At 46.3% G+C, this 43,350-nt stretch carries 57 protein-coding genes and 3 pseudogenes; 48 read left to right on the forward strand and 12 right to left on the reverse strand.

Annotated features, from left to right (window positions below):
• Nucleotides 1-257 precede the first annotated feature (257 nt).
• The 3 genes from rbfA (at nucleotide 258) to QT984_RS24805 (ending at nucleotide 3,061) form a co-directional block, all read left to right on the forward strand.
• Nucleotides 258-668: a 30S ribosome-binding factor RbfA gene (gene rbfA / locus QT984_RS24795; RefSeq protein ID WP_333057776.1), complete on the forward strand. Its 411-nt coding sequence runs from the start codon at nucleotides 258-260 to the stop codon at nucleotides 666-668.
• A gap of 137 nt (nucleotides 669-805) precedes the next feature.
• Nucleotides 806-2,458: a glycoside hydrolase family 3 N-terminal domain-containing protein gene (locus QT984_RS24800; protein ID WP_333057777.1), complete on the forward strand. Its 1,653-nt coding sequence runs from the start codon at nucleotides 806-808 to the stop codon at nucleotides 2,456-2,458.
• 369 nt (nucleotides 2,459-2,827) lie between these two features.
• Complete coding sequence (locus tag QT984_RS24805) at nucleotides 2,828-3,061, forward strand: DUF4327 family protein (protein WP_333057778.1); 234 nt, start codon at nucleotides 2,828-2,830, stop codon at nucleotides 3,059-3,061.
• A 63-nt stretch (nucleotides 3,062-3,124) separates the two neighbouring features.
• On the opposite strand, the gene QT984_RS24810 is transcribed toward QT984_RS24805, so the two are convergent.
• The 4 genes and pseudogenes from QT984_RS24810 to QT984_RS24825 all read right to left on the reverse strand — a co-directional run.
• Entirely contained in the window at nucleotides 3,125-3,529 is a 405-nt protein-coding gene (locus tag QT984_RS24810) for a hypothetical protein (protein ID WP_333057779.1), read from the reverse strand.
• 362 nt (nucleotides 3,530-3,891) lie between these two features.
• A complete protein-coding gene (locus QT984_RS24815; protein ID WP_333057780.1) occupies nucleotides 3,892-5,025 on the reverse strand; it encodes an ABC transporter ATP-binding protein in 1,134 nt (377 codons plus the stop codon).
• Nucleotides 5,026-5,075: 50 nt separating this feature from the next.
• Nucleotides 5,076-5,417, reverse strand: coding sequence for a hypothetical protein (locus tag QT984_RS24820; protein ID WP_445243067.1), 342 nt, complete (start codon nucleotides 5,415-5,417; stop codon nucleotides 5,076-5,078).
• A gap of 136 nt (nucleotides 5,418-5,553) precedes the next feature.
• Nucleotides 5,554-5,791: pseudogene (locus QT984_RS24825) on the reverse strand (HD domain-containing protein); the annotation flags it as partial.
• 144 nt (nucleotides 5,792-5,935) lie between these two features.
• Between QT984_RS24825 and QT984_RS24830 the strand changes: the two are divergent.
• The 3 genes from QT984_RS24830 to QT984_RS24840 all read left to right on the forward strand — a co-directional run bounded on the left by QT984_RS24830 (nucleotide 5,936) and on the right by QT984_RS24840 (nucleotide 8,722).
• The gene (locus tag QT984_RS24830) at nucleotides 5,936-6,559 is read left to right on the forward strand and encodes a Uma2 family endonuclease (protein WP_333057781.1); all 624 of its coding nucleotides are present in this window, start codon (nucleotides 5,936-5,938) and stop codon (nucleotides 6,557-6,559) included.
• A gap of 76 nt (nucleotides 6,560-6,635) precedes the next feature.
• Nucleotides 6,636-8,186 carry a thymidylate synthase gene (locus QT984_RS24835; RefSeq protein WP_333057782.1) on the forward strand — a complete coding sequence of 517 codons (1,551 nt, stop codon included), beginning with the start codon at nucleotides 6,636-6,638 and terminating at the stop codon, nucleotides 8,184-8,186.
• The gene (locus QT984_RS24840) at nucleotides 8,183-8,722 is read left to right on the forward strand and encodes a dCMP deaminase family protein (protein ID WP_333057783.1); all 540 of its coding nucleotides are present in this window, start codon (nucleotides 8,183-8,185) and stop codon (nucleotides 8,720-8,722) included. Before QT984_RS24835 ends, QT984_RS24840 begins: the two co-directional genes overlap by 4 nt.
• Nucleotides 8,723-9,073: 351 nt before the next feature.
• On the opposite strand, the gene QT984_RS24845 is transcribed toward QT984_RS24840, so the two are convergent.
• The 3 genes from QT984_RS24845 to QT984_RS24855 form a co-directional block, all read right to left on the reverse strand.
• Nucleotides 9,074-9,559 carry a salt stress protein, Slr1339 family gene (locus tag QT984_RS24845; protein WP_333209328.1) on the reverse strand — a complete coding sequence of 162 codons (486 nt, stop codon included), beginning with the start codon at nucleotides 9,557-9,559 and terminating at the stop codon, nucleotides 9,074-9,076.
• A gap of 72 nt (nucleotides 9,560-9,631) precedes the next feature.
• Nucleotides 9,632-10,237, reverse strand: coding sequence for a VWA domain-containing protein (locus QT984_RS24850; RefSeq protein ID WP_333057785.1), 606 nt, complete (start codon nucleotides 10,235-10,237; stop codon nucleotides 9,632-9,634).
• A gap of 114 nt (nucleotides 10,238-10,351) precedes the next feature.
• Nucleotides 10,352-10,828: an NAD(P)H-quinone oxidoreductase subunit N gene (locus QT984_RS24855; protein ID WP_333239162.1), complete on the reverse strand. Its 477-nt coding sequence runs from the start codon at nucleotides 10,826-10,828 to the stop codon at nucleotides 10,352-10,354.
• A gap of 430 nt (nucleotides 10,829-11,258) precedes the next feature.
• Between QT984_RS24855 and rplC the strand changes: the two genes are divergently transcribed.
• The 33 genes from rplC to QT984_RS25020 all read left to right on the forward strand — a co-directional run bounded on the left by rplC (nucleotide 11,259) and on the right by QT984_RS25020 (nucleotide 33,550).
• Entirely contained in the window at nucleotides 11,259-11,894 is a 636-nt protein-coding gene (gene rplC, locus QT984_RS24860) for a 50S ribosomal protein L3 (protein ID WP_190657996.1), read from the forward strand.
• 189 nt (nucleotides 11,895-12,083) lie between these two features.
• Nucleotides 12,084-12,716, forward strand: a complete 633-nt coding sequence (gene rplD / locus QT984_RS24865) for a 50S ribosomal protein L4 (RefSeq protein WP_190657994.1) — start codon at nucleotides 12,084-12,086, stop codon at nucleotides 12,714-12,716.
• Nucleotides 12,709-13,017, forward strand: coding sequence for a 50S ribosomal protein L23 (locus tag QT984_RS24870; protein ID WP_006634999.1), 309 nt, complete (start codon nucleotides 12,709-12,711; stop codon nucleotides 13,015-13,017). The genes rplD and QT984_RS24870 overlap by 8 nt, the downstream gene beginning before the upstream one ends.
• Nucleotides 13,018-13,192: 175 nt before the next feature.
• Nucleotides 13,193-14,056 (forward strand): 50S ribosomal protein L2, encoded by an 864-nt coding sequence (gene rplB, locus QT984_RS24875; protein ID WP_333057787.1) that lies wholly within the window; start codon nucleotides 13,193-13,195, stop codon nucleotides 14,054-14,056.
• 113 nt (nucleotides 14,057-14,169) lie between these two features.
• Complete coding sequence (gene rpsS / locus QT984_RS24880; RefSeq protein ID WP_041623488.1) at nucleotides 14,170-14,451, forward strand: 30S ribosomal protein S19; 282 nt, start codon at nucleotides 14,170-14,172, stop codon at nucleotides 14,449-14,451.
• Nucleotides 14,452-14,548: 97 nt separating this feature from the next.
• Nucleotides 14,549-14,908: a 50S ribosomal protein L22 gene (rplV, locus tag QT984_RS24885; protein ID WP_006634996.1), complete on the forward strand. Its 360-nt coding sequence runs from the start codon at nucleotides 14,549-14,551 to the stop codon at nucleotides 14,906-14,908.
• Nucleotides 14,909-15,022: 114 nt separating this feature from the next.
• Nucleotides 15,023-15,751, forward strand: a complete 729-nt coding sequence (gene rpsC / locus QT984_RS24890) for a 30S ribosomal protein S3 (RefSeq protein WP_006634995.1) — start codon at nucleotides 15,023-15,025, stop codon at nucleotides 15,749-15,751.
• A 115-nt stretch (nucleotides 15,752-15,866) separates the two neighbouring features.
• Complete coding sequence (gene rplP / locus QT984_RS24895; RefSeq protein ID WP_333057788.1) at nucleotides 15,867-16,286, forward strand: 50S ribosomal protein L16; 420 nt, start codon at nucleotides 15,867-15,869, stop codon at nucleotides 16,284-16,286.
• Between the two features lie 160 nt (nucleotides 16,287-16,446).
• Entirely contained in the window at nucleotides 16,447-16,728 is a 282-nt protein-coding gene (rpmC, locus tag QT984_RS24900) for a 50S ribosomal protein L29 (RefSeq protein WP_333057789.1), read from the forward strand.
• 68 nt (nucleotides 16,729-16,796) lie between these two features.
• Complete coding sequence (gene rpsQ, locus QT984_RS24905) at nucleotides 16,797-17,045, forward strand: 30S ribosomal protein S17 (protein WP_006634992.1); 249 nt, start codon at nucleotides 16,797-16,799, stop codon at nucleotides 17,043-17,045.
• Nucleotides 17,046-17,161: 116 nt separating this feature from the next.
• Complete coding sequence (rplN, locus tag QT984_RS24910; RefSeq protein ID WP_006634991.1) at nucleotides 17,162-17,530, forward strand: 50S ribosomal protein L14; 369 nt, start codon at nucleotides 17,162-17,164, stop codon at nucleotides 17,528-17,530.
• Nucleotide 17,531: 1 nt separating this feature from the next.
• Complete coding sequence (gene rplX / locus QT984_RS24915; RefSeq protein ID WP_333057790.1) at nucleotides 17,532-17,894, forward strand: 50S ribosomal protein L24; 363 nt, start codon at nucleotides 17,532-17,534, stop codon at nucleotides 17,892-17,894.
• Nucleotides 17,895-18,040: 146 nt separating this feature from the next.
• A complete protein-coding gene (gene rplE / locus QT984_RS24920; protein WP_006634989.1) occupies nucleotides 18,041-18,586 on the forward strand; it encodes a 50S ribosomal protein L5 in 546 nt (181 codons plus the stop codon).
• Nucleotides 18,587-18,608: 22 nt separating this feature from the next.
• The gene (rpsH, locus tag QT984_RS24925; RefSeq protein WP_190657976.1) at nucleotides 18,609-19,013 is read left to right on the forward strand and encodes a 30S ribosomal protein S8; all 405 of its coding nucleotides are present in this window, start codon (nucleotides 18,609-18,611) and stop codon (nucleotides 19,011-19,013) included.
• 123 nt (nucleotides 19,014-19,136) lie between these two features.
• The gene (gene rplF / locus QT984_RS24930; RefSeq protein WP_333057791.1) at nucleotides 19,137-19,685 is read left to right on the forward strand and encodes a 50S ribosomal protein L6; all 549 of its coding nucleotides are present in this window, start codon (nucleotides 19,137-19,139) and stop codon (nucleotides 19,683-19,685) included.
• A gap of 2 nt (nucleotides 19,686-19,687) precedes the next feature.
• Complete coding sequence (gene rplR, locus QT984_RS24935) at nucleotides 19,688-20,050, forward strand: 50S ribosomal protein L18 (RefSeq protein ID WP_333057792.1); 363 nt, start codon at nucleotides 19,688-19,690, stop codon at nucleotides 20,048-20,050.
• Nucleotides 20,051-20,181: 131 nt separating this feature from the next.
• Nucleotides 20,182-20,730: a 30S ribosomal protein S5 gene (gene rpsE, locus QT984_RS24940; RefSeq protein ID WP_190745441.1), complete on the forward strand. Its 549-nt coding sequence runs from the start codon at nucleotides 20,182-20,184 to the stop codon at nucleotides 20,728-20,730.
• Between the two features lie 146 nt (nucleotides 20,731-20,876).
• Nucleotides 20,877-21,323 carry a 50S ribosomal protein L15 gene (gene rplO / locus QT984_RS24945; protein ID WP_006634984.1) on the forward strand — a complete coding sequence of 149 codons (447 nt, stop codon included), beginning with the start codon at nucleotides 20,877-20,879 and terminating at the stop codon, nucleotides 21,321-21,323.
• 102 nt (nucleotides 21,324-21,425) lie between these two features.
• Nucleotides 21,426-22,730: a preprotein translocase subunit SecY gene (gene secY / locus QT984_RS24950; protein ID WP_333057793.1), complete on the forward strand. Its 1,305-nt coding sequence runs from the start codon at nucleotides 21,426-21,428 to the stop codon at nucleotides 22,728-22,730.
• A 5-nt stretch (nucleotides 22,731-22,735) separates the two neighbouring features.
• The gene (locus QT984_RS24955) at nucleotides 22,736-23,320 is read left to right on the forward strand and encodes an adenylate kinase (RefSeq protein ID WP_333057794.1); all 585 of its coding nucleotides are present in this window, start codon (nucleotides 22,736-22,738) and stop codon (nucleotides 23,318-23,320) included.
• Between the two features lie 293 nt (nucleotides 23,321-23,613).
• On the forward strand, nucleotides 23,614-23,838 hold the full coding sequence (infA, locus tag QT984_RS24960; RefSeq protein WP_006276978.1) for a translation initiation factor IF-1: 225 nt from the start codon (nucleotides 23,614-23,616) through the stop codon (nucleotides 23,836-23,838).
• A gap of 368 nt (nucleotides 23,839-24,206) precedes the next feature.
• The gene (gene rpmJ, locus QT984_RS24965) at nucleotides 24,207-24,320 is read left to right on the forward strand and encodes a 50S ribosomal protein L36 (protein WP_015178722.1); all 114 of its coding nucleotides are present in this window, start codon (nucleotides 24,207-24,209) and stop codon (nucleotides 24,318-24,320) included.
• An 83-nt stretch (nucleotides 24,321-24,403) separates the two neighbouring features.
• Nucleotides 24,404-24,787 (forward strand): 30S ribosomal protein S13, encoded by a 384-nt coding sequence (gene rpsM / locus QT984_RS24970; RefSeq protein WP_006634981.1) that lies wholly within the window; start codon nucleotides 24,404-24,406, stop codon nucleotides 24,785-24,787.
• A gap of 84 nt (nucleotides 24,788-24,871) precedes the next feature.
• Nucleotides 24,872-25,270 carry a 30S ribosomal protein S11 gene (gene rpsK, locus QT984_RS24975; protein WP_332978136.1) on the forward strand — a complete coding sequence of 133 codons (399 nt, stop codon included), beginning with the start codon at nucleotides 24,872-24,874 and terminating at the stop codon, nucleotides 25,268-25,270.
• Nucleotides 25,271-25,444: 174 nt separating this feature from the next.
• Nucleotides 25,445-26,389 (forward strand): DNA-directed RNA polymerase subunit alpha, encoded by a 945-nt coding sequence (locus QT984_RS24980; RefSeq protein WP_333057810.1) that lies wholly within the window; start codon nucleotides 25,445-25,447, stop codon nucleotides 26,387-26,389.
• 124 nt (nucleotides 26,390-26,513) lie between these two features.
• Nucleotides 26,514-26,864 carry a 50S ribosomal protein L17 gene (gene rplQ, locus QT984_RS24985; protein ID WP_006634978.1) on the forward strand — a complete coding sequence of 117 codons (351 nt, stop codon included), beginning with the start codon at nucleotides 26,514-26,516 and terminating at the stop codon, nucleotides 26,862-26,864.
• A 29-nt stretch (nucleotides 26,865-26,893) separates the two neighbouring features.
• Nucleotides 26,894-27,736, forward strand: a complete 843-nt coding sequence (gene truA, locus QT984_RS24990) for a tRNA pseudouridine(38-40) synthase TruA (RefSeq protein ID WP_333057795.1) — start codon at nucleotides 26,894-26,896, stop codon at nucleotides 27,734-27,736.
• A 146-nt stretch (nucleotides 27,737-27,882) separates the two neighbouring features.
• Nucleotides 27,883-28,338 (forward strand): 50S ribosomal protein L13, encoded by a 456-nt coding sequence (rplM, locus tag QT984_RS24995; protein WP_015178725.1) that lies wholly within the window; start codon nucleotides 27,883-27,885, stop codon nucleotides 28,336-28,338.
• On the forward strand, nucleotides 28,338-28,751 hold the full coding sequence (gene rpsI, locus QT984_RS25000) for a 30S ribosomal protein S9 (protein ID WP_194067224.1): 414 nt from the start codon (nucleotides 28,338-28,340) through the stop codon (nucleotides 28,749-28,751). The genes rplM and rpsI overlap by 1 nt, the downstream gene beginning before the upstream one ends.
• A 305-nt stretch (nucleotides 28,752-29,056) precedes the next feature.
• Nucleotides 29,057-29,365: a 50S ribosomal protein L31 gene (rpmE, locus tag QT984_RS25005; protein ID WP_333057796.1), complete on the forward strand. Its 309-nt coding sequence runs from the start codon at nucleotides 29,057-29,059 to the stop codon at nucleotides 29,363-29,365.
• Between the two features lie 346 nt (nucleotides 29,366-29,711).
• The gene (gene prfA, locus QT984_RS25010; RefSeq protein ID WP_333057797.1) at nucleotides 29,712-30,806 is read left to right on the forward strand and encodes a peptide chain release factor 1; all 1,095 of its coding nucleotides are present in this window, start codon (nucleotides 29,712-29,714) and stop codon (nucleotides 30,804-30,806) included.
• A gap of 476 nt (nucleotides 30,807-31,282) precedes the next feature.
• Entirely contained in the window at nucleotides 31,283-33,019 is a 1,737-nt protein-coding gene (locus QT984_RS25015; RefSeq protein WP_333375178.1) for a type II toxin-antitoxin system HicA family toxin, read from the forward strand.
• 174 nt (nucleotides 33,020-33,193) lie between these two features.
• Complete coding sequence (locus QT984_RS25020; RefSeq protein ID WP_333375180.1) at nucleotides 33,194-33,550, forward strand: hypothetical protein; 357 nt, start codon at nucleotides 33,194-33,196, stop codon at nucleotides 33,548-33,550.
• Between the two features lie 33 nt (nucleotides 33,551-33,583).
• Here QT984_RS25020 and QT984_RS25025 read toward each other — a convergent pair whose 3' ends face one another.
• Nucleotides 33,584-34,000: a hypothetical protein gene (locus QT984_RS25025; RefSeq protein ID WP_333340475.1), complete on the reverse strand. Its 417-nt coding sequence runs from the start codon at nucleotides 33,998-34,000 to the stop codon at nucleotides 33,584-33,586.
• Nucleotides 34,001-34,136: 136 nt separating this feature from the next.
• Between QT984_RS25025 and QT984_RS25030 the strand changes: the two genes are divergently transcribed.
• From QT984_RS25030 to QT984_RS25050, 5 genes are all read left to right on the forward strand, one after another.
• Nucleotides 34,137-34,502, forward strand: coding sequence for a helix-turn-helix transcriptional regulator (locus QT984_RS25030; protein ID WP_333057801.1), 366 nt, complete (start codon nucleotides 34,137-34,139; stop codon nucleotides 34,500-34,502).
• 31 nt (nucleotides 34,503-34,533) lie between these two features.
• Nucleotides 34,534-34,899: a helix-turn-helix domain-containing protein gene (locus QT984_RS25035; RefSeq protein ID WP_333057802.1), complete on the forward strand. Its 366-nt coding sequence runs from the start codon at nucleotides 34,534-34,536 to the stop codon at nucleotides 34,897-34,899.
• A 108-nt stretch (nucleotides 34,900-35,007) separates the two neighbouring features.
• Nucleotides 35,008-35,298, forward strand: coding sequence for a helix-turn-helix transcriptional regulator (locus QT984_RS25040; protein ID WP_333057803.1), 291 nt, complete (start codon nucleotides 35,008-35,010; stop codon nucleotides 35,296-35,298).
• A gap of 414 nt (nucleotides 35,299-35,712) precedes the next feature.
• The gene (locus QT984_RS25045; RefSeq protein WP_333057804.1) at nucleotides 35,713-35,964 is read left to right on the forward strand and encodes a hypothetical protein; all 252 of its coding nucleotides are present in this window, start codon (nucleotides 35,713-35,715) and stop codon (nucleotides 35,962-35,964) included.
• The gene (locus QT984_RS25050) at nucleotides 35,961-36,293 is read left to right on the forward strand and encodes a type II toxin-antitoxin system RelE/ParE family toxin (protein WP_333057805.1); all 333 of its coding nucleotides are present in this window, start codon (nucleotides 35,961-35,963) and stop codon (nucleotides 36,291-36,293) included. Before QT984_RS25045 ends, QT984_RS25050 begins: the two co-directional genes overlap by 4 nt.
• Nucleotides 36,294-36,359: 66 nt before the next feature.
• Here the strand turns inward: QT984_RS25050 and QT984_RS25055 are convergent, their stop codons facing one another.
• Together QT984_RS25055 and QT984_RS25060 are read right to left on the reverse strand one after the other, a co-directional pair.
• Nucleotides 36,360-37,169 carry a pentapeptide repeat-containing protein gene (locus tag QT984_RS25055; protein WP_333262996.1) on the reverse strand — a complete coding sequence of 270 codons (810 nt, stop codon included), beginning with the start codon at nucleotides 37,167-37,169 and terminating at the stop codon, nucleotides 36,360-36,362.
• Between the two features lie 235 nt (nucleotides 37,170-37,404).
• Nucleotides 37,405-38,265 carry an Rpn family recombination-promoting nuclease/putative transposase gene (locus QT984_RS25060; RefSeq protein ID WP_333233599.1) on the reverse strand — a complete coding sequence of 287 codons (861 nt, stop codon included), beginning with the start codon at nucleotides 38,263-38,265 and terminating at the stop codon, nucleotides 37,405-37,407.
• A 161-nt stretch (nucleotides 38,266-38,426) separates the two neighbouring features.
• On the opposite strand from QT984_RS25060, the gene QT984_RS25065 reads away from it, so the two are divergent.
• On the forward strand, nucleotides 38,427-38,750 hold the full coding sequence (locus QT984_RS25065) for a hypothetical protein (RefSeq protein WP_333263002.1): 324 nt from the start codon (nucleotides 38,427-38,429) through the stop codon (nucleotides 38,748-38,750).
• Nucleotides 38,751-39,201: 451 nt separating this feature from the next.
• A pseudogene (locus tag QT984_RS29880) lies at nucleotides 39,202-39,618 on the forward strand (GUN4 domain-containing protein); the annotation flags it as partial.
• Nucleotides 39,619-39,829: 211 nt separating this feature from the next.
• On the opposite strand, the pseudogene QT984_RS25075 reads toward QT984_RS29880, so the two are convergent.
• Nucleotides 39,830-40,198, reverse strand: a pseudogene (locus QT984_RS25075) (XisI protein).
• Between the two features lie 127 nt (nucleotides 40,199-40,325).
• Here QT984_RS25075 and QT984_RS25080 point away from each other — a divergent pair.
• Nucleotides 40,326-40,529: a hypothetical protein gene (locus QT984_RS25080; protein WP_333058654.1), complete on the forward strand. Its 204-nt coding sequence runs from the start codon at nucleotides 40,326-40,328 to the stop codon at nucleotides 40,527-40,529.
• Nucleotides 40,530-40,777: 248 nt separating this feature from the next.
• On the opposite strand, the gene QT984_RS25085 is transcribed toward QT984_RS25080, so the two are convergent.
• Nucleotides 40,778-41,844 (reverse strand): ISKra4 family transposase gene (locus QT984_RS25085; RefSeq protein WP_333233601.1). Its coding sequence is split into 2 segments (ribosomal slippage): nucleotides 40,778-41,676 and nucleotides 41,676-41,844, totalling 1,068 coding nucleotides; the frame shifts between segments, so codons are not numbered across the junction.
• 128 nt (nucleotides 41,845-41,972) lie between these two features.
• On the opposite strand from QT984_RS25085, the gene QT984_RS25090 reads away from it, so the two are divergent.
• The gene (locus tag QT984_RS25090) at nucleotides 41,973-42,794 is read left to right on the forward strand and encodes a hypothetical protein (RefSeq protein WP_333233600.1); all 822 of its coding nucleotides are present in this window, start codon (nucleotides 41,973-41,975) and stop codon (nucleotides 42,792-42,794) included.
• The last annotated feature ends 556 nt before the right edge of the window (nucleotides 42,795-43,350 follow it).

Consider the following 43,350-nt stretch of genomic DNA (forward strand, 5'->3'; position numbering starts at 1 on the left):
AATGCAGTTCACGCTTCCGTTGACGCTCTACCTATTATCCTCTCTGGATAGCACTTTTACAAAATCGGGATGCTCCCCACTCTACCTCTCTATATTAGCTGCTATATATTCACCTATAGGCAATCAAACATTTTTTTTCCTCTAAGCTGTATCTCACCCCTAACTTGGACGATCGCCCGTAAAACCCCTGACCGATCGCGCTACAATTGTCAATCGGGATAAAAACGGCTGATTAGGAAAGTAGAGGAGTAGGTGCTATGGCTACAAGTCGTCGCATTGAGCGTGTAGCTTCAATGGTTAAACGGGAAGTCAGCCTGATGTTGCTGAATGGAATCAAGGACGATCGGGTAGGTGCCGGTATGGTTAGCGTTACCGATGTAATTGTTTCGGGAGACCTTCAGCATACAAAAATTTTTGTCAGCATCTACGGTACTGATGAGGCGAAGGCTGAAACTATGGAAGGTTTGAAATCTGCTACTAGCTACGTCCGCAACCAGTTGGGCCAACGATTGCAACTGCGCCGGACGCCGGAAGTGATTTTTCTGGAAGACCGTTCTTTGGAACGGGGCGATAAAATGTTGATACTGCTGAATCAGCTTTCTGCCGATCGCAAACCGGATACTTTAGATCCCGATGAAGAATTCGCTGAGGATGAAAGTCCCGATTGAAGCGAGAAGGAAGAAGGAAGAGGGGAAGAGAAGGAGATAGGGAAAATTCTCAATTCCCTGTTTTGCCGATTCCCGATTCCCAATTCCCGATTCCCAAATCTAAAATCTAAAATCTAAAATCTAAAATCTAAAATCGAATGATTGACAATCTTTCCTTGCCCGAACTGGTCGCCCAGATGTTCGTGGTGCGCGCTTCTGGCTGCTTGTTCGACCACCAAATTCGCTATCGGGAATGGGAACCAACTGCCAGCAAACTCCGCTATTATCTGGAAAATTTGGGCGTCGGTGGGGTGATTTTGGTCGGGGGAAGTGCTGCGGAGTTGGCAGTTCGATCGCACCAATTGCAGTCTTGGGCTAAGTTTCCGCTGTTGCTGGCGGCTGATATTGAAGAAGGTGTCGGCCAGCGGTTCGCGGGGGCGACTTGGTTCGGGCCGCCGATGGCGATTGCTGAAGTGGCCCGGCAGGATGCAGGTAAAGCCGATCGATATGCTGAACAAATGGGCGCTGTCACTGCGATCGAAGCTAGGGCGATCGGTCTCAATTGGATTCTCGCACCAGTGGTTGATGTTAACAACAATCCCGACAATCCTGTGATTAACGTCCGCGCTTTTGGCGAGACACCGGAAATTGTCGGGAAATTAGCCGCTGCTTTTATTCGCGGCGCAGGCCCGCACCCGGTTTTGACTACAGCTAAGCATTTTCCCGGCCACGGGGACACCGCGGTTGATTCTCACTTGGAATTGCCGGTTTTGCCGCATTCGCCAGCGAGATTGACTGAGGTTGAGTTGCCTTCTTTTGTTGAGGCGATGGCTGCTGGGGTCGATGCTGTGATGAGTGCTCACTTGCTGATTCCGGCTTGGGATGCCGAGTTTCCTGCTACTCTTTCTCGCAAAATTTTGATCGGGAAGCTGCGAGAAGAGTTGGGATTTGAAGGTTTGATTGTGACGGATGCTTTGGTGATGGGTGCGATCGCCAATAAGTACGGCGCTAATGAAGCTGCTGTTTTGGCTGCTGAGGCTGGTGCTGATGTTTTGCTGATGCCGCTTGACCCGGAAGGGGCGATTCTGGCTGTCTGCGAAGCTGTCACTCAAGGGCGGATTCCCATATCACAAATCCAGGAATCTGTCAAGCGAATTTGGAAAGCGAAAATAAAGGTGGGTTTGCCGATTTCTGACCCCCCCCAACCCCCCCTTGCTAAGGGGGGGAGCAAGAATCTACAATCGATCGACTCGATCGAGTCGATCGACTTAAGTTGGCTGGCAACTCCTGATGCCAGGGCAACTGCTGCCGATATTTTGCGAGATTCTTTGAAATTTGGCGGCAATCTACCTTTGCAGGTTGCAAAACCCGCAGAAAACCAGCTTTTGCGGAATTTGATTGTTGTAGATGATGTTTTGGGGTGCGAGTTTTTGGGCAACCACACTCCGGCGATCGCCCTTCCCGAACAGTTTGGTTACGAATTGCAACTGATTGACGATCGCACAGGGGCGATCGCTGAAAATACAGGTGCAGAGCATTTTTCTCCGACACTGCTGCAAATTTTCATTCGCGGCAATTGCTTCCGAGGCAGTGCTGGTTTGACCCAAGCAGCTCAAGATTGGTTTAAGAAATTATTAAAAACGGGAGAACTGCAAGCTGTGTTAATTTACGGCAGTCCCTACGTTTTAGAGCAATTTTTGCCACACTTGCCTCCGAGTCTTCCTTATGTATTTTGTTTTGGCCAGATGCCCACAGCGCAATCTCTCGTTCTAGAAGTGCTATTCGGCATTGACGCCACTGGTAATGATTGAGTTGCTTGCGGGAATTCTGAATCTTTCCTTTGCTGCTTGCTGCGTGAGGAGTTAAATTTATCAACCCGGTTTCTCGCGAGAAATTCTGCCTTTGGTGGCGAAGTATCCAGAAACCGGGAATTGGAGGCGGGTTCCTAAGTTCTCAATAGAGCTTTCCAGCAGATCCGCTTGCTACTGAGGAAAATGTGCTGCGTCTGAAAATCCCAAGACTGATCCCATCACTTACCGATCGTTCCTATAATTTTTTTAAATGGACGGCAGTGAATTGTATAGCTGTATACGGACAAAATTTAACTTCCATATTCCTAAGTTTGGACTATATTATTACCAGGGCCATAAAATTTTTTAGTAAAACATTGAGGGCGCATTATGATTCACTCCACTATTCCCCAAATCCAATACTCTTTAGATGTGATCCAAGATGAAGCGCGTCACCTTGTCCACGAGGGCGTGCTGAGCCGCCAACAGCCGATCTACACGCTTTGCCAATTCATTCCGCCTCGGGAATGGGCTTGTGTAGAGTGCGAATTAGAAAAATGCGACTTCTTGCTGCGCGATCGCATCGCCGACCTGATCGGTTCTGAAAAATGGGACAATGACTAAAGTTTGGTTCTGTTAAATTAAGTTGGCAAGTAAACTCCGGCTGTGTTAAAGACTCTTGATTCTTTAATACTGGGAATTTTCGGCGCGCAAATTTTCCAACTCGGCCCTTAGCGCTGCCATGTGTGCAGTTAATTCTTGAATCTCTAGCTTTACGTTAGACTGTACAACCGACTCGGGAGGAGCATCATTCGCTGCATCTGATTGCTTGGGCGAGACAGATTCACTGTCTGCATTCTCCCGATCGCCCGGTTGAGAGAAAATAGTATCTACAAAATTCCGGGCTTCTCGCTCAGTCATTTCTCCTTTTTCCAGCAGATCATCGGCTAGCTGACCAAAATCTGACTTCAGTTTGTCCAGATTTTCTTCTCGCTTCAAGGGATCTTGCAATGTCTCAATTAAAAAGGAAGTTGCACCTAAAGTTAGGTGAAATCCTGTTTGCAGCATTTGAGGCAGGTTGTCGGGATTCATCTAAAAATGCCGCTAGAACGTTTTTCTGAGTTTTTGGTTCGCTAGTTGCTCCCAAGTCGGGGCGCAAAGCCGCTTTTTAGCGCGAAGATGCTGGCGTTGTGGGTCGCGATCGCCCCGATTCAGGAAATATCAACTTTTGGGGGGAGGTTTTACCGTTGTGCCAATACTAATCGTATCATTACTGCGTAAATTAATAAATGTCAAGTGTAAATTTTTGTAACTACGAATCGAGACTTTCCCACTGGAAGGCTCAGTCTATTTTAGATTTTAGATTTTAGATTTTAGATTGAAGAGGACTTAGGCACGGCGACTAAAAAAACCCCGGTGGCTGATTACCCGTGCGTAAGTCATGTTCAAGCCCGTTAAGGATACAGCGCTTCACCGGTGGAAGGGTCAAATATAAATAGTCGATCGAAGTCAAGCTGTACCTTTAGCCGATCGCCCGATCGCAAGCGAACACTTGCAGGTATTTGTAACTGTACAGTAGTTTCAGCACTCAACAACGGCAAACTCGCCCGAATTAAAGTTTCTCGCCCCAGAGGTTCAACTACTTTTACCTCTACATCAAGGGGGACTTTTTCTAAGGCCCAAACATCGCTTTTCAAATCATCTTCTTCTACTGTTTGTGGCCTAAAGATTTCTATATTTTCTGGACGGATGCCCAAATCAAATCCTTGTCCTTCTCTCGCCTGCAATTTTTTCTGAATCGAGGGCGGACAGGCTAAAGATTGATCTCCTACTTGAAAGGAGTCGTTAGTATAAATTGCCGGCAAAATGTTCATGGCGGGATTGCCTAAAAATGTCGCAACCATGCGGTTAGCTGGTTTGGCGTAAATGCTTTGCGGGTCTCCAATTTGTTGAATTTTTCCCCCATTTAAGACTACAATCTTATCAGCTAAAGTCATCGCTTCCACTTGGTCGTGGGTGACGTAAATTGTGGTAATTCCCAGCCGTTGATGCAGTTGTTTGAGTTCTGCTCTAGTGTCGTCTCGCAGTTGAGCGTCGAGGTTAGAAAGCGGTTCATCTAAAAGAAATACTTTCGGTTCGCGGGCGATCGCCCTTCCCAGTGCTACCCGCTGCTGCTGTCCGCCTGATAGCTGTTTGGGCTTACGCTTGAGGAGGTGGTCGATCGAGAGCGATCGGGCTACTGTTTCGACTCGTTCTTGAATTTTAGTCGGGTCAACATTCCGCATCCGCAATCCAAATGCCAAGTTTTCTGCGACAGTCATGTGCGGATAAAGCGCGTAATTTTGAAACACCATTGCTACATCCCGCTGTCTCGCCGGAATGTTGTTAACTAAATTATCTCCGATGTAAAGATTACCGGAAGTGGCGGTTTCTAAACCTGCAATTGTCCGCATAATTGTGGATTTTCCGCAGCCGGAGGGCCCGACTAATACCCAAAATTCCCCGTCCGGGATTTTGAAGCTGATGTTTTCGATCGCGGTGACGTTTTGGTAGCGTCGGGTAATATTTTCTAAGCGAACATTTGCCATTTTTTGACTGTAATTGGTAATTGATAATTAGTGATTTTTACCTTCAGTGTTCAGCCTTCAGAAAACTGTTCTAATTCTAAAACTGTGCGGTCTAATTCTTCCACTATAGGCGTTAACTCAGCTTTGCGGAATGCTTCTACTAAAGAACGATAATACCAGAGAGAACCATCTTTGCCACCTTTGAAGCGTTCCCAAACAGTATCTCCTAATTGACGGGAATCTTTCAGGATCGATCGAGCATTATAAAGTTTATCAGCAGCCGAGACTAATCTGACTGAGGCAGAAGCTGTAGAAATGCGATCGATATAAGCTTGTTTTCGCTGTCCCCAAGGGGGTTTCGGCGTCTCGTCACTGTCGGTACAGCCGTCTACAATCGCTGTTACCGAAAGCATCCAGGATACCCGCCACGTGATTCATCCGTCCAGAAATAAAAAACCTGTATCTGATGAAACTTGCCGAACGTATTTATCTCGCGCAAGTCAATTCTTCAATCTAAAATCTAAAATCTAAAATCTAAAATCGATTGACGGTATCGCCAAAGCGGTGGCGGATGGCTTCGCGGGTGGTGGCGCCGCCTTGATCTTCGATCGCCGGAGTGAAGCAAAGCTGCGATCGCCTCATCTTCATTTGCCCCATATTCTAAAGCTATACTAGCAGTGCCCAACAAATGGGCAATGTAGGGAACGCCGGAACCTTTGCGAACTTGGGTAGCGTGCAATTCGGCCCCATAGGTGAGGGCTTCAGAAAAACGGTTTGAGAGAATCATGAAAGTCACCTTTCTGAATTGCTATGATATATAAATTGTCGGGCTAAGTTGAAAAGACAAAATCTACCAAGTTCAATCATGTCATCGAATGCGATCGAGAGCGATCGCTTGTAAAATTATAATCGTTAAAGAGATGTTTATAGCATGACAGCTACTATAATTATACCAAACAGTGGCGACCAAAACTCAGACCAAGAACTACCGCAAAAATTAGAAAATGTAGCAGAAATTCCGCCACAATCTGAGACTAAAAAAGTCATATCTCTCGAAAAGTTTTTAGTCAAGCCTCCTGATAGAATGGAATGGGTTGACGGCAACTTAGTTGAGAAAACAGGAATGACATTCAAGCACGGTCTCGCTCAAGCTAAATTATCTACATCCTGGAGAAATTACAAACATTCCAGCGGACAGGGAGGAGAAGTTGTTACAGAAGTCCTTTGCCGCACTAGCAAACAGGGTCGCCGTCCCGATGTTGCTTACATTACTCCTGAACTGCTGCCACAATCAGGCAATTTTACAGCCTTTTCCCAAAGTTTTCCTTTGATAGCGGAAGTTGCTTCTCCCGAAGATAGTGGCGAAGAGTTATTTGCCAAAGCTCAGGAATATTTGGAATCGGGATGTTTAGAAGTTTGGTTGCTGTTTCCTGAAGCTAGATTAATATTTGTCAATGCAGGGCAACGCTGGCGGTTGTTTAATGCCGATGAAGTTGTTAACACTCAAAGTGTGCTTGCAGGTTTTAGCGTAGCTGTGAGTGAATTGTTGGCTTGAGGAATTTGTTCAAACAAAATTATCAAAGATTCTGCAGTATTGATATAGTAGTACGCGGTGCAAAAAACGGTAAGCCATGACAGCCACAAATCTCGTCAATAAATTTGAGTACAAACCCCTATACAAACCAAATCAATTAATTTGCGGAACGGGGCAAACAGCCATTGTCAGCGGCTGGACAGTAAAAAGTGCGATCCTTTCCAAGGGCAGCGCTAACGGCAAAAAATTACAACCCAATGAATTTGCTGTCATCGGACAACTATACTCTCCTACTCGCGGCATCAACTTCTTAATTAGAAACTTGCTGTGCAATCCCCACGTCCGCTTTTTAGTAATTCTCAACGCTACCAAAGAAGACCGCAACTCCGGTGCCGCAGCGTGCCTAATCGACTTTTTTCGTAACGGCTTTGAAGCAGGCAAAAGCGATACAGGTAGAGATTGCTGGCTAATTAAATCTTCAATATTTGGCTACATTGATATTGAAATAGCAGCAGAAGCCTTAGAACTATTGCGTCATTCAATAGAATGGAAAGAAGCAAAGAACATAGCAGAAACAGTGACTTTTGTCAAGTGTTTTTCTGAAAAAGAATCTGTTGAACCCTGGGGAGAACCCGTAACTTTTCCGCTAGTCGAAATCGTCCCCACCGTACTCCCCGGCCAGAAATACGGACACAGAATCGAAGGCAAAACTATCGCCGAAACATGGGTAAAAATCATTCACCGAATTAAGACCACCGGCACCTTGCGGCCGACTGGTTACGACGGACAGTGGCAAGAATTAATCGACTTAATGGCAGTGATTACAGATGAACCTGCGGAGTTCTATTTTCCCGAACCGAATTACTTACCAATCGACCGCGATTTCCTCGAACAGTACAAACCGCAAATGCTGGAAGATGCCCCGTATAACGAAGGCATTAAATATACCTACGCACAGCGGATGCGGTCGTGGTTTGGACGAGATCAAATTGAAGAAGTTATTACCAAACTAATTAAGGAAATTGACGCGGCAAGTGCTGTAATTAGTCTGTGGGATGCAGGCGGAAATGTTAACAGAAGGGCTGACGGTTCCTCAGACCACCAGCACAGCGGCAGCCCTTGTTTAAATCACATTTGGGTGCGAGTTGTAGACGGTGAAATATCGCTAACCGCAACTCTCCGCAGTAACGATATGTTTGCGGCTTGGCCGGCTAATGCCATGGGTTTGCGGGCTTTGCAGCAGCACATTCGAGATGAAATTGCGAGGCGTTCCGATTATAATTTGACGATGGGCCCGTTGGTAACGCTGAGTCAATCGGCTCACTTGTATGACGATACCTTTGAAAATGCCGATCGACTAATTCAAACCCAATATGCTAAAATCTGCGAAGATCGAGACTTTTTCGATGCAGCAGGCAATTTTTTAGTTGAAGTAGCCGACAATCAAATAGTTGTCACGCAAACCACCCCCGGCAGTGGCGAAGTTGTCACCTGTTATTCTGGAAAAAACCCTCTCAAGTTAGTGCGAGAAATTTGTGCAGCTTCCCCGGCTATCAAAGGCGAGCATATTGGTTATTTGGGAATAGAATTGCAAAAGGCGGCCGAGTGTCTGAAAACCAGCAACCAATACATTCAGGATAGAAAATGAATCTAGAAGAAGAAAGACCGAATTGGGACGAATACTTCTTAATGTTAGCAAAATTGGCCGCTACTCGATCGACTTGTTTGGCTTTTCCTGTAGGCGCAGTGATAACTAAAAACAGGCAAGTTTTAGCAACGGGTTACAACGGTTCGCCGTCTGGTTCGGCACACTGTACTACTCAAGGCTTCTGCTATCCTGGTTTGAGTAGTTGCGACGCCAGTAAAACTTTGCCCTCAAGGGCGGTTCACGCGGAAGCAAATGCGATCGCCAAAGCTGCTAAACACGGTATATCTACTGCTGGGGCAAGTATTTACGTCACTTTAGAACCCTGCATCTATTGTTTGAAATTAGTCATTGCGGCGGGCATTAGAGAAGTGTTTTACGAAACGAGTTTTAACAGCGGAGAAAAAGCTGCTTTGAGAGATACTTTTATCAGTGAAGGTATTGTTGAGTTAAAACAAATTCAGCTATCTGAAGATACAGCAAAAAAGGCGGCTTTGTTTTTGTTGCATCCTACATCTGTTGCCAAAAAATTAGTATAGGATCAATCCTTCCCGTGGTTGTCGCAGCCACAGGAAATAACTGTGCTGTGTCCCTATAAATGATATTTATTTGCTGGCAATTTGTAGGGATACGGCAGTGCCGTATCCTAAATCCCGTGTGATACACAGGATATTATTTCCGGTCCCTAATACGGTAGGGGCGGGTTCACCAAAAATATCTGCCAATAATTGACAATCTCAAAAACCCGCCCTTTTAATCGCTCGATCAGACAGGATATGATATTTATTTTACCCTTTGCAAAGACACAGCACTGCCGTGTCTTTACAACAAATAGAGATGGCAATTAACCAAAAAACGGCCTGACAAATTATGAATACGGTGTAGTTCAATCAATCAAACTCATTCACCACTTGCAAATAGTCGATCGCCGCATCTATCCTCGAAGAATACTTAAAAGCAAACTGATCGAACCAATATCCCTCATCGGAATTCTTATCCAACTTTTTCAGCCAAACCTGAGCTTGCCTAACTTTCTGTCTGTGCGTTTGTACGTCCAACTCCGGCACCGCGACTTTTTCTGCTGGCTGCGGTTCCAGTGAAGCTACTTCCTGAGCTTGATTTTGTGCTTCGTGCTCAGCCTTAAGGGGTTGCTGTGAAGCCACTTCTTGAGCTTTATTTTGCGCTTCGTACTCAGCCTTAATTTGAGCTAAATCCTTGTCCAAAGGACTAGCATACAAATTTATATCTGATGTTTTAAATGTTGGATTTGCCGGCGCTTGTGCTTGCACCGGCGCCTGAGTTTTCAACTCAGCATTTTTTTGAGATGCTTGATACTCTGCCTTAAGTTCACCTAACAGGCGTTCGATAGATTCCATAACTTAAACCCCCTAAAAAATGCTGCTGGGCTAACTAGCCCAAATATAATCGCGTGAACTTCGCCCGCCTCCTCAATCAGTTATTGCATTCAGCAATACCTCTGTCAGGGTCATTCCTTCAATATCATCCATCGTGACAGTATCAACGATATCAAATTTAGCCCCGGCGCTTTGCAGTTCGTCATCCAATATTTTGAGAAACTTAGTAGCTTCCGGCGCATTTCCTACTTGAATGAAAGAAATCGCCAACTCTTCATCTCGATCGAGCTTCCGGGAAGCCTCTATAATCGTTTTCATCACTTCTTTGCGATCGTCCGGTTCGCCGTCCGTCACTACTAATATTGTTTCCCCATTTTGCTTAGTCTTACCGGATGCTTTGCGCTGAAAATAACTGTTCAAGGCGTCTTGCAGAACAGCCGCTAAATTCGTAGTTCCCGAAGGTTCGTTTTCTTGGAAAATTTGCACGACTTTAGCTGATGTTACGTTGTCGTAGCGCTTGAAGCGACCGGAAAACACATAAACTGTTATGCCATCAGGATCGAGTTCTTCGCATTTATTCGCCAATGCGATCGTCGATTCTTGCATGAGCGCCCACCGACTTTTACCGCCCATCTGGTCTTTTGTGTACATACTGCCGCTTTTGTCAATAATGATGGTATAATCGCGGTTCTGAAGCATAAGATTTTTCCTGTTAATTAAGTTCCAAAAATATCAAAACCAGCGAGCAGAAGCTGTTGAGCTTTAGTTGCTCGCTGCGTTTTTTAGTTGATTTGCGATCGCAAATACCGGAATTTAAGCTGCAACTAAAGCATCTTTAAGTGGCTTCCAGCTAAAAGCTCGATCGCCCCCCATCTCAACTGCTATTTTAACTCGCGGTTCTAACGTCGGCAAAACAGTCAAATACTCAATCTCCTGACTCGACAAAATCTGCCCTTCAATAATCCACAGCACCAGTCCTTTTGCTTTAGGTGGCAAATTGTCTAATTGAGTTTTCAACATCGGCGGCACGTAGTACGTATAACCCACAGCCCCTTCATTGCCAGTAGTTTTCTTGCCCAAATGCGGTGGCCGCACCCCGTGAACCCCCGTTAAATACATCGCCAAATCGCCCAAACCCCGCGCCGTAATCGTGTACCCACCGTAGCCCGCAGCCCTCAGCCTGCGGAGGTAGCGCCCCTCAAATCCTCCTTCTAAAGGAACGTACAGGGCCAGCGACCCCGACTTTTCCAAATCCCGAATCAGATCAGATCCTGTCGTAATCAGTCCCATAAATTGTGTTTCCTGCTGTATCAAAATTTGGTCGATCGCTGCTTGCGAGCTGGAAATATTATAAATCCTAAAGTTGAGGCGAAAAATTCTCATCGCGGCCTTGACAAACGGCAAACACTTCATGTACTATTGTGAATTGTCGCCGTCAAGGATACTGAGTGGTTTGCTGCTCAAGTCCTGGCACAAAAAAGCAAGACCGAGACAAAACTCGGAGATATAGTAGGTAAAAAGCCGCGAATCTCAACCCTTGCAAGACTTCCACAAGCTCGCTCCCAAATTTAAAACTCAAATTTTAAACACCGAGGAAGGCTGTTGGTTGATAACAGTTAATTGCAGGAACACTGAAATAAATGTTTCTGCACAAGAGCAAGCGGATTGACGTAAATTTCGCAATCCGAAACCTCTTGCGTAAATAAAAGGAAGAAAATCCGTGTCTGTAGGCATTCTTGGCACTAAACTAGGCATGACTCAAGTGTTTGACGACCAAGGGAGAGCCATCCCCGTCACCGTCATACAAGCAGGGCCTTGTACAGTAACTCAAATCAAAACCAAACAAACTGACGGCTACGGTGCCGTTCAAGTTGGATACAACGAAGTCAAACCAAAGGCTCTAAACAAGCCAGAACTAGGACACCTTGCCAAGTCGGGGGCGAATCCATTGCGCCACTTGCAGGAATACCGCTTGGAAGACACCAGTTCCTTTGAATTAGGTCAACAACTAAAAGCAGATACCTTTACACCGGGACAAATAGTAGATGTCATCGGTACAAGCATCGGTAAAGGTTTTGCAGGTTTTCAAAAGCGCCACAACTTTAAACGAGGCCCCATGTCTCACGGTTCCAAGAACCACCGCGAGCCTGGATCGATCGGACCTGGAACTACTCCTGGTCGCGTTTATCCTGGGAAAAGAATGGCAGGACGTATGGGCAACGTTCAAGTCACCGTCCGCAAACTAACAATTGTCCGGGTGGATACAGAGCAGAATTTGCTGCTAATTAAGGGAGCAGTTCCCGGCAAAGCTGGCGCCTTAGTCAATGTTGTGCCTGAGAAAAAAGTAGGACGTTAGTCAGTAGTCATTAGTCAGTAGTCAGCAGTCAGTAGATAGTGGTTGGTCGTTAGTAGCAAGCAATAACTAAGAACTAAAAGCTGAAAACTAAAACCCAAAACTAAGACCTGAAAACAGACAACAGACGACAGACAACAGACAACAGACAACTAACAACAGACAACTAACAACAGACAAAGGACAAAAGATATGGTTAATTGTGTAGTGCGAAATTGGCAAGGCGAAGAAGTTGGAGAAACAACTTTAGAACTGCGCGTAGCCAAAGAAGAAAATGCGTCTCACATCGTTCACAGAGCATTGACGCGGCAACTGAATAACGCTCGTCAAGGAAATGCTTGCACCAAAACTCGATCGGAAGTCAGAGGCGGTGGCCGCAAACCCTGGCGTCAAAAAGGCACCGGCCGAGCCAGAGCAGGTTCAATCCGTTCTCCGCTGTGGCGGGGCGGCGGTGTCATCTTCGGGCCAAAACCGAGAGACTTTGAAGTCAAAATGAACAAAAAGGAACGCCGTCTCGCTTTGCGGACAGCATTCCAAAGTCGCACCGAAGACATCATTGTGGTTGAAGAATTTGCAGAGCAATTTCCGAGACCGAAAAGCAAAGAATTGCTGAGTGCGATCGCCCGCTGGGGCATCGAACCCGATACAAAAGTTCTGTTAATCTTGCCAGAACCGCAACCAAACGTCTACTTATCCGGACGCAACATCGAATTAGTAAACGTCATCTTGGCAACCTCCCTGAATGTTTACGACGTTCTCGCGGCTGACAAAATTATCGTCACATCTACAGCCATAGCTAAAATTCAGGAGATTTACGGTGAGTAAAATCGACCCCCGCGACTACGCAGATTTGATCCAGCGTCCGATTCTCACCGAGAAAGCTACCCGAATGATGGAATTAAATCAATTCACATTCGACGTAGCTCCCAAAGCGACGAAGCCTCAAATCAAAGCTGCAATCGAAGAACTATTTAAGGTCAAAGTCATCGGCGTCAACACCCAAAACCCGCCGCGCAAAAAGCGTCGAGTTGGCAAATTCGTCGGCTTTAAACCTTGTTACAAGCGAGCAACCGTAACTCTGACCGACGGAGACTCGATCCGCAAACTCCTATTCCCAGAAGTCTAGACGATTTTGGATTTTAGATTTTAGATTTTAGATTTTAAATTGCGGTTAACTGGTGGAAATTATCGAACCAGAAAACTCGTAAGTTAACCAAATATCGCCAATCTTCAACCTAAAATCTAAAATCGATAAACGTCAAATCCAAAATCCAAAATCCAAAATCTAAAATAGATCGATTATGGGCATCCGTTCTTACCGACCTTATACCTCCAGCACCCGAGAACAAACCGTCTCGGACTTTGCTGAAATTACCAGATCAGAGCCAGAAAAGTCTCTAACCAGCAACAAGCACACCAAACAAGGCCGCAACAACCGAGGCGTCATTACCTGTCGCCACCGGGGAGGCGGTCACAAACGGCTGTATAGAGACATTGACTTCCGCCGCGACAAACACAGCATTCCCGCTACCGTCAAGGCGATCGAATATGACCCCAATCGCAACGCCCGCATCGCCCTCCTGTTCTACAAAGACGGCGAAAAACGGTACATCCTGCACCCGCTCAACTTAAACGTCGGTACAGTAATTGTCTCAGGCCCAGACGCGCCGATCGAAATCGGTAACGCCCTCCCCCTGAAGAACATTCCCCTCGGTACAAGCATCCACAACGTCGAGCTAGTACCCGGAAAAGGCGGACAAATCGTTCGCTCCGCCGGCTCCAGCGCTCAGCTAATGGCAAAAGAAGGTAGCTACGTCACCCTCAAACTGCCATCCGGCGAACAGCGCAAAGTCCGCGCCGACTGCTACGCCACCATCGGTCAAGTCGGCAACACAGACGCCAGAAACATCAGCTTGGGTAAAGCCGGCCGCACCCGCTGGAAAGGTCGCAGACCCACCGTTCGCGGTAGCGTCATGAACCCGGTAGACCACCCGCACGGCGGTGGCGAAGGCAGAGCTCCCATCGGACGTCCGGGGCCTGTCACTCCTTGGGGTAAACCAGCATTGGGTGCAAAAACTCGACGCAAAAACAAGCGCAGCGACGCTTTAATAGTCCGGCGCCGCCGCAAAGCTTCCAAACGCGGCAAGGGCGGCAGACAAAGCTAGTCATCAGTCAGCAGTCTTCAGTGCTTAGTTATTAACTGCTAACTAATGACTGAGGACTGATGACCAATGACTGCTGAAAGCTGACTAATGACTCCTGAATTACTAAAAAAATCATGTCTCGATCGCTAAAAAAAGGCCCCTTTGTCGCAGATCATCTGATGACAAAAATCGAAAAACTCAACGCCGCCGGCCAAAAACAAGTAATTAAAACTTGGTCGCGCTCTTCCACAATCCTGCCCCAAATGGTAGGTCACACGATCGCCGTTCACAACGGCAGACAGCACGTACCCGTCTACCTCACCGACCAAATGGTAGGTCACAAACTCGGAGAATTTTCCCCCACTCGCACCTTTAGAGGTCACGCGAAAAGTGGTGATAAAAAGGCAAAAAGATAGCCGAATTAGGTGACAGGTAATAGGTAATCGGACAAACTTTTTCCCAATTACCAATTACCTTTTTCCCAATTACCAATTACCAATTACCCAAATCGAAATGGTTATAGATACCACATCCGAAATTAAGGCGATCGCCCGTTACATCCGGACATCCCCCTTCAAAGTGCGCCGAGTCCTCGACCAAATTCGCGGCAAAAGCTACCAAGAAGCGCTGATTTTACTCGAATTCATGCCCTACCGCGCCTGCGAACCAATCGTCAAAGTTTTGCGATCGGCAGTAGCAAACGCCGAACACAACGCAGGATTGGATAAATCCAAGCTAGTAGTGTCTCAAGCTTACGCAGACCAAGGCCCAGTCCTCAAACGCTTTAGACCCCGCGCTCAAGGTCGCGCCTACCAAATCCGCAAGCCAACCTGTCACATTACCGTAGTAGTAGCTCCGCTCGTAGAAAACTAAACCAGGGAAAAACGTAAGAGGTAATAAACAGCTTAAAGTTGAAAAAAATGGGTAATCACCAATTACCAATTACCAATTACCAATTACCAATTACCAATTAACTCATCAACTATTATGGGCCAAAAAATACATCCAATTGGTTTTCGCCTCGGCATTACCCAAGAGCACCGCTCTCGCTGGTTTGCCGATCCCAAAAACTATCCAGAACTCTTGCAAGAAGACTATAAAATTCGCAAGTACGTTCGTAAAACCCTCAGCAATGCCGGTATTTCATCGGTCAAAATTGAGCGGAAAGCCGATCAAATCGACCTAGAAGTGTTCACCGCCAGACCAGGCGTTGTCGTAGGCCGCGGCGGAGCAGGCATCGAAACCTTGCGCGTCGGTTTGCAGCAGCAACTCGGTAGCAACCGCCAAATCCGCATCAACGTCGTCGAAGTCCAGCGAGTAGATGCCGATGCCACATTGATCGCAGAATACATCGCTCAGCAACTAGAACGGCGCGTATCCTTCCGCCGAGTAGTCCGCCAAGCAATCACCCGCGCCCAAAAAGTCGGCATCCAAGGCATCAAAATTCAAGTCAGCGGACGCCTCAACGGTGCAGAAATTGCCCGTACCGAATGGACGCGCGAAGGAAGAGTCCCCTTGCACACGCTGCGGGCCGACATCGACTACTCTTACTGCACTGCTCAAACCATCTACGGTATTCTGGGCATTAAAGTTTGGGTTTTCAAAGGTGAAATTATTCCCGGACAGGAACAAGAGGCAGCACCAAATGCCGCAGTGCCCCGTACCAAACAAAAGCGCCGCCGCCAGAACTTTGAAGATCGATCGAACGAAGGCTAGCTAATTGTTAACTGTTAGTTGTCACTTGTTAATTGTCAGTTGTTCCAAACCAATTAGCAATTAGCAATCACCAATTACCAATTACCAATTACCAATTACCCAACTCCCTTTCGCCATGTTAAGCCCTAAAAGAACCAAATTTCGCAAACAACAGCGCGGGCGAATGAGCGGTGTTGCCACCCGCGGCAACACAGTTAGCTTTGGCGACTTCGCGCTCCAAGCCGTCGAACCCGCCTGGATCACTTCCCGCCAAATAGAAGCCGGACGGCGCGCCATGACCCGCTATATCCGTCGGGGTGGCAAAATCTGGATTCGCATTTTTCCCGACAAACCAGTCACCCAGCGCGCAGCAGAAACCCGGATGGGTTCTGGTAAAGGCTCACCAGAGTTTTGGGTTGCCGTGGTCAAACCGGGCCGGGTAATGTTTGAAATTGGCGGCGTAAGTGAAGAAACTGCCCGCGAAGCAATGCGTTTGGCATCTTTCAAATTACCAATTAAAACCAAGTTCATCACTCGCGAAGAAGACCAGTCATAGCGAAGAGCGAAGGTAGAATTAGGTCTGTATTAATCAGCATTTTAAACGGCTACAGCATTTTAAAATCTGGCTTTCATAACTTTTCTTTCCTTCGACCTTCAGCCAAGCGAGACAATTCTGTCTTCTGTCATACCGCTCGCTAACGATAAAGCACACAATTATGTCTTTGACCAAGATTAAAGAAGCTAGAGAATTAAGCGATGCTGCAGTAGCAGAGCAAATTTTAGCCGTCAAGCGCCAACTAATGGAATTGCGGCTCCAGCAAGCTACCGGCCGCATGGAAAAGCCTCACCTGTTCAAGCACGCCAAACACCGGCTAGCTCAATTGATGACAGTTGAACGCGAGCGCCAAATCCTTGCTGAGAAAGAAGCTGCAGCAAAATCAGCCCCAGCTAAAGAAACAGCAGATTCTGCTCCCAGCCCAGAAGTCAGCCCAGAGTGAGCAGCAGCCTAGCCTCGGCTCGCACAGTAGCTAAAAACAAGTCAATTGCACAACAAAAATAGGTAGCTATGGCAATTAAAGAACGAGTTGGCGTAGTAGTCAGCGACAAGATGGATAAAACCGTCGTGGTAGCAATCGAAAACCGCTCCTCCCACACCAAATACGGCAAAATCGTAGTCCGCACCAAGCGGTACAAAGCTCACGACGAAGAAAATCAGTGCAAATCCGGCGATCGCGTCCGCATCACTGAAACTCGCCCACTGAGCAAAACCAAACGTTGGACGGTTGCTGAGATTTTTGGGACAAAAAACGGCTAAGAGTTAATTGCGATCTCGCGCTCGCCCGATCGGTACTTGATTAATCAATTAGCCGTCAACAGTCAACAGTTAACAGTCAACAGTTAACAGTCAACAGTTAACAGTCAACAATCACCATGATTCAACCCCAGACATACCTCAATGTCGCCGACAATAGCGGAGCCCGCAAACTGATGTGCATCCGCGTATTGGGAGGCGGCAACCGTCGCTACGGCGGAGTCGGCGATGTCATCATTGCCGTCGTCAAAGACGCCATCCCCAATATGGCCGTCAAAAAATCAGATGTCGTTCGGGCTGTCATTGTCAGAACCCGCAAAGGTTTGCGCCGCGACAGTGGCATGAGCATTCGTTTTGACGATAACGCCGCCGTTATTATCAACGTAGACGGCAACCCCAAAGGCACTCGCGTCTTCGGCCCCGTCGCCCGCGAACTGCGCGACAAAAACTTTACTAAAATCGTTTCCTTAGCCCCGGAGGTACTTTAAAATGTACGGAAAAAAGGGTAAACCAACTAGCGAGCCGCAGCGCTACAGAATGCACGTCAAAGCAGGCGACACCGTGCAAATAATTACTGGCAAAGAGAAAGGAAAAGTCGGAGAAATCTTAAAGACATATCCTAAAGTCAGCAAAGTAATTGTTAAAGGTGTAAACATCAGAACAAAGCACGTCAAGCCCCAGCAAGAGGGAGAGTCCGGGAAAATACTCACGTTTGAGGCTCCCATTCACAGCTCCAATGTCATGCACTATTCCGAAAAAGAAAAAATAGCTAGCCGCGTTTGCTATACATTTAGCGAAGACGGTCGGAAACTGCGACAGCTCAAAAAAACTGGAGAAATCATCGATAATTAGTCATTAGTCTTTAGTCATTAGTCATTAGACAAATGCTTTCCTGACAACAGTCAACGGACAACAGTCAACGGACAACTGACAACAGTCAACTGACAACTAATAATTCCCTGACCAAGCCCAGGGACAGTTAACGAAACACAAAAACTATGCCGGACAAACTCAAAGTTCTTTATCAAGGAAAAATCGTTCCCACACTGATGGATCAGTTTAAATATACTAATATCCATCAGGTTCCTAAACTCGTCAAAGTCACAGTGAACCGCGGTTTGGGAGAAGCATCTCAAAACGCTAAGGCACTGGATTCGTCGATCAACGAAATTGGCATCATCACCGGTCAAAAACCAGTGGTGACGCGGGCGAAAAAAGCGATCGCAGGCTTCAAAATCCGCAAAGGAGTACCCGTCGGCGTTATGGTGACGCTGCGCGGCGATCGGATGTACGATTTTCTCGATCGGCTGATCAACCTCGCACTTCCCCGCATCCGCGACTTCCGCGGCATCAGCCCCAAAAGCTTCGACGGGCGCGGCAACTACAGCTTGGGTCTGAGAGAACAGCTAATTTTTCCAGAAATAGAATATGACCGCATCGATCAAATTCGAGGCATGGACATTTCAATTATCACCACAGCAAACACCGACGAAGAAGGACGCGCCTTGCTTAAAGAAATGGGAATGCCGTTCCGGGACAACTAAGCACTAGAGTAAGAAGCAAAAGATGGCAGCTAACGATACCATAGCAGATATGTTGACGCGCATTCGCAATTCTTGCATGGCGCGCCACCAAACAACGCAAATTCCAGCTACAAAAATGACCCGCAGCATCGCCCAAGTCCTCAAAAGTGAAGGCTTCATCGGCGAATTTGAAGAAGCAGAAGCAGAAGGGGTCAAGCGACATTTAGTGCTTTCTCTAAAGTACAAAGGTAAAACTCGCAAGCCCATTATCACGGCACTTAAGCGAGTCAGCAAACCAGGACTGCGCGTTTACTCGAACCGTAAAGAATTGCCCAGAGTATTAGGCGGAATTGGCATTGCCATTATTTCCACCTCCAGCGGCATTATGACGGATAGAGAAGCTCGACGCCAAGGTTTGGGCGGTGAAGTGCTTTGTTATGTTTGGTAGTCATTAGTCATTAGTCATTAGTCACTGGTCGTTGGCAACAGACTCAAAAATCAATCACTAAGGACTAATAACTAAGCACTAATAATCAAGGACTAATAACTAAAAACAAAGGACCAAAAAACTATGTCGCGAATTGGCAAGCGTCCGATTAGCATCCCCACGAAAGTCACCGTCACCCTAGACGGTCAAAAAGTAGCCGTCAAAGGCCCTAAAGGTGAACTTTCCCGAGTTATCCCAGCCGAAATCCTCATGGGAATTGAAGGCGAGACTTTACTCGTTACCCGCCGAGACGAATCTCGCGTCGCCAGACAACTGCACGGCTTGTGCCGCACCCTCGTCGCCAACATGGTCGAAGGTGTATCAGAAGGTTTTCAGCGGCGTCTCGAAATTATCGGCACAGGTTATCGGGCACAGGTTCAAGGACGGAACCTGATTTTAAACGTCGGTTACAGCAAACCCGTTGAAATGCCCCCTCCAGAAGGCATCACAATGGCAGTTGAAGGCAACACCAACGTCATTGTCTCCGGCATTGACAAAGAACTCGTAGGCAATACAGCAGCCCGCATCCGCGCGGTGCGTCCGCCCGAAGTCTACAAGGGCAAAGGCATTCGCTACAGCGGCGAAGTTGTCCGGCGCAAAGCTGGTAAAACAGGCAAAACAGGTAAGAAGTAACAATGAAGCTTACTCGCAAAGAATCAGTCCAGCGCAGACACCGCCGTGTTCGGCGCAAGGTGTTCGGCACCGCCGAACGTCCCAGACTAGCGGTATTTCGCTCAGATCAGCACATCTACGCTCAAGTCATCGACGACACCGCCCAGCACACTTTGGCCTCCGCGTCAACCCTCGATCCCGAATTGAAGTCAACTCTCAGTTCTGGCGGCAACTGTTCCGCGAGCGTGCAAGTCGGTCAGTTGATTGCCAAACGCTGTTCCAGCGCTGGCATAGTCAAAGTCGTATTCGATCGCGGGGGCAACCTCTATCACGGTCGTGTCAAAGCCCTCGCAGAAGCAGCTCGCGAAGCGGGGTTAGACTTTTAGGAAGAAGGAAGAAGGAAGAAGGAAGAAGGAAGAAGGAAAAAAGAATATACAACAAAATTCTTAATTCCTAATTGTTAATTTCTCATTTCCAACTACCAGTTACTAATCCCCAATTCCCAAAGAACAAAACTATGGCAGAACAAAAAGAACAGCGCAACAAGAAAAAAAGCAGCAGCAACAACAAAGGGCGCGAAAAAGAATCCGAATGGCAAGAACGGGTTGTTCAGATTCGGCGCGTTACCAAAGTAGTCAAAGGTGGTAAAAAACTCAGCTTCCGCGCCATAGTCATTATCGGCAACGAACGCGGTCAAGTAGGAGTAGGAGTCGGCAAAGCTAGCGACGTAATCGGTGCCGTTAAAAAAGGCGTCGCTGACGGCAAAAAGCACCTAATTGAAGTCCCCCTCACCAAATCTAACTCCATCCCTCACCCCATCAACGGTGACGGTGGCGGAGCTAAAGTGATGATGCGGCCGGCCGCTCCAGGAACCGGGGTAATTGCAGGGGGAGCAGTGCGAACTGTTCTCGAACTAGCAGGAGTCCGCAACATCTTAGCCAAACAGCTAGGTTCTGGAAATCCCTTAAACAACGCCCGAGCCGCAGTCAATGCCCTCTCCACCCTCCGCACCTTGTCCGAAGTTGCTCAAGAGCGCGGAATTCCAGTAGAAAATCTCTACGGTTAGGGCACGCGAGAATGGGAAACTGTAAGTTTTGAGTGTTAAGTGCTTGCGGTGAAAATAAAAAAATCCGCAACTCAAAACTCACGCACTCAAAACTACTGCGTACCCCCTCTCTAAATACCAATTACCAATTACCAATTACTAAAACTATGAGATTGCAAGACGCCCGACCCAAAGCAGGCTCCCAAAAGCGCCCCCGACGCTTGGGCAGAGGTATTTCTGCCGGTCAAGGCGCGAGCTCCGGCAAAGGGATGCGCGGTCAAAAATCTAGAGCCGGTAGCGGCACTAGACCCGGTTTTGAAGGAGGTCAAAATCCTCTCTACCGCCGTCTCCCCAAGTTGAAAAGCTTCCCTCTAGTGAACCGGAAAGAGTACACTACCATTAATGTAAGTAAATTAGCATCGCTGCCAGCAAACACCGAAGTTACTCTCACCTCTCTGATCCAAGCAAAAATTGTCACCACAGACGACGGGCCGCTGAAAATCTTAGGAGATGGCGAACTGAATGTACCTTTGCAAGTGCGCGCCTCGGCTTTTACCGCAGGTGCTCGCACCAAAATTGAAGCTGCAGGCGGAAGTTGCGAATTAGTTGCGTGAAGATTTGAGGTTTGAGAGTCTGTCCAAATCTCAAATCCTCAAGCTTGCTATCAGAAAATGATTTAGTCGAAAATCCCAAATCTAAAATCCAAAATCGTAACTATGGACGTTAGTAGAGAGAAAGCGCCAACTGCACAAGAGACGTTCATGCAGATGGCTCAAGCTGCTGGTTTGCGAGGCCGCATCCTCGTAACCGTTGGCTTACTGATTTTAGTACGCCTGGGTGTCCACTTGCCAGTCCCCGGCATCGATCGAGTCGCCTTTGCCCAAAACGTCCAAAATAGCCCTTTAATTGGCTTTCTGGATTTGTTCTCAGGAGGCGGCTTGTCTGCTTTGGGGATTTTCGCGTTGGGGATTTTGCCCTACATTAATGCTTCAATTATTGTGCAACTTCTAACTGCGGCTCTGCCAAGCTTAGAAGACTTGCAAAAAAATGAAGGGGAAGCGGGGCGGCGCAAGATTTCTCAAATTACTCGCTACGTTTCATTGGGCTGGGCAATTCTGCAAAGTATTGGCATTGCGATTTGGGTCAGCCCTTTTGCTCAATCTCCAGCGCCTTTATTCATAGCAGAAACTGCTTTGGCTCTGACAGCCGGCTCAATGTTTGTGATGTGGATATCGGAAGTGGTGACGGAACGAGGTATCGGGAACGGAGCTTCGTTGTTGATTTTTATCAATATTGTGTCGGTATTGCCACGCTCTTTGGGACAAACTTTTGAATTGGCTCAAAGTGGGGACACGCAAGTTGTCGGCCGCGTAGTCGTTCTACTGCTGGTCTTTTTGGTGACGATTGTCGGGATTGTTTTTGTTCAGGAAGGTACTCGCCGCATTCCGATTATCTCTGCCCGGCGCCAAGTCGGCCGCAAAGTTTATCGGGAGAGCCGGAGTTATCTGCCCCTGCGCTTGAATCAAGGCGGAGTGATGCCGATTATTTTTGCATCTTCGGTGTTGATTGTGCCTTCTTTCCTCGCTCAGTCTCTCAATAACCCGTTTTTGGTTCAAGTTGCTAATGTTTTGAGTCCGAACGGCCCAGCCCCTTGGGCTTACGCGCTGTTTTATCTGACTTTGATTCTATTCTTCAGCTATTTCTACGCTTCGTTGATTGTCAACCCCGTAGATATGTCTCAGAACTTGAAAAAAATGGGCGCTAGCATTCCGGGAATTCGTCCGGGTCAGAAAACGAGTGATTATGTGGAGAAGGTTTTGAACCGTTTGACTTTCTTGGGAGCGATTTTTCTCGGTCTGGTGGCCATTGTACCAACTGCTGTAGAAAGCGCGATCGGAGTGCAAACTTTTAGAGGTTTTGGCGCAACTTCCCTACTGATTCTAGTAGGTGTCGCGATCGAAACTGCTAAGCAAATTCAAACTTACGTCATCTCCCAGAGATATGAAGGAATGGTGAAGTAATCGTAATGCAATTTATTTTCATGGGGCCTCCAGGGGCGGGAAAGGGAACTCAGGCTCAGATATTAGGCGCTCTCTGGAAAATACCCCACATTTCTACCGGCGAAATCCTGCGCGCCTGCGTGGTGGCGAAAACTGCCTTGGGTCTAAAGGCGCAAGCCTACATGGACAGGGGTGAGTTGGTTCCCGACCAATTGCTGATGGATATCGTGCAGGAACGCTTGAATGAACCGGACGCTAATGCGGGCTGGATTCTCGACGGCTTTCCCCGCACTGTTACCCAGGCAACTTTTTTAGACAAACTGCTGCACGAGCTTAGCGGTGCCGAGGGGAGTACATCGAACCCAAAGTGTGGTCTCAAAGCTGTTAATCTCGACGTTCCTGACGACATTTTGGTGTCTCGCCTGCTGTCGCGGGGCCGGCAGGATGACAATGAGGAGACGATCCGCCGTCGGTTGCAAGTTTATCGCGAGCAAACTGAGCCTTTGATTGATTTTTACAGCGGCCGTCAACAGTTAGTTGCGGTTGATGGCGATCAAGCAATGGAATTAGTCACCGCAGAACTGCAACAATCTCTCTCGATCGACTCTTGAACCCTCTCAATACAGCTTGTTACTCACAAGCTTTTGCTAAGATATGTTAACTAGGAGCTTTTTGTGCTATCAGGTTTTGTGAGGGTTGCTAGAGACCGGATTGAACTCGATACTAATTGCCACAACTTTACTCAAGTAAAGCTAAAACAAGCGGTTGGTTGAGTATTAAAGTCGATCGAGGCGCCCTAATTATTGCCCCCCGTTCCCGTTGGACTCCTACCAGTAAATAGGTTTTGAGGCTCACGCCGGGACACTCCTAGTTAATCAAATGTAGAGTTGAGGTAAATACCAAATTGTCTAAGCAAGATTTAATTGAAATGGAAGGGACAGTGACGGAATCCCTGCCCAATGCGATGTTTCGCGTTGACCTAGATAATGGGTTTAACGTGCTGGCTCACATTTCCGGCAAGATCCGCCGCAACTACATCAAAATTCTGCCTGGCGATCGCGTCAAAGTCGAATTGACTCCCTATGACTTGACCAAAGGCAGGATTACATATCGCCTTCGGAAAAAATAGGCTTAGATAAAACTTTCTAAAAACTAATTCTAAGTTTAATTTAGAGAGAATTTGGTAAAAAGCTTCAAATTTATGCTATAATGCTACGTTTGTAGTGTTGCCGAGAAGGGCGTCAACAACCTACCGGTGTATCGGGTTAAGTCATTGTTACACCGTAAAAACATCGCTCGCCACCACTCTGGCGCAGGCGAACTTTACCCAGCAATGGGAGTGGGTGCAAGCGGGCTCCTTCATGAAACAACCCGCACTTTATACAATTTAATCGAGGAGAGGTCTACACCTTGCCCAGCCTCTCCTCCCACCGCTCTACGGGCAGTCCCAGCGTGCCTGTTCTCCGCTAGAGCGGGGTTCTCCAGGCAGGAAGAAAGATGAAAGTTCGAGCATCTGTCAAAAAAATTTGTGAGAAATGTCGCGTCATCCGCCGTCGCGGTCGAGTGATGGTGATATGCACTAACCCGAAACACAAACAACGCCAAGGTTAGAAAAAAAGAAGATTGGGCACTGCACGCAGGTGCATCCTAATTGAACATTGTAGCCAAACAGGAAAACTAGGGAGAGAAAAAGTGTGGCACGGATTGCCGGGGTAGACCTTCCACGCGATAAGCGCGTCGAAATAGGTCTGACATACATTTACGGAATAGGCTTGTCGCGAGCCCAAAAAATTATCGCTGCAACAGGCGTAAATCCTGACACTCGCGTCAAGGATTTAACAGAGGCCGACGTGACAGCTCTGCGGGCTCATGTAGAAACAACATACCAAATCGAAGGAGACCTCCGGCGCTGGGAGTCAATGAACATCAAGCGCCTGATGGACATCGGAACTTATCGCGGTCGGCGTCACCGTTTGGGTCTGCCGGTGCGGGGACAACGAACCCGTACCAACGCCAGAACCCGTCGTGGCGTCCGCCGAACAGTTGCGGGCAAGAAAAAGGCACCTTCCAAGAAGTAACATCTTTTTGGGAAAAATACGCTGGGGGCTGCTGGCTCCTAGCGCTTCGGGACATTAGTTGAGAGAAACGTTAAAGAGACTAATATGGCGCGACCACAAACAGGCAAGAAATCTGGTGCAAAAAAGCAGAAACGGAATGTACCCAATGGGGTAGGCTACATCCAGTCTACCTTTAACAACACGATTGTAACTATTACCGACCTCAACGGCGAAGTGATATCCTGGGCATCTGCAGGTTCCAGCGGTTTTAAAGGAGCTAAAAAGGGAACTCCCTTTGCCGCTCAAACAGCAGCAGAAAGTGCTGCCCGCAGAGCCAACGACCAAGGAATGCGCCAAATAGAAGTAATGGTGAGCGGGCCTGGAGCAGGTAGAGAAACTGCAATCCGGGCGCTGCAAGGGGCGGGACTGGAAATCACCCTGATTAGAGATGTTACCCCAATTCCTCACAACGGCTGTCGCCCTCCCAAGCGGCGTAGAGTCTAAAACGATTTGAGATTTTAGATTTTAGATTTTGGATAATGGCTAACTGCTTAAAGTCAAAAACTAATGGTTCTAACTGTTGCCCCGTCCATCCAAAATCCGAAATCCGTTCAGGGGTATGCTCTGCAATCTAAAATCCAAAATCAAAAATCCAAAGTGGAAAAGGGAGGTCACTCCGTGGCGCAGTTTCAAATTGAATGTATAGAGTCTAACACTGACAAAGACCGCAGTCAGTACGGAAAATTTGTCCTGGAACCGCTCGATCGCGGTCAAGGAACAACTGTTGGGAATGCGCTTCGGCGAGTTCTGCTGTCAAACTTGGAAGGAACAGCAGTAACTTCAGTCCGAATCGCGGGCGTCAATCACGAGTTTGCCACGATCGAAGGGGTACGTGAGGATGTTCTAGAAATTCTCCTGAACATGAAAGAGGTCGTCCTCAAAACTCATTCTCAGCAGCCCCAAATCGGCAGGTTGCGGATTGAGGGGCCTGTCACAGTTACGGCAGATCGATTCGATTTGCCCTCTGAGGTGGAATTGATCGATCGTTCCCAGTACATTGCAACTCTCTCCCCAGGCTCAGTTCTGGAAATGGAATTCAGAATTGAAAAAGGCATCGGATACCGAGCAGTAGACCGCAGTCGCGATGATGGGTCGGCTTTGGATTTTCTCCAAATTGACGCCATCTTTATGCCGATTCGCAGAGTCAACTACAGCGTTGAAGATGCTAGGGTAGGCGGTACTGTCGAGAAAGACCGGCTGATTATGGAAATCTGGACTGATGGCAGCGTTACTCCTCAAGAAGCTTTGAGTCAATCTGCCAACATCCTGGTAGATTTATTTTCACCTCTCAAAGACATCACCCAAGATTCTCTCAAACCAGAGTATCCAGGTGAAGCCGATCCTACTAGCCAAATTCCGATCGAAGAATTGCAGTTGTCCGTCCGGGCTTACAACTGTCTCAAGCGGGCTCAGATCAACTCAGTCGCAGACTTATTGGATTATACCCAAGAAGACTTGCTCGAGATCAAGAACTTCGGGCAGAAGTCTGCTGAAGAAGTGATTGAAGCTTTACAAAAACGCTTGGGCATTACCTTGCCACAGGAAAAATCAGCTAAAAGTTAATCAACGGGTAACGGGTAAAAAAGTTCTGAATTTTAAGTAGGTGAGTTTTTAAGTTAAAGAAATCACCCCCCTAGATCGCGGACTATCCCGGCACCCAATTACCAATTACCAATTACCAACTGCCATGCGTCACCGCTGTCGCGTTCCCCAACTCAGCAAACCGGCTGACCAGCGCCGCGCCCTACTGCGCTCGCTGACCACCGAATTAATCCGCCACGGTAAAATCACTACCACTCTCGCCCGCGCCAAAGCGCTGCGCTCAGAGGCGGACAGGATGATTACCCTGGCCAAAGATGGCTCCTTAGCCTCTCGCCGCCAAGCTATGGGCTATATCTACGATAAACAGTTAGTACACGCCCTGTTTGAGGCTGCCCAAGAACGGTACGGCTCGCGCAACGGCGGCTACACCCGCGTAGTGCGAACTGTCCCCCGTCAAGGAGACAATTCCGAAATGGCGATCGTTGAACTGGTTTAATTCAATTTTGGGTTGGAGATTTGTGATTTATGACTGACAATCCAAAATCCCCAATCGAAAATCCCCAATCGATACAGCGCGTTGCTCTAGTAATCCAATACCTCGGCACTAACTTTCACGGTTGGCAGCGACAGCCGAACCAGCGTACAGTACAAGAAGAAATTGAAACAGCAATATCGACTGTTCTGGAACGCCCGGTAACGCTGCACGCTGCTGGGAGAACCGATGCGGGAGTTCACGCCGCTGCTCAAGTAGCGCATTTTGATGCCCACGGCCCAATTCCGGCTCACCGCTGGGCAAGCGTTCTCAACTCTCGACTGGCAAAAGATATTTTAATTCGAGCTTCGGCAAAGGTGGAACCTACCTGGCACGCTCGGTTCTCAGCCAGTTGGCGGCGCTATCGCTACACCCTTTATACAGACCCGACCCCTAATTTGTTTGTGCGTCCTTTTGCTTGGCACTGCTATCACGCCCCTGTGGATGAATCTTTGATTCAAACAGCTTTGACACCGCTCATCGGGCGGCATCACCTGGCTGCTTTCCACCGCGCGGGTTCTGCCCGCCCCCATTCCTGGGTGGACGTGCAAGCGGCCGAGTGTCAGCGTTCTGGGCCTCTTATCTATATAGAGGTTCAGGCGAGCGGGTTTCTGTACGGGATGATGCGGCTGCTGGTGGGGTTGCTGGTGCAGGTGGGTCGCGGGGAAAGGCCGATCGACAATTTCACCGATATCTGGGTCAACGAACGCCGAGAAATGGTAAAATATGCCGCTCCCGCTCAAGGTTTGTGCCTGCTGCGGGTTGGCTATTCAGAATTTCCCTTTCCCCCAGAGGTCTGGTACGACACTCAGCCAAAATTAGTCATTAGTCATTAGTCATTAGTCATTAGTCATTAGTCATTAGTCATTAGGTAACTACTAATAAAAAACTAAGGACAACTAACAATTAAAAACTGACAACTGACAACTGACAACTGACAACTAACAACAGTTAACAGTTAATAGACAACTAACAACAAACAATGAACAAAACTTACGTCCCTACTCAAGACTCCCTAGAGCACAAGTGGTACGTGGTCGATGCCGCCGACCAGCGACTGGGCCGTCTGGCAACTGAAGTTGCCATGTACCTCCGGGGGAAACACAAACCGACTTACACTCCTTCTATGGATACCGGCGACTTCGTAATTGTCATCAATGCCGACAAAATCGCTGTTACTGGCAAAAAACGCACCCAGAAAATCTACCGCCGCCATTCTGGAAGACCGGGCGGGATGAAAACAGAAACTTTTGCCAAATTGCAAGCACGTTTACCCGAAAGAATTGTCGAAGAAGCTATACGAGGAATGCTGCCTCACACTTCTCTGGGCAGACAACTGTTTACTAAACTCAAGGTGTACGCTGGCCCCAACCACCCGCACCAAGCTCAAAAACCAGAAGAATTAATTGTTCACACGATTCCGGGAGGAAATGAGTAATGCAAGCAACAGATACATCGGGTCGCGCTGTGTACTGGGGTACCGGCCGCCGCAAGTGTTCCGTAGCGCGGGTGCGCTTGGTTCCCGGCACTGGCATACTGACTGTCAATGGTAAAGAGGGGGATTTGTACCTGCAATTCAATCCTACTTATTTGGCTCTGGCTAAGGCTCCTCTGGAAACTTTGGGTCTGGAAAATGAGTACGACATTTTGGTAAAAGTCGAAGGCGGTGGCTTGACAGGTCAGGCTGACTCGATTCGCTTGGGTGTCGCTAGAGCACTTTGTCAATTAGACCCGGACAACCGCAAGCCTCTGAAGACAGAGGGCTATTTGACTCGCGACCCGCGGGCCAAAGAACGGAAAAAGTACGGTTTGCGGAAAGCTCGCAAAGCTCCTCAATACTCGAAGCGGTAATCGAGGTTCGGCAGCGGATTGTGTAACGGATGTAACGGATGTAATGGAAGTTCGGCAACGGATTTTTTAACGGATGTAACGGATGTAACGGAAGTTCGGATTGACGGAAGAAGGAAGAAGGAAGAAGGAAGAAAGAAAAGGCAAAAATTATCTATCCAGATTTTATCTGCCTTTTTTTGAAGTTTATTTCCGATTCCTGATTCCTGGTTCCAATAGATATAAGGCAAAATTCCTGCTGTTGTTGGTGTACAAGTCCTGCGGCAGCTAAAATGGTTGTAAAGTCAAAAATTAGAGAGTAAAAAACAATGGCAAAAGAAGGCATTCACCCTGAGTGGTATCCCGAATCTCAGGTTTATTGCAACGGCGAACTTGTGATGACTGTGGGATCAACTAGACCAAAGCTTCAAGTTGATGTCTGGTCGGGAAATCATCCTTTCTATACTGGCACTCAGAAGATTATTGATACTGAAGGTCGTGTGGAGCGCTTTATGCGGAAATACGGCATGACCGAGGTAGAAATGCCGAAGGCAGATGCTTCCTCTGGACCGCTGAAAATGGAAGATCCGAAAGCAGATGCTGCTAAGGCGGCTGGTAAAGGCAAAAAGAAGAAGTAGCCGGATTGTCATTTGTCCGCAGTTTGTTGAGAGTAGTTCTTTCTACTGGCAACTTACCGCCCTCGGATTTTAGATTTTAGATTGAAGACTTCGCTAGGCAGGCAGTTTAGTTCGATCGAGTTGAGTTCGATCGACATTCTATCCGAACTGCTCTTGATTTCTAAAATCTAAAATCTAAAATCTAAAATCTAAAATCGATCCGCCCTCGGATAGGAGAGTTTAGATTGAAGACTTCGCTATGCAGGCAGTTGAGTTCTATCGAGATTCTATCCCGACTGTTCTTCAAATCTAAAATCTAAAATCTAAAATCTAAAATCTAAAATCGATTGACAAAGGACAACTGACAATGGCTGAATCTTATTTGCTGGATAAATTGAAGTCGGTAGAGCAAACTTTTAATGAGTTGACTCGCCGCATGGCTGACCCGGATGTGGCTAGGGACAATCAAGAGTTTCAACGGGTAGCGAAAGCTCGATCGTCCTTGGAGGAAGTGGTCGATACTTTTGCTCTGTGGAAAACCACTCAGGAAGATTTGGTGGGCGCGCGACAGGTTCTCAAGGAAGCCGCGGGCGATCGAGATATGCAAGAAATGGCTGGGCTGGAAGTTCAGGAACTTGAGGCGAAGCTGGAGAATTTGGAAAGTCGTTTGAAGGTTTTGCTGCTCCCCCGCGACCCGAACGATGACAAGAATATTATGCTGGAAATTCGGGCGGGTACTGGCGGAGATGAGGCTAGTATTTGGGCGGGAGATTTGCTGCGGCTGTATTCGCGCTACGCTCAAACTCAAGGCTGGCAGGTGAAGTTGGTGAGCGAGTCGCTGGCGGAAATGGGCGGCTTTAAAGAGGTGATTCTGGAAGTTACAGGCGACAGCGTTTACAGCAAGCTGAAGTTTGAGGCTGGAGTACACCGGGTGCAGCGAGTGCCTGTGACTGAGGCTGGCGGCCGGGTGCATACTTCGACGGCGACGGTGGCTGTGATGCCGGAGGTTGATGATGTGGAGATTCACATCGATCCGAAGGATATTGAGATGAGCACGGCTCGATCGGGCGGCGCTGGCGGTCAAAACGTGAACAAGGTGGAAACTGCGGCGGATTTGTTTCACAAGCCGACGGGAATTCGGATTTTCTGTACTGAGGAGCGCAGTCAGTTGCAGAATAAGGAGCGGGCGATGCAGATTTTGCGGGCTAAGCTCTATGAGATGAAGTTGCGGGAGCAGCAGGATGAGGTGAAGTCGCGGCGTTTGGCTCAGGTTGGTACTGGTTCGCGATCGGAGAAGATTCGCACCTACAACTATAAGGACAATCGGGCTACTGACCACCGTTTGGGGGAAAATTTCTCGCTCAATAGTGTTTTGGAAGGGGATATTGAGGGGATTATTCAAACTTGCATTTCTCAGGATCAGCAGGAACGTTTGGCTGAGTTGGCTGCTTCTACTAATTGATGGAGTGATGGGGGCACATCTTGGGGTGTGCCTTTGTTCTCTGATGAGGTGGTAGATGTGGTTGAGTAGGGTGTCCCAAATTTGGTTGGCGATGCCTACGGCTGGCTACGCCAACGCGATCGGATAGTTGAAATGTTCGAGGTCGTATTGTACAACTTCTTCTAGTGGTTGTAAGGTTTGCTGGTTTCGGCGGGTTTTTATGGCTGCGATCGCCTCTTGTTGCCAACGCGCAAATAGTCTGTAGCTGAAGTTATATTAGATATATTCTCACTCAGATTCATTTGGCTGTTGACCTTATGAAGCACATTATGAAGCAAAAACTTCCCCGGATCAACGCGACTACGCTGATTAAGAGTTTGGGGCGATTTACCCTGCTCGCGACCTTTTCTTTTGGTCTGGGGACTTTGAGAAACTGGGAACATTATAACAACTATTGGCATGGCACAATCTTTCGTGTGCAAACAGTTGATTTCAATATGTTATCTCATACTCTGCCAGTAAAACTATCCTATACCTTATTACAAGGAAGCATAGGAGAATTGCAGCGAACTTTAGACAGCAACTATGGATTATTTGGGCTGATTGTTACTGATTGCAAAATATCTACCAAAGATTGCCTATCCGAGCAAATTCTTTATCAATCAAAATCTTCTCAGCAGTGGACAAAGGAAATTTCATTAGCAACTTTGTCAAATCATCCATACGACTTACTACAAAGTCCACCTCCGCTGCAAGTAGAGCGGCAATATGCTAAACCTGGTGATAGTAAACCCATCCCTACTGGTAAAGTTAACTCAGGAGAAATAATCGGTCGTGTGTACTATGTCCGGGGAGTACCGCCGACATTTATTGAAGATTATAATAATTGGATTAAAGAGCCATTTAAAGTAACAGGTTCCCGGACTCTTTACACATCGACAGTCGCTTTATTTTTGGTGAGCGGTTTGATCGCGTGGATAATTATTGAGGTGATTTTATATGCCAAACGGAATGAGCAGCACCATGCACAGCAACAACGGGAACAATTACAGCGGGAAATTCAACAGATTAAGCTGCAATTAGAAGAGAAAAACCAGCAAACTATCGAATTAATTGACCAGCGAGAGAGAGGTCTTGCTGAACTGCAATCTTATCGGCAAGAACAGGAGCAAAATAAGAGAGAACTGGAAAATCAAATTGCATCTTATGAAAGCGAACTGGCTCTTAAAGAACAGCAACAGCAAGAAACTGCTCAAACTTTAGAAGAATTGCAATTACTACGGCAAAAGTTGCAAGAAACGTCTCAACGAGAATCTGAAGCAAAGCAGCTGATTAAGCTGCAATTAGAAGAGAAAAACCAGCAAACTATCGAATTAGCTGACCAGCGAGAGAGAGTTGTTGCTGAACTGGAATCTTATCGGCAAGAACAGGAGCAAAATAAGAGAGAACTGGAAAATCAAATTGCATCTTATGAAAGCGAACTGGCTCTTAAAGAACAGCAACAGCAAGAAACTGCTCAAACTTTAGAAGAGGACTTGCAATTACTATGGCAAGAGTGGCAAGAAACGTCTCAGCGAGAATCTGAAGCAAAGCAGCGGAGTGAAGCGCTCAATCAGACAATAGCTGATTTGAAGCGTGATCGAGATTTAATACAACAGCAATCTCGTCAGCTAAAGCAACAGTTAGAAAAAATACCTAATATTAATGAACTGACCGCCGCACTAGAAGGAGCTAGGACAGAATTAGATCGGACTAAGGAACAGTCAAGAGATGGGGAAAATTATTATGTGGAAGAAATTGATCGGTTAGAAAAAGAAAAAGTCCAGTTAAACAGCGAATTATATTCATCTAAAAGCAAAACTCAGTTCTTAGAAGATCGAAAGAGGCAGTTAGAAAGGGATCTCAGTGCAGCCCAAGAGAACACTCAAACATTAGAAAATACTATTGAATATCTAAACGTTCAGCTTCAAAATCTGTCGCAAAATTCCCATTCAGATATACCTTGGTCTCAATTGCCAAGAATTTCAGGTAGACAAGCTATCGGGTCTTTACAGCGTTTGGGATTCAGGAGAGATAGGCAAAATGGCGGTCACGTTTTTCTCAAACGGGTTCGGGTTGTAGGGCAAATAGATAGTTGTACTGTGCCAATCCATGATGAATTAGATTCTGGGACACTAGCTGGAAATCTTCGCCAAGCAAATGTCACCCTAGAGGAGTTTAGAAATAATTTATGATCGTGTTGAATCGGAAAAATTTTTAATGGAGTTTAATAGGAAGTGAAATTTAGGGTACTCGAAACACTAATTGCTAGTTCTATTATTCTATCAATTTCATCCTTGTCATCTGCTCAAAGTAATCAACAAGATTCTACAATTCTACCCACAGGAACTTACTACTCTCAAGGAACCATGTTCAATAATTCCCGGAGAGAAATTGCACATAAAAACAATAGAATCTGTATTAAGATTGTCAAGGGCCCTGCAAATCCTTACAAGGGAGTGGAAGATATCACAATTAGCAGCGTGTCTTTTCAAAAGGGGAAATTCTATATTGATGCTACCGGAGAAGAGTTAATCTTAGGAAAAAATGAAAAAGTAATAAATAGTGGTCGTGGTGGTGTATGGGAGTATAGAGGCACCTCACCAGATCCCAGGAGTCAACCTATACAGGCTCAAAAAATGGCAGAGTGTGTAGCGGCTCAAGGACGATATGTACAGAAGATGCAAGGAATATCCATCTCAGGAATCGATTTTCCCAAGCATTAACCAAGATCGACATAGGTGGGGGTTAATGGGGGACTAGGCGCAAGCTAGGCTGAGCCTTTGTTCCCTGATGACTTGACGGATGTGGTTGAGGAGGGCTTCCCAAATTGCATCGGCGATCGCCACTGGATATTTGAAATGTTCGAGGTCGTATTGTACAATGACTTCTAGGGGTGCTAGGATTTGCTGGTTTCGACAACTGGCAATTGCTGCGATCGCCTCCTGCTGCCATCTGGCAAATAGTCTGTAGCTGAAAAAAGAACTGCATTTTTGTCCTTTCTTGTTGAGGTAAACGACTATTACTTGATGTTGTTTGGGGTAAACTTTGACTATGCGGTTGACAGGAATTCTCAGGGCTTCGGCTGCTTCCATTTTGGAGATTTGCCAGCGCTGGGGTTTTAGCCAACCGGAGGCTGTAAGGCTTTGGCGTGTGTGGTTTGTCTTGCGAGTCATTTTTACGGCCCCTGATTGGCTACAAATACAATTATGATTTCAAAAGTATTTACACTCTAACTGGTAAACTTTTTGCTGTCAAGCAAGAAAGACAGATTTTTTGGTAGATAAGTAAACTAGGAGTTGTGTTGATCTGGTGACTAATACTGTGGACACAGAAGCTAGGAAGAAACTGAGCGAAGTTGTGAAGCTAGCCCGTGGCGACCTGAGTTTTAGCGCTTTTGGTAGGCTATTGGGAGTCTCTGGGTCTGCTGTTCAGTATTGGGAAAAGGGCCAGGTACTCCCGGATACGAAAAATTTGACTCAGATTGCGGCAAGAGCGGGCTTTACGATGGAAGAGCTCATGGCTCATCTCGAAGGCAAACCAATGCCGGAACCTGTCAATACCAACGAGCTCCTTAAAAAAATTCAATGTATGCCACTGAGTGACTTAGCAGTGATTGTTCGAGCTGGTATGGAGCGACTGGCTGCTGCTGCTGTAGCTTCTGGGAAGTATGGTTGATGTTCTGTAAACTGGGAATTGTGGTTATCTGGTGGCTGATACCGTGGACGCAGAAGCTAAGAAAAAACTGAGTGAGGTTGTTAAATTAGCGCGGGGCTCGATGAGTCTGACTGCTTTTGGCAAGCTGTTGGGAGTTTCTGTGGCTTCTGTCTTGTATTGGGAAAAGGGGCAGGTACTTCCAGATACGAAAAATTTGACTCAGATTGCGACAAGAGCAGGGTTTACGATGGAAGAGCTCATGGCTCACCTCGAAGGCAAGCCGGTACAGGAACCCGTAGATACTAACGATCTGCTTAAGAAAATTCAATGTATACCCATTAGTGAGTTAGCAGTCATTGGTAGAGCCGTGATGGATAGGCTCGCGGCGGCGGCTGAGTCGTCTGGGAAATATAGTTGATGCATCACTTCGTAAGTAGACTGGTAGATACGATCGCATAGCTTTTAAGTCGTGAGCATCCAAAATAGACAAAAACTTAGTGAAATTATCAAAACGGCGCGCGGAGCAATGAGTCAGCGAGCATTTGGTAAGCTTTTGGGCGTTTCTGCTACCGCTGTTCAGCTTTGGGAAAGGGGCGATACTGTTCCTGATACTGAAAACTTGGGTAAGCTCGCAGCGAGAGCCGGCTATACTCTGGAAGAGTTTCTCAGCTTTTTGGATGGCAATCCAGTCTCGCAAGCCCCAGAAATTAACGATATTGTCAAAAAAATTCAGTTTTTGCCTCTGAGTCAGGTGGCGCTAATTGGCAAAGCTGTAGCGGATAGATTCGCTGCGTCGGCTGAGGCTGCTGGGGAATGAGTTAGGATCGATCGCGATCGCCGGTTTTGCAGAAGTAGATCCCCATCGCCCTTAAAAATTTCCACCACTCCTGCATATCACAAATCGAGTAATTTGTCAAGAGCAAATCTACTTTGTTACAAAGTTCGATCGCCCTTATGGACTGACGCACTCCGACAAAGAAACCGGGTTTTTCACCTAATCTGTTGGTGACAACGAGGTATTTTTGTAAAAAACCCGGTTTCTGGGCCCTATGCGATCGCCATTATGAAAAAAACACTCGCCCTATCCCTGAATCAAGATGTCTAAAAACTGTTGGACAACGCGATCGGGTGTGTAACTTTATACCGATGTTCAAGCTGCTAATTTTAATTTTTATGGTGCTGCCCGATCGCCGATCGATACAATGATAGATATCCTAAATCTGTGTTGACGATGAACGTTATTCTTGCCATACCAGAAGAGCTGCAAACCTATATTGAGGCTCAAATTCAGGCAGGGGCTTATGCCAGTGCGGTAGAGTATTTTCTAGATTTGGTGCAGCAAGATCGCCAGCGGAAACGGGCACAAGCCAAACTAGAAGGTTTACTGCAAGAGGGTTTAGACTCGGATGGAGAACCCGTTACGGCTGCGTACTGGCAGAATTTGCGGGCATCAGTTTTGGGTGGCGATTCACAACCAGTATGAGCGATCGATTAATTGTCAAAAATCGTGCCACGCAGGATCTCAGACAACAGGCAAACTATATTCTGCTCAATGGAAATGCTCGTGCTGCGGAGCGATTTCTGGAGTTAGCCGAAGCCACTTTTGCCCAATTAGCGACGATACCGGGAATGGGAAAAGTCGTGCGATTGGTCTCTTCTGGGATGGGGGAGATTCGTCAGTGGCGAATTAAGGATTTTCAAGATTATCTAATTTTTTACCGGCTTCAAGACGATCAGGTGGAGGTTCTCCGCGTTTTGCATGGTGCTAGGGATTTGGAAGATATTTTGTCTAATCTTGATGAAGAAGTTTAAGGCTCCTATAAGACGTGTTCGATCGCCGATCGATACAGAAATACGCCTTAACTAAATGCGATCGCCCTATCCCTGACTCAATATGTCTAAAAACTCTTGGACAATGCGATCGGGTTCTTCTGTGCATCTGTTAGCGTCGCAATAGTGGATGATGCTGATACCGTGAGATGCAAACAGGCGATCGCGCGTTTCATCTTTTTGTGTATCGGGATGCGATATTTCCAGAATACCCCATTTGCCTTGGTGGAATATGAGGAAATCTGGTGCTTGGTTTTGTCTACCTGCGGGTGTTGTAAGGCGGGCTTTAGAGTTGGGGAAGAATAGGGTGTTTGTGCGATCGAGCGCTTCGGCTATTTTTACTTGTTCTTGGCTGTGAAAGCGCAAATCATTCCAGTGATAAATCCGTTCTTCTATGCTCGACAAAATTCCCTGGTTATTTGCGTCTTCAGCCTTGATAATTTCATCTGATGCCGTCTTATCCTCAGTTACAATTGATTTGTTTAAATCAGTCTGATAAAAATCGGCTTCACTTAAGTTTGTGATCAATAATCTGGCTCCGCTTAAGTTAGCACCGCTGAGGTTAACTCCAATAACTTGAGTTCGATGTAAAGTCACTTGATTTCGTCGCAAGTATCGCTTAAAAACAGAGCGTAAATTATTTTTTTTTACTTTTTCATCAAAAGCTTCTGAGAGTTGTTTCCAGAGTTTAGCCGCCAGCGCTTTGATGTATTCATCATTATATTGAGAGAGTTGAGAAATTTCTTCATAGGAATGTCTTCCTTCCCAGCATTGTCTAAAGATGAGCTCTTGCACGTCGTTTAAGCCTTCGCCATCGAGGAGAGTTTCTGCGATCGCGATTGCTTCATCAACGGTCATGGCTTAAGTTTCCTTAAAGTATATATCTGGTGAAGTTTTGACAATAATACCATTTTTTTATGATGCTGCATAGAATCGAATACTCCCTAAAGAGGGCGGGCGGGCACGGGGGCACCGCCCCTACAAGGGGGGAGACAAGATTTTGATCAAAGTCCCCCTTCTTAAGGGGGATTTAGGGGGATCGAGATATGTGCAACGACCCATTAAATTAATATAAGAGGCTATATCTTAACAATTAAGGCTGATGTTCATTCAACCAATTGGTTAAATCTGAAGCTTCTGAAAAATCCAGCAGCGCCTCTCCTAAATCCTCTAATTCTTCTACGGATAAAGTCTGAATTTGCTCGCGGGTTTCAGGTGCGATCGCACCGATGCGTCGAGTCAACTGACGAGTGAGGAACGACAGCGCCTCATCTTTCCTTCCTTCAAGGAGGCCTAGTTGTCTTCCTTCAAGGAGGCCATCTTCGCGAATTTCTTGGTAAATCACAGAACCGCGCATAGTTTCCTTCCTAAATAGTTGTCTGATTAAGTTTTTTTCAAATCTCAAACCTGCGAGCACTTGGGTGCAAGCGAGTAAATCCGCTTGTTGGGTAGGTTCTTCGATTATAGCAATCCGAGTAGCTATTTGCTCTAACAAAGTTCGCGGGGAGTTGGTTTGAGATAGTGTCGCCAGTGGGAGCAAGCCGGGGACGGACAGCAGTAAAGCGGGGTCTTGTTCCCAGAGGCGAATAACTCTATATCCGTGTCGGGTGTTCGCGTCTGTGTACTCCGATACAAAAACTTGTTCTGAGGCTGTTTGCTGCAAAAAAATTACTACTTGATTGATGGAACAGGAGTATTGCCGTTTGAGCCTGACGTAGTAGTCTAGCATCCTGAAGGCGATCAGCGGGTCGGAGTAGGGTCTGGTTTCAAATTCCAGATGCAGGATTTGGTTATCCGTTTGCAGGAAAACGAGAGAATCGGCTCGGATGGGTTCTTGAATTAGTTCGGTTTTGAGTACCTGAACGCTGGTGGGCTCGTCAATTGGCAGCAGCCAGCTTACGAAGGCGGCGGGGAATTTTTCTGCTAGATATTTGCAGGTGTTGTCGTAGGCCAAGGAAGTTGGGTTGTGAGAGGGGTTATTTAGAAGAGTTTAACTCTAGGGGCATCTACCTGAGAGGAGATTTTAGGGCAATTTGGCGAAAGTCCTTACTTTTTGTCACTTTTTATCACTTTTTATCACTGACAAAGCTGAACTTGACTCCTTAAAATACTCAAATGCCAGCAGATGGCTCGCGTTTATGTTTACAAATTACCCTAATAGAGGAGTTGACAAAAGTGAGTTTACCATACAACCTTGTCGAGGCAATTCGGAATATTCTGGCTGCTTTGGCTTTGGCTCAAGGAATCTTATCGCCATCACAGGTTTCTGATATTCCTAACTCGACAATAATCGCTCAATTTGAAGAGCAAATCGGAATAGCAGACCAGGAAGAAAGAGAGAAAGTAGAAAGAGAATTAAAAAAAGTAAAATCAAATCAATCGACCATGCTAGAGATAGCCAAAGAAACAGGCTATGGTAGCGGTAATTATGGCGGATAAATCAATTTTGATTGATTTTTACAAGTAGACACAACCATCAGGGGATTTAGTTTAAGTTCCCCTGATTACCTAATTAAGGAAACTATCAATGTGGATTTTAATTTTAATTGTGTTGGCTGTAGTTGTGTACTTCGTGATGTCACAGGCATCAAGCAGCAATCAATCTAGCAAGGCATCAAGTAGGACTAAAGCCAATCAAGTTGATTATTCAAGTCTTCAAGTTGATTATTCAAATCTTGAAGTATCACTTGAGAGCAGCATCTCTACTAGCTATAGCTACACACGCCTTCGTGACCTACTAGCAGAAGGCAAATGGAGAGAAGCTGATGAAGAAACAGGTAAGGTGATGCTGAGCGTAGGAAGTCTAGCAGTAGAGAGAACAATCCAAGCGGGAGAGTGGGGGTGTCGTCTAGTGCCGGATTATAGCCGTCTGGTTGGCGGAATGGCAGACTACTTCCCTTGTGCCGATCTTTATATTATTGATCGACTTTGGCTTAAATATAGCAATGGTCGCTTTGGGTTTAGTGTACAAAAACGAATTGTATCAGAACAAGGAGAGGATGTACTATCCATGATTTCTGGTAAGAAACGTGGAAGAAAAAGATATTTTCTTGACGAGATAAATGAGGAAATTGAATTAAGAAAAGTCTGCTATAGTCGCATAGGATGGTACGATCCTGACAACGTGGGTCAATATACAAAAAAATATAACGATCTTACTTTTGCAATCCAGGCTCCCTATGGACATCTTCCCACAGGTAATTACTGGCGGGAAGGACGTGGTGGGTCATGGAAAAATGAACCGGTGAACGACAGTGCCCTACTAGACATCTTGAATAGGCTTTCAAGTTGCGGTATTGCTCTGTAGTCAAAATCCCAGTCACATAAACTTGTTTACACACTTGTATAGAACATGGGATTCAGTGACGATCGCCCTTTCACTCCTAAAAGCGATCGCACCTCATCACCCTCACCTTTCTACAACCTTCTCCGATCGCCTGCTTTAAAGGTTTTTGAAGTCCGTGAAGCGAAGCTATCCCGTAGGGAATCGCCCTCCAATTCAAATCCCTTCCACTCCATCATACTTTCAAACATTCTCGCTGCTGCTCACTACAAGGAACTCCATAAGCAGTATGAGGTCTAACATCAGGCGGTTGAAGCCCCAAAACTATTGATTTGGCCGGAATTCCCGCTGCAACTAACTCCTCAGCAATCAGGCGATCGGTATTCTTTGCTTGAATCCACACCTGACCGTCAATAATATCAATATGAATCACGCAATGGTGAATGCGCTGCTAATTAAACCAACCTATATTTATTAACATATAACGGTCATTTTCCAAATCAAAAAATATTTCATTTTGTATCCCAATGTCAAAAACGGGAATCTCAGCGTATTCAGTAAGGAGCTGCTTAACAAGTTTGCGATAATTATTTAAGCTATCCATTATACTATTTCCTCTGTTTTAGGATTGAAAACAACAGCGCTAGCGAAATGTTAGTAATTATTCCGCAAGTTGTCAACGAATCGGATATACTGAGATACGACCCTAACGATTCAGGAGTCACCCTATTATGCTAAAGACACTTTGGGCGATCGTTCGCCAAGGCAAAATTGAATTGTTGGAACAAACAGAAATTCCTGAAGGTGCAAGGATTCTGGTAACATTCCTACCTGATGATGAGTCTGAATTCTGGCTTCAGACAAGCCGAGTATCGCTAGATGCAATTTGGGATAATACCGAGGATGATATTTATGCCCAGCTACTCCAAAAATGACATTATTCTAGTACGATACCCTTTCTCCGACTTATCCAGCTCTAAAGTAAGACCTGCCGTTGTAGTTAGCGCACCGCACACCTCTGAAGATATCCTGATAGTTCCATTAACTAGCAAAACGACATCTCTGCTATCCGGCGAGTTCATTCTCGCTGATTGGTCTGTAGCTGGACTGAATGTTGAGACGGCGGTGAAACGAGGTGTATATACGGTTCATCAAAAGGGTGCATCTCACTTTGGCACATACATCAAATTGAAAGTTGACCGTTGAGATAAGCACAGCGAAGAGCAAGCATAGAGGAAACGTTCTCAATATTCCATTGCGCTCCCGATATTTTCACCCTTAATCCAATGCGTTTTATTGTTGATTCAACTGTTCCCGAACCAATCGAACTTATGGATTCTTCTTTGTAGTATTGGTAATTCACTATTCGGCAGCGATGGGTCTCTAAATAATTGCAAAACGTTTTAAATGCTTGACCTTTAAAGTCTTTAAATAAATTTATAACTTCATCAAGTTTGCCTTGCCACAACATATTTTCTGCTAATTTTAATCGTTTTATTGAACCCCCTACCTTGTAGAGATTTTCTTTCAGATGATACCAATCTAAGATTTCTTGTCTTTGTTCATTGTCTCCAATTTCTTTAAATATGTTCCAAATTCCGGCATGGCCATCTCCGAGGCAATACATAGGATGTAGTAATTTTTGGCTATTAGTCCAATCAATTAAATCTTGATTATTTTGAAAAAACGCTCCCGCATAAATATTATCTAAACACACGGCTTTATAGTCTTTCCAGTAACAGCTCTCGCCCTTGGTTGCGTTGCGTAGTCTGACTTTACCGCCATCCAATGTAATTTCTTTGACTCCTTGTTGAGATGTAGGCAATTCAAATTCTTGTCTTTTGACTAATCTTTGTAATGTACTGTGAGAAATTTTGATCCCAGTAAATTTTTCCAAATCTTTTTTTGCCATTTGATAAGATTCGTTAGCACTGATTAAAAGACAGCAATTTTCCATGACTGGACTAAATTGACTGTAAGCTTTTAAGCCAAAATATTTTGCCTGATTATCTGTAATGTCGAGCGAGCTGATTATTGATTTTATTTTTCGGGGTTTTCCTGTTTGAATTCCTGATACTGCTGAAAAAAAAAGCTACCTATTTCTGGACCAACCTCTGATAACATTTTCTGACGGACTGCTTTTTCTATACTTTCAAAAGTTTTTAACTCAGTTGGCTCTGTATTTCTGTAAAGAATTTTTGCTACCGCTTTTAATTGGGCTTTTAGCTGTTGTTGGTCTGAGGGTGTCATTTTATTTACCTCATCTTTATTTGACGATTTTACTAGCTTTTTCATTTTAACTCTTTTTTGACACATTCGCAAAAGTGAGATGCACCCGGATGAATTCAAGAACGAGTACGATGTAAAAATTGAGGAATATGACAAAAGAACACTGTTTGGAAATTAAATTATCTTGGGGAGATTGGGAAAGCAGAAATTACTTGAAAGCTTTGTCTTTACCAACTCTACCTTGGGCAGCTCCTTTTCTACCGCTGCTAGGATTGCCAAATGCTCTTTTAGAGCAACCGTCCATCTGGGAGTCCATTTATACCCAGGCTTTTATTGAGCATCAGACTCGCTATCGCCTGAGAGATTGGACAGGAAGTCCAGACGGGGAGCGAGCCGAACTGATACGGCAGGTAGTCACGAAGGCGTTGTCGCTGCTAGCACAGCAGATGGGACGGAATGTGGCAATTGATTTAGAGAAATGGGTCAGGTTTCACGAATGCTGTCCTGAAGCCGACAGAGCGATGAGAGAGTGGGAAAAAACTCTTAGGGGTGCCTATCTTTCGCCAAATTCCCGTCGATATCATCGAAAAGTTCCCCCACCCGCCGTCTTAGTACCAATATTGCCTCTTATTGCTTCCCTGGTAAATCTCGATCGCAGAAAGGAGATCGACCAGCATTTGATGCGCGTCGCCCCGCCCCCGGACTACGAGCAGATCCCCTACGAATATATGGAACATTGTTTTGAAGCAACGATGCTATCTGGGGTCATCGATCAAGCGCTGACGCTAAAAGCTTTGCAAACAATTGCCTCTAGACTCAATGACACAGAACGTTCAGAAGTGGTAACGTGGGCGCAGGCTCAAGCTCGGATTCTGTATAGAGGTGGTAACCCAGAAAATCTGTGTGGAGATAAGTATTTGCAAGTTGAACTACCCTGTTTTGATGTCCCATCATTACTTGCTGTACTTTAGACTAAATAAAGATGAGAACGGTGGCTTTGAGAAGAACTAAAGCCACCGCGCCGGGAGAGAATAAGGGTGAAAAAGAAAACCTATCCACTCCCTAAATGAACAGTGAACGATTAAAGGAATTCCGTCAAGCAGCATACGAGTTATTAGTAAAAGCTCTCCTATGCGACATTCGAGCTGATGGATGCAGTGATGACGACCCGGAATGCAGCCTGTTTGGCGGAATTTTCGCTCAATCCATTATTCCATCGTCAATGCAAGAGCGTCTACGAGGCATTGCAAGACTGTAGACCAGACCGGAAAAAACTGATGCTGCTGTATCTGGAGCAATTACAGAAGGAAGCATCCTCAACGGAACACGTTTTAGTGGCAATCGATCATACTGCATGGGGCAGACAGTCATGCCAAAACATTACAAGACAGAACCCATGAATATCACAAAGGCGTAATTATTGGACAGGGGTACAGTACAATTGCGTGGAGTGCGACTCGTTTAATCCAAATGGATAAAGAATATCCAAGGACGATTAGCCTAACCCTCTGGTTAGTGTAACTGATT

The sequence above is a fragment of the Microcoleus sp. Z1_B2 genome (assembly GCF_036700325.1).
Lineage (GTDB): Bacteria > Cyanobacteriota > Cyanobacteriia > Cyanobacteriales > Microcoleaceae > Microcoleus.

Excerpts from the sequence above, each read along its gene's own strand:
- rpsQ (WP_006634992.1), top strand. The coding sequence starts at position 16,797 with ATGGCAATTAAAGAACGAGTTGGCGTAGTAGTCAGCGACAAGATGGAT.
- rpmE (WP_333057796.1), top strand. The coding sequence starts at position 29,057 with ATGGCAAAAGAAGGCATTCACCCTGAGTGGTATCCCGAATCTCAGGTT.
- rpsC (WP_006634995.1), top strand. The coding sequence starts at position 15,023 with ATGGGCCAAAAAATACATCCAATTGGTTTTCGCCTCGGCATTACCCAA.
- rpsK (WP_332978136.1), top strand. The coding sequence starts at position 24,872 with ATGGCGCGACCACAAACAGGCAAGAAATCTGGTGCAAAAAAGCAGAAA.
- QT984_RS24840 (WP_333057783.1), top strand. The coding sequence starts at position 8,183 with ATGAATCTAGAAGAAGAAAGACCGAATTGGGACGAATACTTCTTAATG.
- rbfA (WP_333057776.1), top strand. The coding sequence starts at position 258 with ATGGCTACAAGTCGTCGCATTGAGCGTGTAGCTTCAATGGTTAAACGG.
- rplF (WP_333057791.1), top strand. The coding sequence starts at position 19,137 with ATGTCGCGAATTGGCAAGCGTCCGATTAGCATCCCCACGAAAGTCACC.
- secY (WP_333057793.1), top strand. The coding sequence starts at position 21,426 with ATGGACGTTAGTAGAGAGAAAGCGCCAACTGCACAAGAGACGTTCATG.
- rplD (WP_190657994.1), top strand. The coding sequence starts at position 12,084 with ATGGTTAATTGTGTAGTGCGAAATTGGCAAGGCGAAGAAGTTGGAGAA.
- rpsS (WP_041623488.1), top strand. The coding sequence starts at position 14,170 with ATGTCTCGATCGCTAAAAAAAGGCCCCTTTGTCGCAGATCATCTGATG.
- QT984_RS25045 (WP_333057804.1), top strand. The coding sequence starts at position 35,713 with ATGAACGTTATTCTTGCCATACCAGAAGAGCTGCAAACCTATATTGAG.
- QT984_RS24810 (WP_333057779.1), bottom strand. The coding sequence starts at position 3,529 with ATGAATCCCGACAACCTGCCTCAAATGCTGCAAACAGGATTTCACCTA.
- QT984_RS25015 (WP_333375178.1), top strand. The coding sequence starts at position 31,283 with ATGTTATCTCATACTCTGCCAGTAAAACTATCCTATACCTTATTACAA.
- QT984_RS24855 (WP_333239162.1), bottom strand. The coding sequence starts at position 10,828 with ATGGGACTGATTACGACAGGATCTGATCTGATTCGGGATTTGGAAAAG.
- QT984_RS24805 (WP_333057778.1), top strand. The coding sequence starts at position 2,828 with ATGATTCACTCCACTATTCCCCAAATCCAATACTCTTTAGATGTGATC.
- rplV (WP_006634996.1), top strand. The coding sequence starts at position 14,549 with ATGGTTATAGATACCACATCCGAAATTAAGGCGATCGCCCGTTACATC.
- QT984_RS25050 (WP_333057805.1), top strand. The coding sequence starts at position 35,961 with ATGAGCGATCGATTAATTGTCAAAAATCGTGCCACGCAGGATCTCAGA.
- rplE (WP_006634989.1), top strand. The coding sequence starts at position 18,041 with ATGCCGGACAAACTCAAAGTTCTTTATCAAGGAAAAATCGTTCCCACA.
- QT984_RS25040 (WP_333057803.1), top strand. The coding sequence starts at position 35,008 with ATGAGTCAGCGAGCATTTGGTAAGCTTTTGGGCGTTTCTGCTACCGCT.
- prfA (WP_333057797.1), top strand. The coding sequence starts at position 29,712 with ATGGCTGAATCTTATTTGCTGGATAAATTGAAGTCGGTAGAGCAAACT.
- rplP (WP_333057788.1), top strand. The coding sequence starts at position 15,867 with ATGTTAAGCCCTAAAAGAACCAAATTTCGCAAACAACAGCGCGGGCGA.
- QT984_RS25020 (WP_333375180.1), top strand. The coding sequence starts at position 33,194 with ATGTTCAATAATTCCCGGAGAGAAATTGCACATAAAAACAATAGAATC.
- rplR (WP_333057792.1), top strand. The coding sequence starts at position 19,688 with ATGAAGCTTACTCGCAAAGAATCAGTCCAGCGCAGACACCGCCGTGTT.
- rplQ (WP_006634978.1), top strand. The coding sequence starts at position 26,514 with ATGCGTCACCGCTGTCGCGTTCCCCAACTCAGCAAACCGGCTGACCAG.
- rpmC (WP_333057789.1), top strand. The coding sequence starts at position 16,447 with ATGTCTTTGACCAAGATTAAAGAAGCTAGAGAATTAAGCGATGCTGCA.
- QT984_RS24820 (WP_445243067.1), bottom strand. The coding sequence starts at position 5,417 with ATGCTTTCGGTAACAGCGATTGTAGACGGCTGTACCGACAGTGACGAG.
- QT984_RS24815 (WP_333057780.1), bottom strand. The coding sequence starts at position 5,025 with ATGGCAAATGTTCGCTTAGAAAATATTACCCGACGCTACCAAAACGTC.
- rplO (WP_006634984.1), top strand. The coding sequence starts at position 20,877 with ATGAGATTGCAAGACGCCCGACCCAAAGCAGGCTCCCAAAAGCGCCCC.
- QT984_RS24830 (WP_333057781.1), top strand. The coding sequence starts at position 5,936 with ATGACAGCTACTATAATTATACCAAACAGTGGCGACCAAAACTCAGAC.
- rplN (WP_006634991.1), top strand. The coding sequence starts at position 17,162 with ATGATTCAACCCCAGACATACCTCAATGTCGCCGACAATAGCGGAGCC.
- QT984_RS24800 (WP_333057777.1), top strand. The coding sequence starts at position 806 with ATGATTGACAATCTTTCCTTGCCCGAACTGGTCGCCCAGATGTTCGTG.
- QT984_RS24835 (WP_333057782.1), top strand. The coding sequence starts at position 6,636 with ATGACAGCCACAAATCTCGTCAATAAATTTGAGTACAAACCCCTATAC.
- QT984_RS24850 (WP_333057785.1), bottom strand. The coding sequence starts at position 10,237 with ATGCTTCAGAACCGCGATTATACCATCATTATTGACAAAAGCGGCAGT.
- rpsE (WP_190745441.1), top strand. The coding sequence starts at position 20,182 with ATGGCAGAACAAAAAGAACAGCGCAACAAGAAAAAAAGCAGCAGCAAC.
- QT984_RS25090 (WP_333233600.1), top strand. The coding sequence starts at position 41,973 with ATGACAAAAGAACACTGTTTGGAAATTAAATTATCTTGGGGAGATTGG.
- QT984_RS24955 (WP_333057794.1), top strand. The coding sequence starts at position 22,736 with ATGCAATTTATTTTCATGGGGCCTCCAGGGGCGGGAAAGGGAACTCAG.
- QT984_RS25025 (WP_333340475.1), bottom strand. The coding sequence starts at position 34,000 with ATGACTCGCAAGACAAACCACACACGCCAAAGCCTTACAGCCTCCGGT.
- QT984_RS25065 (WP_333263002.1), top strand. The coding sequence starts at position 38,427 with ATGCCAGCAGATGGCTCGCGTTTATGTTTACAAATTACCCTAATAGAG.
- rpsI (WP_194067224.1), top strand. The coding sequence starts at position 28,338 with ATGCAAGCAACAGATACATCGGGTCGCGCTGTGTACTGGGGTACCGGC.
- truA (WP_333057795.1), top strand. The coding sequence starts at position 26,894 with ATGACTGACAATCCAAAATCCCCAATCGAAAATCCCCAATCGATACAG.
- rpmJ (WP_015178722.1), top strand. The coding sequence starts at position 24,207 with ATGAAAGTTCGAGCATCTGTCAAAAAAATTTGTGAGAAATGTCGCGTC.
- rplB (WP_333057787.1), top strand. The coding sequence starts at position 13,193 with ATGGGCATCCGTTCTTACCGACCTTATACCTCCAGCACCCGAGAACAA.
- QT984_RS25055 (WP_333262996.1), bottom strand. The coding sequence starts at position 37,169 with ATGACCGTTGATGAAGCAATCGCGATCGCAGAAACTCTCCTCGATGGC.
- QT984_RS24845 (WP_333209328.1), bottom strand. The coding sequence starts at position 9,559 with ATGGAATCTATCGAACGCCTGTTAGGTGAACTTAAGGCAGAGTATCAA.
- rplX (WP_333057790.1), top strand. The coding sequence starts at position 17,532 with ATGTACGGAAAAAAGGGTAAACCAACTAGCGAGCCGCAGCGCTACAGA.
- rpsH (WP_190657976.1), top strand. The coding sequence starts at position 18,609 with ATGGCAGCTAACGATACCATAGCAGATATGTTGACGCGCATTCGCAAT.
- rplM (WP_015178725.1), top strand. The coding sequence starts at position 27,883 with ATGAACAAAACTTACGTCCCTACTCAAGACTCCCTAGAGCACAAGTGG.
- QT984_RS25080 (WP_333058654.1), top strand. The coding sequence starts at position 40,326 with ATGCTAAAGACACTTTGGGCGATCGTTCGCCAAGGCAAAATTGAATTG.